61 protein-coding genes and 3 tRNA genes (2 of these 64 cut by a window edge) are annotated in these 54,106 nt (G+C 69.7%); 39 read left to right on the forward strand and 25 right to left on the reverse strand.

Translation table 11 applies throughout. The features are described from left to right. On the reverse strand, positions 1 to 388 hold the 5' portion of the coding sequence (locus MTQ12_RS01800; protein ID WP_247423472.1) for an NAD(P)-binding domain-containing protein. The gene continues 269 nt to the left of window position 1, outside the view; 388 of the gene's 657 nt are visible here — the first part of the coding sequence; the start codon lies at positions 386 to 388; its stop codon lies off the left edge, out of view. Between the two features lie 88 nt (positions 389 to 476). On the opposite strand from MTQ12_RS01800, the gene MTQ12_RS01805 reads away from it, so the two are divergent. The 13 genes from MTQ12_RS01805 to MTQ12_RS01865 all read left to right on the forward strand — a co-directional run bounded on the left by MTQ12_RS01805 (position 477) and on the right by MTQ12_RS01865 (position 14,510). Then, positions 477 to 1,505, forward strand: coding sequence for an LLM class flavin-dependent oxidoreductase (locus MTQ12_RS01805; RefSeq protein WP_247423474.1), 1,029 nt, complete (start codon positions 477 to 479; stop codon positions 1,503 to 1,505). Positions 1,506 to 1,832: 327 nt separating this feature from the next. After that, complete coding sequence (locus MTQ12_RS01810) at positions 1,833 to 2,474, forward strand: ABC transporter permease (RefSeq protein ID WP_137318838.1); 642 nt, start codon at positions 1,833 to 1,835, stop codon at positions 2,472 to 2,474. A gap of 121 nt (positions 2,475 to 2,595) precedes the next feature. Continuing rightward, positions 2,596 to 3,843, forward strand: coding sequence for an ABC transporter ATP-binding protein (locus tag MTQ12_RS01815; protein ID WP_247423649.1), 1,248 nt, complete (start codon positions 2,596 to 2,598; stop codon positions 3,841 to 3,843). Continuing rightward, complete coding sequence (locus MTQ12_RS01820) at positions 3,840 to 4,676, forward strand: ABC transporter permease (RefSeq protein ID WP_137318837.1); 837 nt, start codon at positions 3,840 to 3,842, stop codon at positions 4,674 to 4,676. Before MTQ12_RS01815 ends, MTQ12_RS01820 begins: the two co-directional genes overlap by 4 nt. Next, positions 4,676 to 5,689: a glycine betaine ABC transporter substrate-binding protein gene (locus MTQ12_RS01825; RefSeq protein WP_247423476.1), complete on the forward strand. Its 1,014-nt coding sequence runs from the start codon at positions 4,676 to 4,678 to the stop codon at positions 5,687 to 5,689. Before MTQ12_RS01820 ends, MTQ12_RS01825 begins: the two co-directional genes overlap by 1 nt. A gap of 318 nt (positions 5,690 to 6,007) precedes the next feature. After that, the gene (locus MTQ12_RS01830) at positions 6,008 to 6,811 is read left to right on the forward strand and encodes a transporter substrate-binding domain-containing protein (protein ID WP_247423478.1); all 804 of its coding nucleotides are present in this window, start codon (positions 6,008 to 6,010) and stop codon (positions 6,809 to 6,811) included. 267 nt (positions 6,812 to 7,078) lie between these two features. Continuing rightward, entirely contained in the window at positions 7,079 to 7,870 is a 792-nt protein-coding gene (locus MTQ12_RS01835; protein WP_247423651.1) for an amino acid ABC transporter permease, read from the forward strand. Positions 7,871 to 7,887: 17 nt separating this feature from the next. Further along, the gene (locus tag MTQ12_RS01840; protein WP_282599074.1) at positions 7,888 to 8,727 is read left to right on the forward strand and encodes an amino acid ABC transporter ATP-binding protein; all 840 of its coding nucleotides are present in this window, start codon (positions 7,888 to 7,890) and stop codon (positions 8,725 to 8,727) included. A 98-nt stretch (positions 8,728 to 8,825) separates the two neighbouring features. Continuing rightward, the gene (locus MTQ12_RS01845; protein WP_137318833.1) at positions 8,826 to 9,092 is read left to right on the forward strand and encodes a hypothetical protein; all 267 of its coding nucleotides are present in this window, start codon (positions 8,826 to 8,828) and stop codon (positions 9,090 to 9,092) included. Between the two features lie 38 nt (positions 9,093 to 9,130). Beyond that, positions 9,131 to 9,625 (forward strand): HAD domain-containing protein, encoded by a 495-nt coding sequence (locus MTQ12_RS01850; RefSeq protein ID WP_348983835.1) that lies wholly within the window; start codon positions 9,131 to 9,133, stop codon positions 9,623 to 9,625. A gap of 91 nt (positions 9,626 to 9,716) precedes the next feature. Further along, complete coding sequence (locus MTQ12_RS01855) at positions 9,717 to 11,477, forward strand: thiamine pyrophosphate-dependent enzyme (protein WP_247423482.1); 1,761 nt, start codon at positions 9,717 to 9,719, stop codon at positions 11,475 to 11,477. 17 nt (positions 11,478 to 11,494) lie between these two features. Further along, complete coding sequence (locus tag MTQ12_RS01860; protein WP_247423485.1) at positions 11,495 to 13,126, forward strand: amidohydrolase; 1,632 nt, start codon at positions 11,495 to 11,497, stop codon at positions 13,124 to 13,126. A 118-nt stretch (positions 13,127 to 13,244) separates the two neighbouring features. Then, positions 13,245 to 14,510 (forward strand): M20 family metallo-hydrolase, encoded by a 1,266-nt coding sequence (locus MTQ12_RS01865; protein WP_247423487.1) that lies wholly within the window; start codon positions 13,245 to 13,247, stop codon positions 14,508 to 14,510. A gap of 158 nt (positions 14,511 to 14,668) precedes the next feature. Here MTQ12_RS01865 and MTQ12_RS01870 read toward each other — a convergent pair whose 3' ends face one another. Beyond that, on the reverse strand, positions 14,669 to 16,027 hold the full coding sequence (locus MTQ12_RS01870) for an aspartate aminotransferase family protein (RefSeq protein ID WP_247423488.1): 1,359 nt from the start codon (positions 16,025 to 16,027) through the stop codon (positions 14,669 to 14,671). A gap of 227 nt (positions 16,028 to 16,254) precedes the next feature. Here MTQ12_RS01870 and MTQ12_RS01875 point away from each other — a divergent pair, with 227 nt between their 5' ends. Further along, the gene (locus tag MTQ12_RS01875; protein ID WP_137318827.1) at positions 16,255 to 16,869 is read left to right on the forward strand and encodes a YigZ family protein; all 615 of its coding nucleotides are present in this window, start codon (positions 16,255 to 16,257) and stop codon (positions 16,867 to 16,869) included. Between the two features lie 45 nt (positions 16,870 to 16,914). On the opposite strand, the gene MTQ12_RS01880 is transcribed toward MTQ12_RS01875, so the two are convergent. From MTQ12_RS01880 to MTQ12_RS01890, 3 genes are all read right to left on the reverse strand, one after another. Then, positions 16,915 to 17,529: a hypothetical protein gene (locus MTQ12_RS01880; protein ID WP_137318826.1), complete on the reverse strand. Its 615-nt coding sequence runs from the start codon at positions 17,527 to 17,529 to the stop codon at positions 16,915 to 16,917. 103 nt (positions 17,530 to 17,632) lie between these two features. Continuing rightward, positions 17,633 to 18,133 carry a Cys-tRNA(Pro) deacylase gene (ybaK, locus tag MTQ12_RS01885; protein WP_247423490.1) on the reverse strand — a complete coding sequence of 167 codons (501 nt, stop codon included), beginning with the start codon at positions 18,131 to 18,133 and terminating at the stop codon, positions 17,633 to 17,635. Positions 18,134 to 18,263: 130 nt separating this feature from the next. Then, positions 18,264 to 18,614: a metallopeptidase family protein gene (locus MTQ12_RS01890; protein WP_247423492.1), complete on the reverse strand. Its 351-nt coding sequence runs from the start codon at positions 18,612 to 18,614 to the stop codon at positions 18,264 to 18,266. Positions 18,615 to 18,770: 156 nt separating this feature from the next. Between MTQ12_RS01890 and MTQ12_RS01895 the strand changes: the two genes are divergently transcribed. The 3 genes from MTQ12_RS01895 (at position 18,771) to MTQ12_RS01905 (ending at position 19,103) form a co-directional block, all read left to right on the forward strand. Beyond that, positions 18,771 to 18,843: transfer RNA gene (locus tag MTQ12_RS01895), tRNA-Glu, on the forward strand. Positions 18,844 to 18,887: 44 nt separating this feature from the next. Further along, positions 18,888 to 18,961 (forward strand) — tRNA-Asp (locus tag MTQ12_RS01900). 69 nt (positions 18,962 to 19,030) lie between these two features. Beyond that, a tRNA-Phe gene (locus tag MTQ12_RS01905) sits at positions 19,031 to 19,103 on the forward strand. Positions 19,104 to 19,172: 69 nt separating this feature from the next. Here the strand turns inward: MTQ12_RS01905 and MTQ12_RS01910 are convergent. The 10 genes from MTQ12_RS01910 to MTQ12_RS01955 form a co-directional block, all read right to left on the reverse strand. Beyond that, the gene (locus tag MTQ12_RS01910) at positions 19,173 to 19,790 is read right to left on the reverse strand and encodes a 1-acyl-sn-glycerol-3-phosphate acyltransferase (protein ID WP_137320382.1); all 618 of its coding nucleotides are present in this window, start codon (positions 19,788 to 19,790) and stop codon (positions 19,173 to 19,175) included. A gap of 173 nt (positions 19,791 to 19,963) precedes the next feature. Beyond that, a complete protein-coding gene (locus tag MTQ12_RS01915; RefSeq protein ID WP_137318823.1) occupies positions 19,964 to 20,239 on the reverse strand; it encodes a hypothetical protein in 276 nt (91 codons plus the stop codon). A 154-nt stretch (positions 20,240 to 20,393) separates the two neighbouring features. Further along, complete coding sequence (locus MTQ12_RS01920; protein ID WP_137318822.1) at positions 20,394 to 20,894, reverse strand: hypothetical protein; 501 nt, start codon at positions 20,892 to 20,894, stop codon at positions 20,394 to 20,396. A 34-nt stretch (positions 20,895 to 20,928) separates the two neighbouring features. Then, complete coding sequence (locus MTQ12_RS01925) at positions 20,929 to 21,297, reverse strand: hypothetical protein (protein WP_247423494.1); 369 nt, start codon at positions 21,295 to 21,297, stop codon at positions 20,929 to 20,931. After that, positions 21,290 to 21,826 carry a hypothetical protein gene (locus MTQ12_RS01930; protein WP_137318820.1) on the reverse strand — a complete coding sequence of 179 codons (537 nt, stop codon included), beginning with the start codon at positions 21,824 to 21,826 and terminating at the stop codon, positions 21,290 to 21,292. Before MTQ12_RS01930 ends, MTQ12_RS01925 begins: the two co-directional genes overlap by 8 nt. Positions 21,827 to 21,944: 118 nt before the next feature. Then, positions 21,945 to 23,369, reverse strand: a complete 1,425-nt coding sequence (locus tag MTQ12_RS01935) for a hypothetical protein (protein ID WP_247423496.1) — start codon at positions 23,367 to 23,369, stop codon at positions 21,945 to 21,947. A 249-nt stretch (positions 23,370 to 23,618) separates the two neighbouring features. Further along, complete coding sequence (locus tag MTQ12_RS01940; protein ID WP_247423498.1) at positions 23,619 to 24,194, reverse strand: prepilin peptidase; 576 nt, start codon at positions 24,192 to 24,194, stop codon at positions 23,619 to 23,621. Between the two features lie 24 nt (positions 24,195 to 24,218). Continuing rightward, positions 24,219 to 24,701, reverse strand: coding sequence for a hypothetical protein (locus tag MTQ12_RS01945; RefSeq protein ID WP_247423500.1), 483 nt, complete (start codon positions 24,699 to 24,701; stop codon positions 24,219 to 24,221). Continuing rightward, on the reverse strand, positions 24,698 to 25,954 hold the full coding sequence (locus tag MTQ12_RS01950; protein ID WP_247423501.1) for a hypothetical protein: 1,257 nt from the start codon (positions 25,952 to 25,954) through the stop codon (positions 24,698 to 24,700). Before MTQ12_RS01950 ends, MTQ12_RS01945 begins: the two co-directional genes overlap by 4 nt. Before the next feature lie 70 nt (positions 25,955 to 26,024). Continuing rightward, positions 26,025 to 27,761 (reverse strand): OmpA family protein, encoded by a 1,737-nt coding sequence (locus MTQ12_RS01955; RefSeq protein WP_247423504.1) that lies wholly within the window; start codon positions 27,759 to 27,761, stop codon positions 26,025 to 26,027. A gap of 273 nt (positions 27,762 to 28,034) precedes the next feature. Here MTQ12_RS01955 and MTQ12_RS01960 point away from each other — a divergent pair, with 273 nt between their 5' ends. From MTQ12_RS01960 to MTQ12_RS02015, 12 genes are all read left to right on the forward strand, one after another. Then, positions 28,035 to 28,820 carry a hypothetical protein gene (locus tag MTQ12_RS01960; protein WP_247423506.1) on the forward strand — a complete coding sequence of 262 codons (786 nt, stop codon included), beginning with the start codon at positions 28,035 to 28,037 and terminating at the stop codon, positions 28,818 to 28,820. Positions 28,821 to 28,826: 6 nt separating this feature from the next. Next, the gene (gene cpaB, locus MTQ12_RS01965) at positions 28,827 to 29,615 is read left to right on the forward strand and encodes a Flp pilus assembly protein CpaB (RefSeq protein WP_137318813.1); all 789 of its coding nucleotides are present in this window, start codon (positions 28,827 to 28,829) and stop codon (positions 29,613 to 29,615) included. A gap of 2 nt (positions 29,616 to 29,617) precedes the next feature. Then, positions 29,618 to 31,261 (forward strand): AAA family ATPase, encoded by a 1,644-nt coding sequence (locus MTQ12_RS01970; RefSeq protein WP_247423508.1) that lies wholly within the window; start codon positions 29,618 to 29,620, stop codon positions 31,259 to 31,261. Then, positions 31,261 to 31,665 (forward strand): hypothetical protein, encoded by a 405-nt coding sequence (locus MTQ12_RS01975; protein WP_137318811.1) that lies wholly within the window; start codon positions 31,261 to 31,263, stop codon positions 31,663 to 31,665. The genes MTQ12_RS01970 and MTQ12_RS01975 overlap by 1 nt, the downstream gene beginning before the upstream one ends. A 6-nt stretch (positions 31,666 to 31,671) precedes the next feature. Next, positions 31,672 to 33,039: a CpaF family protein gene (locus MTQ12_RS01980; protein ID WP_247423510.1), complete on the forward strand. Its 1,368-nt coding sequence runs from the start codon at positions 31,672 to 31,674 to the stop codon at positions 33,037 to 33,039. Continuing rightward, the gene (locus MTQ12_RS01985) at positions 33,036 to 33,965 is read left to right on the forward strand and encodes a type II secretion system F family protein (RefSeq protein ID WP_247423513.1); all 930 of its coding nucleotides are present in this window, start codon (positions 33,036 to 33,038) and stop codon (positions 33,963 to 33,965) included. The genes MTQ12_RS01980 and MTQ12_RS01985 overlap by 4 nt, the downstream gene beginning before the upstream one ends. Then, the gene (locus MTQ12_RS01990; protein ID WP_247423515.1) at positions 33,965 to 34,870 is read left to right on the forward strand and encodes a type II secretion system F family protein; all 906 of its coding nucleotides are present in this window, start codon (positions 33,965 to 33,967) and stop codon (positions 34,868 to 34,870) included. The genes MTQ12_RS01985 and MTQ12_RS01990 overlap by 1 nt, the downstream gene beginning before the upstream one ends. Before the next feature lie 84 nt (positions 34,871 to 34,954). Beyond that, the gene (locus MTQ12_RS01995) at positions 34,955 to 36,100 is read left to right on the forward strand and encodes a histidine kinase (RefSeq protein ID WP_247423517.1); all 1,146 of its coding nucleotides are present in this window, start codon (positions 34,955 to 34,957) and stop codon (positions 36,098 to 36,100) included. Continuing rightward, on the forward strand, positions 36,093 to 36,755 hold the full coding sequence (locus MTQ12_RS02000) for a response regulator transcription factor (RefSeq protein ID WP_137318807.1): 663 nt from the start codon (positions 36,093 to 36,095) through the stop codon (positions 36,753 to 36,755). The genes MTQ12_RS01995 and MTQ12_RS02000 overlap by 8 nt, the downstream gene beginning before the upstream one ends. Before the next feature lie 120 nt (positions 36,756 to 36,875). Further along, the gene (locus MTQ12_RS02005) at positions 36,876 to 37,658 is read left to right on the forward strand and encodes a Tad domain-containing protein (RefSeq protein ID WP_247423519.1); all 783 of its coding nucleotides are present in this window, start codon (positions 36,876 to 36,878) and stop codon (positions 37,656 to 37,658) included. Positions 37,659 to 37,897: 239 nt separating this feature from the next. Further along, on the forward strand, positions 37,898 to 38,083 hold the full coding sequence (locus tag MTQ12_RS02010) for a hypothetical protein (protein WP_247423522.1): 186 nt from the start codon (positions 37,898 to 37,900) through the stop codon (positions 38,081 to 38,083). A 43-nt stretch (positions 38,084 to 38,126) separates the two neighbouring features. Further along, positions 38,127 to 38,312 carry a hypothetical protein gene (locus tag MTQ12_RS02015; protein WP_247423524.1) on the forward strand — a complete coding sequence of 62 codons (186 nt, stop codon included), beginning with the start codon at positions 38,127 to 38,129 and terminating at the stop codon, positions 38,310 to 38,312. A 142-nt stretch (positions 38,313 to 38,454) separates the two neighbouring features. Here the strand turns inward: MTQ12_RS02015 and MTQ12_RS02020 are convergent, their stop codons facing one another. Together MTQ12_RS02020 and MTQ12_RS02025 are read right to left on the reverse strand one after the other, a co-directional pair. Continuing rightward, positions 38,455 to 39,279 (reverse strand): hypothetical protein, encoded by an 825-nt coding sequence (locus tag MTQ12_RS02020; protein WP_137318804.1) that lies wholly within the window; start codon positions 39,277 to 39,279, stop codon positions 38,455 to 38,457. 26 nt (positions 39,280 to 39,305) lie between these two features. Continuing rightward, a complete protein-coding gene (locus MTQ12_RS02025) occupies positions 39,306 to 39,758 on the reverse strand; it encodes a hypothetical protein (RefSeq protein WP_247423526.1) in 453 nt (150 codons plus the stop codon). A 309-nt stretch (positions 39,759 to 40,067) separates the two neighbouring features. Here MTQ12_RS02025 and MTQ12_RS02030 point away from each other — a divergent pair, with 309 nt between their 5' ends. The 4 genes from MTQ12_RS02030 to MTQ12_RS02045 all read left to right on the forward strand — a co-directional run bounded on the left by MTQ12_RS02030 (position 40,068) and on the right by MTQ12_RS02045 (position 41,588). Continuing rightward, positions 40,068 to 40,262 (forward strand): DUF3073 domain-containing protein, encoded by a 195-nt coding sequence (locus MTQ12_RS02030; protein WP_137318802.1) that lies wholly within the window; start codon positions 40,068 to 40,070, stop codon positions 40,260 to 40,262. A gap of 124 nt (positions 40,263 to 40,386) precedes the next feature. Then, positions 40,387 to 40,674 (forward strand): hypothetical protein, encoded by a 288-nt coding sequence (locus tag MTQ12_RS02035; protein WP_247423528.1) that lies wholly within the window; start codon positions 40,387 to 40,389, stop codon positions 40,672 to 40,674. 180 nt (positions 40,675 to 40,854) lie between these two features. Further along, positions 40,855 to 41,013 carry a hypothetical protein gene (locus MTQ12_RS02040; RefSeq protein ID WP_217494906.1) on the forward strand — a complete coding sequence of 53 codons (159 nt, stop codon included), beginning with the start codon at positions 40,855 to 40,857 and terminating at the stop codon, positions 41,011 to 41,013. After that, the gene (locus tag MTQ12_RS02045) at positions 41,010 to 41,588 is read left to right on the forward strand and encodes an OmpA family protein (protein WP_247423530.1); all 579 of its coding nucleotides are present in this window, start codon (positions 41,010 to 41,012) and stop codon (positions 41,586 to 41,588) included. Before MTQ12_RS02040 ends, MTQ12_RS02045 begins: the two co-directional genes overlap by 4 nt. Before the next feature lie 90 nt (positions 41,589 to 41,678). On the opposite strand, the gene purM is transcribed toward MTQ12_RS02045, so the two are convergent. From purM to MTQ12_RS02075, 6 genes are all read right to left on the reverse strand, one after another. Next, entirely contained in the window at positions 41,679 to 42,779 is a 1,101-nt protein-coding gene (purM, locus tag MTQ12_RS02050; RefSeq protein ID WP_247423532.1) for a phosphoribosylformylglycinamidine cyclo-ligase, read from the reverse strand. Position 42,780: 1 nt separating this feature from the next. Further along, positions 42,781 to 44,313, reverse strand: coding sequence for an amidophosphoribosyltransferase (purF, locus tag MTQ12_RS02055; RefSeq protein WP_247423535.1), 1,533 nt, complete (start codon positions 44,311 to 44,313; stop codon positions 42,781 to 42,783). Next, positions 44,270 to 44,689: a hypothetical protein gene (locus MTQ12_RS02060; RefSeq protein ID WP_137318797.1), complete on the reverse strand. Its 420-nt coding sequence runs from the start codon at positions 44,687 to 44,689 to the stop codon at positions 44,270 to 44,272. The genes purF and MTQ12_RS02060 overlap by 44 nt, the downstream gene beginning before the upstream one ends. A 103-nt stretch (positions 44,690 to 44,792) precedes the next feature. Further along, positions 44,793 to 46,235, reverse strand: coding sequence for an aldehyde dehydrogenase family protein (locus tag MTQ12_RS02065; RefSeq protein ID WP_137318796.1), 1,443 nt, complete (start codon positions 46,233 to 46,235; stop codon positions 44,793 to 44,795). A gap of 145 nt (positions 46,236 to 46,380) precedes the next feature. Next, positions 46,381 to 46,779, reverse strand: a complete 399-nt coding sequence (locus MTQ12_RS02070; protein ID WP_247423537.1) for a sterol carrier family protein — start codon at positions 46,777 to 46,779, stop codon at positions 46,381 to 46,383. Beyond that, positions 46,776 to 47,825 carry an asparaginase gene (locus MTQ12_RS02075; protein ID WP_247423539.1) on the reverse strand — a complete coding sequence of 350 codons (1,050 nt, stop codon included), beginning with the start codon at positions 47,823 to 47,825 and terminating at the stop codon, positions 46,776 to 46,778. Before MTQ12_RS02075 ends, MTQ12_RS02070 begins: the two co-directional genes overlap by 4 nt. Before the next feature lie 74 nt (positions 47,826 to 47,899). On the opposite strand from MTQ12_RS02075, the gene purD reads away from it, so the two are divergent. Genes purD through MTQ12_RS02090 form a run of 3 tightly spaced genes read left to right on the forward strand, consistent with a single transcriptional unit; the run spans position 47,900 to position 50,684 of the window. Beyond that, complete coding sequence (gene purD, locus MTQ12_RS02080; RefSeq protein WP_247423541.1) at positions 47,900 to 49,213, forward strand: phosphoribosylamine--glycine ligase; 1,314 nt, start codon at positions 47,900 to 47,902, stop codon at positions 49,211 to 49,213. Between the two features lie 51 nt (positions 49,214 to 49,264). Then, positions 49,265 to 50,167, forward strand: a complete 903-nt coding sequence (locus tag MTQ12_RS02085; RefSeq protein ID WP_247423543.1) for a phosphoribosylaminoimidazolesuccinocarboxamide synthase — start codon at positions 49,265 to 49,267, stop codon at positions 50,165 to 50,167. Between the two features lie 31 nt (positions 50,168 to 50,198). Next, positions 50,199 to 50,684 (forward strand): hypothetical protein, encoded by a 486-nt coding sequence (locus tag MTQ12_RS02090; protein WP_247423545.1) that lies wholly within the window; start codon positions 50,199 to 50,201, stop codon positions 50,682 to 50,684. A 77-nt stretch (positions 50,685 to 50,761) separates the two neighbouring features. On the opposite strand, the gene MTQ12_RS02095 is transcribed toward MTQ12_RS02090, so the two are convergent. Together MTQ12_RS02095 and MTQ12_RS02100 are read right to left on the reverse strand one after the other, a co-directional pair. Beyond that, a complete protein-coding gene (locus MTQ12_RS02095) occupies positions 50,762 to 51,289 on the reverse strand; it encodes a hypothetical protein (protein WP_247423547.1) in 528 nt (175 codons plus the stop codon). A 126-nt stretch (positions 51,290 to 51,415) separates the two neighbouring features. After that, positions 51,416 to 52,030: a hypothetical protein gene (locus tag MTQ12_RS02100; protein WP_247423549.1), complete on the reverse strand. Its 615-nt coding sequence runs from the start codon at positions 52,028 to 52,030 to the stop codon at positions 51,416 to 51,418. Between the two features lie 351 nt (positions 52,031 to 52,381). Between MTQ12_RS02100 and purS the strand changes: the two genes are divergently transcribed. The 3 genes from purS to MTQ12_RS02115 form a co-directional block, all read left to right on the forward strand. Further along, the gene (gene purS / locus MTQ12_RS02105; protein ID WP_247423552.1) at positions 52,382 to 52,720 is read left to right on the forward strand and encodes a phosphoribosylformylglycinamidine synthase subunit PurS; all 339 of its coding nucleotides are present in this window, start codon (positions 52,382 to 52,384) and stop codon (positions 52,718 to 52,720) included. Between the two features lie 38 nt (positions 52,721 to 52,758). Beyond that, positions 52,759 to 53,499, forward strand: a complete 741-nt coding sequence (gene purQ / locus MTQ12_RS02110; protein ID WP_247423655.1) for a phosphoribosylformylglycinamidine synthase subunit PurQ — start codon at positions 52,759 to 52,761, stop codon at positions 53,497 to 53,499. A 77-nt stretch (positions 53,500 to 53,576) separates the two neighbouring features. Next, positions 53,577 to 54,106, forward strand: partial view of a DUF6882 domain-containing protein gene (locus MTQ12_RS02115; RefSeq protein ID WP_247423554.1) — the start only. It continues 667 nt past the right edge of the window; 530 of the gene's 1,197 nt are visible here — the first part of the coding sequence; its start codon is at positions 53,577 to 53,579; its stop codon lies beyond the right edge, outside the window.

The raw sequence follows: 54,106 nt of genomic DNA on the forward strand, positions 1-54,106 counted from the left end.
TGCGGACCACGGCGAGGTGCAGGAGGTCCCCGGCGAGCCAGCAGGTGCCGCTCAGCTGCGGCTCCGCCCCGGCCGGCGCAGCGATGCCGTCAGTGGCCTCCCAGGCGTTCGTCGCGTCGATGACGATGCCGCGGAGGGCCGCGAGGTCGAGGCCGGCGAGCGCAGGGCGCGGGACGGCGAGGATCGTGATGTCGGCACGGGCGGCGAGCTCGGCGAAGTCGACGAGCTGCGCCTCCGGCAGCAGGCTGGAGACGATGAGGTCGAGCATCGGCTGGCCGGGCCGTCCGGCGAGCACGAGTTCGCAGCCGGCGTCGATGACGAGCCGGCCGAGGGCCGTGCCGAGCTTGCCGACACCGACGATGCCGATGGTCGTCGCAGTGGTCTTCACGACCGATGCAACGTGCCCTGCGCACGGGCTATTCCGCGAGCCCGCAGCCGGCCGGAATAATTGATCCTTCAACCAGGTTCCGACTGACATGACTCATGAATTCGGCATCGACACCTTCGGCGACGTCACCGCGGGCCCCGACGGCACACTCCTCCCCCACGCGCAGACGGTGCGCAACGTCGTCGAGGAGGGCGTGCGCGCCGACGAGGTCGGGCTCGACTTCATCGGCATCGGCGAGCACCACCGCGACGACTTCGCCGTCTCCGCTCCGGAGATGGTGCTCGCCGCGATCGCCGCGCGCACCGAGCGCATCCACCTCGGCTCCGCCGTCACCGTGCTGAGCTCCGACGACCCGGTGCGCGTCTACGAGCGGTTCGCCACCCTCGACGCACTGAGCTCCGGCCGCGCGGAGGTCATCCTCGGCCGCGGCTCCTTCACCGAGTCGTTCCCGCTGTTCGGCTACCGGCTCGAGGACTACGAGGACCTGTTCGAGGAGAAGCTCGCCCTGTTCGCGAAGCTCCGGCAGGAGCAGCCGGTGACCTGGCAGGGCACCCACACCCAGGACCTCGATGCGGCCACCCTCTACCCGCCCGTCGAGAGCGGGGAGCTCAAGACCTGGATCGCCGTCGGCGGCAGCCCGCAGTCCGTCATCCGCGCCGCCCACCACGACCTGCCGCTCATGCTCGCGATCATCGGCGGTCCGGTGGACCGGTTCGCCCCGTTCGCGGACCTCTACCGGCGCGCTCTCGCGGAGTTCGGCGCCACCGAGTCCAACCCGATCGGCTACCACTCCTACGGTCATGTGGCCGACACCGACGAGCAGGCGATGGAAGAGCTCTACGAGCCCTACACCGCGCAGGTCGCCCGGATCGGCGCCGAGCGCGGCTGGGGCCGGCCGTCACGCGCATCGTTCGAGCACGAGGCGCAGCACGGCTCGATGGCCGTCGGCTCCCCGGAGACCGTGGCGAAGAAGATCGCCGCCGGCATGCAGGCCCTCGGTGCCACCCGGTTCGACCTCAAGGTCAGCACCGGCCCGCTCGCGCACGAGAAGATCATGCACAGCATCGAGCTCTACGGCGAGAAGGTCGTCCCGCTCGTCCGCGACATGCTCAGCTGACCCGGAGCACGCGCTCACGACTGTGGGGCTTTCGGCAGAGGGTGGTGGCATCAACGGCCCCATTCTCCGCCGGAAGCCCCACAGTTCCGTCCGGGCCGGGCACGCGCACCCGGCTCCCACCTCTGCAACGGGGTGCGCCGGGGCGGGCAGTCACGACTTGGTCACGAAGGCTCGACACCACCCGCATGACCTGGGCATGCGCCCCTCATCTCGCTACCTTGGATGACACCGCGACCGCTCTGCGGAGGCGCGGACGGGGTCTGCCCGCGCAGGCCGCACGGAACACACACCATGCTGACGTGAGATGAATCGATAGGGGCGGACGCCATGTGGGACTACCTTGTGGACCGACTGCCCCAGATCCTGTTCGCCGGCTGGCAGCACTTCAGCCTCGTCGTCCAGTGCCTCATCCTCGCCACCGCGCTCTCGATCGTCCTCGCCGCGCTCGTCTACCGCTCCGGCGCCTGGACCTCGGTCGCGAACTCCGTGACCGCGATCGGCCTGACCATCCCGTCCTTCGCGCTCATCGGCCTCCTCATCGCCCCGGTGGGCTACGGCGTGACCCCGGCGGTCATCGTCGTCACCTTCTTCGCCACCCTGCCGATCCTCCGCAACGCCGTGGTCGGCCTGTCCTCCGTGCCGGCCGCCACCGTGGAATCGGCACGCGGCATCGGGATGAGCCGGATGCGCACCCTGCTCACCGTCGAGCTCCCCATGGCCTGGCCGGTGATCCTCGCCGGGATCCGCGTCTCCGCCCAGATGGTCATGGGCATCGCAGCCGTCGCCGCCTATGCGCTCGGCCCCGGCCTGGGCGGGCTGATCTTCTCCGGCCTGTCCCGCCTGGGCGGCGCGAACTCGCTCGAGTCCGTGGTCGTCGGCGTCATCGGCATCATCATCCTCGCGCTCCTGCTCGACCTCATCCTCGTCGGCATCGGCCGGCTGACCACCCCGAAAGGTATCCGTGCCTGAGAATCCCACCGGTCCCGCCGCGCCCCAGGACCGCACCCCGCAGACCACCGGCTCGAGCGCAGGAGCCGCCACCGCACCGACCGGCGCCCAACCGACCGACACCCAGCCGACCGGTGCTGACATGAGCAGCAACGGCGCTCCTGCCGACACTGGCTCGCAGGGCGCCTCGATCCTCCTGCGCGAGATCACCAAGACCTACCCCGGACAGAAGAAGCCGGCCGTCGGCGGACTCACCATGGAGATCCCCGCCGGCAGCACCGTCATGCTCGTCGGACCGTCCGGCTGCGGCAAGACGACGACGCTCAAGATGATCAATCGCCTCATCGAACCCACTGACGGCAGCATCATCTTGGGCGACGAGGACATCACCACGATGGACGCGGACAAGCTGCGCCGCCGGATCGGCTACGTCATCCAGGCCGGCGGACTGTTCCCGCACATGACGGTCGCGGCGAACATCGGGATCGTGCCGAAGATGCTCGGCTGGGACAAGCAGCGCATCGCCGACCGCGTCGACGAGCTCCTCGACCTCGTGTCGCTCGACCCCGGCACCTACCGCGGTCGCTACCCCAAGGAGCTCTCCGGCGGCCAGCAGCAGCGCATCGGCGTGGCCCGCGCGCTCGCCGCGGACCCGCCCGTGCTCCTCATGGACGAGCCGTTCGGCGCGGTCGACCCGATCACCCGTCAGCGCCTCCAGGACGAGCTCATCAGCATCCAGGCCGAGCTCAAGAAGACGATCGTGTGCGTCACCCACGACTTCGACGAAGCGGTCAAGCTCGGCGACTGGATCGCGATCTTCGCCGAGGGCGGCCGACTCGTCCAGTACGACTCCCCGGAGCAGATCCTCAAGCACCCGGCGAACGACTTCGTCGAGAACTTCATCGGCTCCGGCGCCGGCCTCAAGCAGCTCACGCTCAGCCGGGTCGCCGACGCCGAGGTGCGCGAGGCCCTGACCTCGCCCGTCGACGCCGGACCCGCCGCCGCGCTCGAGGCGCTCCGCACCGCACAGGCCGCCGGCACCGCCCCGGCCGGCACCGAGGACTCCATCGTCGTCCTCGACTCCCGGCAGCGGCCGGTGCACTGGTTCTCCGCCCGCCAGCTCGAGCGCCTCTCCGCCTTCCCCGACCGCCCCGACGAGGATCTCCCCGTCGTCGGCGAGCGCGCCTCCCTCAACGACGCACTCGACACCATGCTCGTGTCCTCGACGAGCAACGCGATCGTCACCGGGGGCCGTGACCGGTTCCTCGGCGTGATCGGCGTCGAGACCGTGATGGACGCGATCACCTCCGCGCGTTCGGCGGGCGCGGAACAAGCCCCGCCCTCCCCGCTCGGGGAGAACACCGGCCCGGTCGAGGTGACATCGCCATGAGCGAGAGCACCGACACCCGCGCCCCGCAGTCCGGCACCGAACAGTCCCGCAGCGACCGCCGCACCACCGACCCGGCGGTGCCGACCGCCGGGACCCGGGATGCCGCACGCGCCCAGGAGCGGCGCACGCTCGTGCTCCAGATCCTCGTCATCGGGGCCGTGTTCGCCGCGGTCGCGATCTGGCTGGCGACCGCGGACCTCTCGGAGACCGAGCTCGGCACGCTCAACGCCGCCACCCTGTGGGGCTACACCGTCGAGCACCTCGCGCTCACCGCGGTCTCCGCGGTCATCGTGCTCGCGATCGCGATCCCCGCCGGCGTCCTCCTCACCCGCCGGCCGCTGCGGTTCCTCACCGCCCCGGTGATGACCGTGGCGAACATCGGTCAGGCCGCACCTGCGATCGGCCTCATCGTGCTCCTCGCGTTCTGGCTCGGGTTCGGGTTCTGGGCGGCGGTCGTCTCGCTCGTCCTCTACGCCGTCCTCCCCGTGCTGCGCAACACCATGGTCGGCCTCACCCAGGTCGACGACAGTCTCATCGAGGCCGGCCGCGGGATGGGGATGAGCTCCGCCGCAGTGCTGTTCCGCGTCGAGCTGCCGCTCGCCGTGCCGCTCATGCTCGCCGGCATCCGCACCGCCCTCGTCCTGCTCGTCGGCACCGCCACCCTCGCCACCTTCATCAACGGCGGCGGGCTCGGCGTGCTCATCACCACCGGCGTCAACCTCAACCTCACGACGGTGCTCGTCACCGGTTCGCTCCTCGTCGCGCTCCTCGCCCTCGTCGTCGACTGGCTGGGCCGCGTCGTCGAGTACTTCGCCCGCCCGAAAGGACTGTGATGGAGAAGCGCACACGGAATCCCCGCACCCGGTTCGGCATCGCCGCACTCCTGTCCGCCGCGACCTTGGCCGTCACCGGGTGCGGGCTCGAGCCGGCCGCCTCGTTCGTCCCGGCCGTCGGGCCCGGGGAGATCACCGAGGTGCCGGGCGCGGCGGATGCCGACCCCATCACCGTGACCTCGAAGCAGTTCACCGAGCAGCTCATCCTCGGCAAGATCGCCGTCCTCGCCGCCGAGGCGGCCGGCTACGAGGTCGTCGACCTCACCAACGTACCCGGCTCCCAGCCGTCGCGGGAGCTCATCGTGTCCGGTGGAGCCGACGTCGGCTACGAGTACACCGGCACCGCATGGCTGACCTACCTGGGGCAGGAGGAGAGCATCCCCGACACCCAGGAGATGTGGGAGGCCGTGGCCGCGGAGGATGCGGAGAACGGGGTGGTGTGGGGCGAGCCGATGCCGCTCAACAACACCTACGCCTTCGCCGTGCGGCCCGAGGCGGCCGCGGAGTTCGGCGACATGACCACCCTGTCGGAGATCGGCGAGGTGCCCGTGGAGGAGCGCACCTTCTGCGTGGACGCCGAGTTCAACTCCCGTGTCGACGGGATGAACCCGATGCTCGATCTCTACGAGCTGCCGCGCGGCGACGCCGAGGGCGTGCCCGACGACCAGATCGGCATCTACGACATCGGTGCGATCTACTCCGCGACCGCGGCCGGCGACTGCAACTTCGGCGAGGTCTTCACCACCGACGGGCGGATCGACGCGCTCGACCTCGTGGTCCTCGAGGACGACCGCCAGTTCTTCCCCGCCTACAACGCCGCCCCGACCTTCCACGCGGAGTCGCTGTCGAACCACGAGGAGTACAAGGATGTCCTCGACTCGTTCGGCGGGCGGCTGACGAACGAGGTCATGCGCCAGCTCAACCTGCGCGTCGACGTCGAGGGCGAGGAGCCCGCCGACGTCGCCTTCAACTGGATGGTCTCCGAGGGGCTCGTCACCGACCCCAACGCCTGACCGGTGGCAGTCCGGCCGGCCCGCACCTCAGCCCCGGGCCCGCACCTCGGCGGCGGCCCGGTCGGACTGTGGTGGTTCCGTGCGAGTGTGGTGGCATCAACGGCGCTACTCTCTCTCGAAAGTCCTACAGTCGCGGCGATCACGCGGCTGCCGAGGTGCGCGCGAACGTGAGCGTGGTCACAACGAAACGGACACGATTCGCCCCGGGACGGCGTCAGCACACCCCGGTCGCAGCCGTCCCGGAGTAGCTTGTCCTCCATACCGGCCCCCGCGGCCAGTCCACGGCCGCCCGGCCGCCCGACCCACCGAGGAGACATTGTGAAACGACGTCTGACGACCGCTCTCGCCCTGCCCGCCGCCCTGCTCATCGCCCTGTCCGCCTGCGGCGGCGGAGGCGAATCCGAACCCGCAGCCACCGGCGAGGGCGGCGTGCCGCTGCTCGAGGAGGGCAAGCTCAAGGTCTGCACCCACCTGTCCTACCAGCCGTTCCAGTTCGAGCGCGACGGCGACGTCGTCGGCTTCGACGTCGACCTCGTCGACCTCGTGGCCGAGGAGCTCGGCGTCGAGCAGGAGATCGTCAACACCCCGTTCGAGACCATCACCACCGGTGCGGCGTTCAACACCGGCGAGTGCGACCTCGCCGCCGCGGGCATGACGATCACCCCGGAGCGCGAAGAGGTCATCGAGTTCTCCGAGGGCTACTTCGACGCCAACCAGGCCGTGCTGTCCAAGGCCGACTCCGGGATCTCCGACGAGGCCGGGCTCGCGGGCAAGAGCATCGCCGCGCAGACCGGCACCACCGGCCTGCAGTACGCCGAGGAGAACCTCGGCGACGCGGAGGTCATCACCTACGAGGACCTGCCGCTGTCCCTCCAGGCGCTGCAGAACGGCGAGGTCGAGGCCGTCATCAACGACAACGGCGTGCTCTACGACTTCGCCAAGGAGAACACCGACTACGCCGTCGGCTTCGACATCCAGACCGGCGAGCAGTACGGCATCGCCGCGAAGAAGGGCAACACCGCCCTCATCGTGAAGGTCGACGAGGTCATCGGCGCGGCCCGCGAGGACGGCACGTACGACGGCATCTACGAGGAGTGGTTCGGCACCGCCCCGGCGAGCTGACCCGCAATCGTCATCGTCGGCGCCCCTTCCCCGTCCGGGCGCCGGCGATGACCCTACTCCCCCACGCCCACCCGTCCGGGACCACCCCTTCGACCGGCCCGTCGACCGGACCCGGAGCCCGCCACTCGCCCTCCGCACCGCGGGGGCCGTCGAGAGAGAAGACCGACCGTGACCCAGGACAGCTCCCCGGCAGCGGGGACCCGCACCTCGGACCCGAGCACCCGTCCCGCCTCCGACCCCGCACCGCCCCCGCACGTCAAGCCGGGGATGAGCAAGCGCAAGAAGGCGAAGATCTCCCGCGGCATCCAGTACGCGATCCTCCTCATCGCGCTCGCACTCGTCGTCATCGCCGCCGACTGGGGCCGGCTCGCGGAGACCTTCCTCAACGTCGACGTGGCCCTGGGCATGTTCCCCGAGGTCATCACCGTCGCGCTGAAGAACACCCTGCTGTTCACGCTGCTCGGCTTCGTGCTCGGTCTGGCGCTGGCGATCGTGCTCGCGCTCATGCGGCTGTCCTCGGTGGGGCCCTACCGCTGGATCTCCGCGATCTACATCGAGTTCTTCCGCGGCCTGCCCGCCCTGGTCGTGTTCCTCGTCATGGGCTTCGGGCTGCCGGTCGCGTTCCCGGGGATGGGGCTGAGCAAGCTCGTCGTCATCATGATCGCGCTCGGCCTGGTGTCGAGCGCCTACATGGCGGAGACGATCCGTGCCGGCATCCAGGCCGTCCCGAAGGGCCAGGTCGAGGCCGCCCGCTCGCTCGGCATGTCGTCCTCGCGGGCGATGATCACCATCGTGCTGCCGCAGGCGTTCCGCATCATCCTGCCGCCGCTGACGAACGAGCTCATCCTGCTGACCAAGGACTCCTCGCTCGCCTACATCCTTGGCTCCGCGGTGGGCGGGCGCGAGCTCGCCGCCCTCGCCCGGGCCGAGATCGTCAACTCCGCCAGCCTCACCCCGTTCATCGTGATCGCGCTGTGCTACCTCGTCATCACCATCCCGCTGTCCTACCTCTCCCGGGTGCTCGAACGGAAGTTCGGCGACGTCGGGACCAAGAGCTGAGACGGAGAGGAATCCTCATGAGCACCCCCACCGGAGACACCCCGCACCCGCCGGTCGCCTGCGAGACCGATCCCGCCGCCGAGGCGCCCGCCCGGCACCGCGTCGACCGCACCGGGGAGCCGATCGTCCGCATCACCAAGCTCGCGAAGTCGTTCGGCGACAACGAGGTGCTCACCGACATCAACGGCGCAGTCCACCGCGGCGAGGTCGTGTGCATCATCGGCCCGTCCGGCAGCGGCAAGTCGACGCTGCTGCGGTGCATCAACCTGCTCGAGGTGCCGACCTCCGGGGAGATCGTCGTCGACGGCCAGTCGATGACGGACCCGGACATCGACATCGACGCCGCCCGCACCCGGATCGGGATGGTGTTCCAGAGCTTCAACCTGTTCTCCCACCTCAGCGTCCGGGAGAACCTCACGGTCCCCCAGCGCAAGGTGCTCAAGCGCTCGAAGGCCGAGGCCGACCGCGTCGCCGAGCACAACCTCGAGCGGGTGGGGCTGAGCGACAAGATCGACGCCTCGCCGGCCTCCCTGTCCGGCGGCCAGCAGCAGCGCGCGGCGATCGCCCGCGCTCTGTCCATGGACCCCGACGTCATGCTCTTCGACGAGCCCACCTCTGCGCTCGACCCGGAGCTCGTCGGCGACGTCCTCAACGTCATGCGCTCGCTCGCCGACGAGGGCATGACGATGATCGTCGTCACCCACGAGATGGCGTTCGCCCGCGACGTCGCCGACCGCGTCGTGTTCATGGCCGACGGCATCGTCGTCGAGGAGGGCCCCGCCGCCCAGGTGATCGGCGACCCGCAGCAGGAGCGCACTCGGGAGTTCCTCCACCGGGTGCTCCACCCGACCGGCTGAGCACATCCGGCAGGATTCCTTGTGACGTGCCGCAGTATGCTGGGAAGCAGGAACCACGGTCGCAGCCGCCGCTGCCACCGCCACCACGAGGGGAGCACATGATGTCGAAGGACAAGCAGACGAAGAACGACCCGGTCGAGACGAGCGGGAACACGGGTCTCGATTCGCTCAACGACGCGGCCAAGGAGGTGCTCGGCCCGTCGGACCGGACCGAGGACAACCGCGGCGGCTACGTCGAGGCGAACCCGGACCCGCGCGCGGTCGCGGCGGCCCACGGCGACCGCCTCATCACCGATGCCGACGGCAACACCGTCATCACCGAGGATCCCGCCTCGCCGAACCACCCCGATTCGCCGACCCGCTGATCGGCAGCACGGGCCCGGGCACGCACGTCTACCTCGATATCGACGGCGTGCTCGTCACCGAGCCCTCGCCGCCGTTCCCGCGTGACTTCACCACCCGCGACGTCCGGGTCGCCGACGGGCGATTCGTGCCCGTCGCGTACTCCGCGTCGATCATCGCCGGCCTCGCGGAGATCCTCGGTGCACCCGGAGTGACGGTGGCGACCGTGTCCTCCTGGGAGCACGACGCCCCGTACCTGTTCCGCGTGCTCGGTCTGCCCGAATACCCGTGGCTCGAGGTCATGGGGCGCGGTCCGACGATCTTCCACGGCAAGGAGCGGGCGGTCCTCGCCGACCTCGCCGCGCAGGCGCAGCGGTCCGGGCAGCCGCTGGGCCGGGTGCTGTGGATCGACGACCACCTGCCGCCGGCCGAGGCGGACCGGGCTGCGCTCGCCGCCTCGCTCCCGGCCGCGGACGCCCTACTCATCCGCACCTCGGCGCGGGAATGCCTGACCGCGGCGCACCTCGACGAGATCGCGGAGTTCGTGAACCGCTGAGGCGGGCCCAGCGGTGCACGCCGCGAGTCGCCGAGGTCTCTTCCTGTGACACGCCTCACTCCGTGACCGGGTCCGTGGTTAGAGTGGTGCCATGAGCGACGAAGCCGCATCCACCACCCCTTCCTCCCCGCAGTCCGCGCCCGGGAGCCCGCGCACCGGACCGTGCTCGGCCGGCCACCTCATCGTCCGGCAGCTCGAGCGCCACGGCGTCGACCGGATCTACTGCGTGCCCGGGGAGTCCTACCTCGACGTGCTCGACGGCCTCCACGACTCCCCGATCCGCACCGTCGTGTGCCGGCAGGAGGGCGGCGCCGGCTACATGGCCGTCGCCGAGGGCCGCCTCACCGGCCGACCCGGCATCGCCATGGTGACCCGCGGGCCGGGCGCCTCGAACGTCATGATCGCAGTCCACAACGCCTACCAGGACGCCACCCCGCTCGTCGTGTTCGTCGGCCTCATCCCCACCGAGGTGCGCGGGCGCGAGGCGTTCCAGGAGTTCGACCTCGGCGGCTGGTTCGGGTCGACGGCGAAGAAGGTGCTCGTCCTCGACGACCCCGCCTCCGCCGCCCGGATCGTCGCCGACGCCATGCACACCGCGGTCTCCGGCCGCCCCGGCCCGGTCATCGTCGGGCTGCCGGAGGAGACCCAGCTCGCCCGGACCGACGGGGCCACCGTGCCCCCGCGGCCGGTCGCCGAGCCCGGACCGGCGGCCGCCGACCTCGAGCTCCTTGACTCCGCGATCGCCCGTGCGCGGCGGCCCGTGCTCGTCACCGGCGGGGAGATGTGGGATGCGGAGACCTCGGCGGCCGTGGCCGCGTGGGCGGCCGGGCGCGGCGTAGGGATCTTCGCCGACTTCCGCGCCTACGACGGCATCGATCACGCCCACCCGCACTACCTCGGGGCGCTCGGCATCGGATCCGCCCCGGTGAGCCGCGAGGCGTTCGCCGCCGCGGACCTGCAGATCTTCCTCGGGTGCGCGCGCACCGACATCATGACGAACTCCTACGAGCTCGGCTGCGATCCGGAGACGACGATCGTCATCAACCGCGACCCCACCACGCACGGCCACTTCGGGCCGCTCGACCACCTCGTCGTGTCGACGACGCGCGCTTTCGGTGCCGCCGTCGCCGGGCTCGAGCCGGTGGTCGCGGAGACGCCGGGCTGGGTCACCGAGGCGCGCGAGGCGTTCCTCGACTGGCGCGAGCCCCGGCCGCCGGCCGATGCCGCGGGCGGGGCGGGCAACTCGCGCAACACGGGCAACTCGGATGCGGCGGGCGCCTCGGGCGGGGCGGGCGGTGCCCCGGAGTACGTCGACATGGACCTCGCGTTCGCAGCGATCCGCGAGCAGCTGCCCGACGACGCGATCATCGCCTACGGGGCGGGGAACCACACCGGCTGGGCGGCGCGGTTCCTGCCGGTCCACGGCTTCCCCTCCGTGCTCGGCCCGCGCAACGGCTCGATGGGCTTCGGGGTGCCGGCGGCCGTCGCCGCCGCCCTCGTCCACCCCGAGCGCACCGTGTTCTCGATCGCCGGCGACGGCTGCTTCATGATGAACGGCCAGGAGTTCTCCACCGCGATGAATGAGGGCGCGAACCTCACCATCGTCATCAACGACAACTCCCGCTACGGCACGATCGTCGCCCACCAGGAGCGGGAGTACCCCGGCCGGCCCTCGGGCACGAACCTCGGCAATCCGGACTTCGGCGCCTGGGCCCGCTCCTTCGGCGGCTTCGGGGTGCAGGTGACGCGCACCGAGGACTTCGCCGCGGCCTTCGCCCAGGCGCTCGCCCACCCCGGCCCGGCGATCGTGCACGCGCTCACCGACCCGGACATCCGCACCAGCCGGCCCTGAAAGGAGCCCCACCGCTCATGGAGATCGACCTGCTGCTGCGCAACGCCGCCGCCGTGACCTTCGACGGCGCCCGCCCGACCGCGTCGACGATCGGCATCCACCAGGGCCGGCTCCTCGGCTTCGAGGAGGAGCTCGAGGGCCTCACCGCACGGCGCACCGTCGACCTCGACGGTGCCGCGGTGCTGCCGGGATTCAACGACGTCCACTGCCACACGACGTGGTTCGGGCTCACGCTCGCCTCGATCGACGTGGAGAAGCTGCCCGGCGGCCTGCCCGAGGTGTACCGCACCCTCGAGGACGCCGTCGCCGGGATCCCCGCCGGGGAGTGGATCAACGCCACCGGCTACTCCCACCAGGACTATGACGGCGCATACCCCGACATCGCAGTGCTCGACCGGATCGCCGGCGACCGGCCGCTGTTCATGCGGCAGGTCAGCGGCCACGCCGCGATCGTCAACACCCGCGCCCTCGAGCTTGCCGGGGTGTTCGAGCCCGGGTTCACCGAGCCGGTGGGCGGGAAGATCGTGCGCGACGCCGAGGGCCGACCCACCGGGCTCGTCGAGGAGACCGCGCAGACGCTCGTCCAGGACCTCATCCGGCCGTACTCGGCCGAGGCGATCGTCCACGCCCTCGACCTCGCCACCGCGCACTACGCGCGGGAGGGGATCACGAACTTCGGGGAGGCCGGGATCGCCGCCGGATGGATCGGCCACTCCCCCATCGAGGTCACCGCCTACCTCCGGGCGCGAGCGGAGGGGCGGCTGCGCGCACGCGCCCAGCTCATGCCCTCGATCAGCGCCCTCCACCCGATGGCCGCGCACGCCGCGGACGACATCGGGCTCGGTCTCGACCTCGGCATGCTCTCCGGGTTCGGCGACGACATGATCAGCCTGGGCCCGGTGAAGATCTTCATGGACGGTGCGATGTCCGGCGAGACCGCCGCGCTCACCGAGAACTACGAGGGCCGCGATCACCCCGGGTACCTCCAGGAGGACCCGGCCGAGCTGCGCCGCCTCACCCTCGATGCCTACCGCTCCGGGTGGTCGCTCGCCGTCCACGCGATCGGCGACCTCGCCGTCGACCAGGCGGTCGCGAACATCACCGAGGCCGTCGACCGGTACGGACGGCGCCGGATCCCCAACCGGATCGAGCACGCCGGGATGGTGCGGGACGAGCACGTGCCGGTGCTCGCGGAGTACGGCATCGCGGTGACCCCGCAGGGCGCGTTCGCCGACGGGATCGGGGACGGGATGAACGCCTCGGTCGGCCCGCAGCGCGCCCACCTGCTCTATCGCGCGGCCTCGCTCGTGGCGGCCGGGGTCCTGGTGCCGGGCAGCTCGGACCGGCCGTGCGCGGACGGCAACGCGCTGCGCGGCATCCAGTCCTTCGTCGACCGCCGCACCCGCTCCGGCGCGGTGTTCGGCGCCGAATCCGAATGCCTGACCCCGGAGCAGGCGGTGCGCGCCTACACCGAGGTGGCCGCTCGCGCCTCGGGCCAGGAGGAGTCCAAGGGGACGCTGAGCACGGGGAAGCTCGCCGACCTCGTCGTGCTCGGGGCCTCGCCGCTCGAGGTCGATCCGACGACGATCAAGGACATCCCGGTGCGCGCCACGCTGCTCGGCGGCGAGTTCACCCACTCCACCCTCTGACCCCAGACTGCAATTCTCGACGGTTCCTGAGAGCGTTTCCGCAGATCATCGCAATCTCGATCGCCGTCTCGCACGCCGACGGCCCACTCACCACCCACCCCGACACCCGAGGAGAGACATGACGGACCCCGCCTACTCGCAGCTCACCACCGAACAGCTCGACGCCGAGGTGCTCGCCGACTTCCGGGAGCTCTCACGGTTCGGAGAGACACCCCGCGGCGGCGTCGACCGTGAGGCGATGACCGCCCCCGACGTGGAGCAGCGCGGCTGGCTCACCGCCTGGCTCACCGAGCGCGGGTTCCGCGTCGAGTGCGACCGGGTCGGCAACCAATTCGGCCTGTACACGTGGACACCCGGCGCACCGTACGTGCTGCTCGGCTCCCACCTCGATTCCCAGCCGCTCGGCGGAAAGTTCGACGGCGCCTACGGGGTGCTCGCCGCTGCGCAGGCCGCCTGGCGCCTGGTGCGCCGCTTCGAGGAGTCCGGGCACACGCCGCGGCACAACATCGCCGTCGTCAACTGGTTCAACGAGGAGGGCTCCCGGTTCCAGCCCTCGATGATGGGCTCGAGCGTCTACACCGGGAAGATGGACGCCGACGCCGCGCTCAAGACCGTCGACCTCACCGGGGTGAGTGTCGCCGAGGCGCTCGAAGCCGGTGGGGCGCTCGGCACCGGTGACGGCCCGGAGGCCGCCGCCTATGCGGAGATCCACATCGAGCAGGGCCGCCACCTCGACGAAGAGGGGGTGACGATCGGCCTCGTCGAGGCGACATGGGCCGCGCAGAAGTACCACCTCATCGTCACCGGCGACCAGTCGCACACCGGGTCCACGGTGATCTCCGACCGGCACGATGCGCTGCTCGGCGCCTCCCACCTCGTCGTCGCGGCCCGCGAGATCGCCGACCGGTTCGGTCCCGACATGCACACCTCGGTCGGGCAGATGGTCATCGAGCCGAACTCCCCGGTCGTCGTCGCGCGCGAGGTGCGCCTCCACCTCGACATGCGCTCCCCCGACGAATCGCTCGTCGCGCAGGCCGATGCGCTGCTCCACGAGCGGATCGCGGAGATCGAGGAGCTCGCGAGCGTCCGGATCGAGAAGGACACCGCGCATTCCTGGGGGCTGCTCCCTTACGATCCGCGCGGCGTCGAGCTGTCCCGTGAGGTCGCCGAGGAGCTCGGGCTCAGCCACCGGGACATCATGACGATCGCCGGCCACGACTCGACGAACGTCAAGGACGTCGTGCCCTCGGTCATGCTGTTCGTGCCGAGCGTCGACGGGGTGTCCCACAACGAGGGCGAGTACACGACGGACGCGGACCTGTGCGCCGGGGTCGACCTGTTCACCGGGGTGGCCGCGCGGCTCGTCGGGGGCGCACTCGACTGACAGCCTCGGCTGACGCGCAGTGAGGACAGCACGGGAGGCGGTCGGGTCGGTCGCGGGAGGCGGTCGGTCACGGGAGGCGGCCGGCCGCCGAAGAAGACCGTTGAGAGTGCAAATTCTCGCGGATTCGCTCACAGGAACCGCCGGAAATTGCGATCTGCTCAGGTGTAGTGCGCCTCGGAGAGGACCTGCTCGAACACGTCGAGCCCGGCGTTGAGCTCGTCGGCGGAGATGTTGAGCGGCGGGACCACGTGGAGCCGGTGGAAGTTGTTGAACGGCAGCACGCCGCCGGCCTTGAGCTTCCCGACGATCTCCGCGACCTCCGGCGAGCTCCCGCCGTAGGGCGCCAGCGGCTCCCGGGTCTCCTTGTCGCGCACGAGCTCGAGCGCCCAGAACATCCCCACGCCGCGGGTCTCGCCGACGTTGGGGTACTTCTCGGAGAACTCCTGCAGCCGCGGTCCCAGGATCTCCGCACCGAGCTTGGCGGCGTTGTCGATCATGTTCTCCTCGTGCATCGCGGTGATCGTCGCGACGGCGGCCGCGCACGCGAGCGGGTGGCCGGAGTAGGTGAGGCCGCCGGGGTAGGCGCGCTCGGCGAAGGTGGCGTAGATGTCGTCGCTCATGATGACGCCGCCGAGCGGCACGTAGCCGGAGTTGACGCCCTTGGCGAAGGTGATGATGTCGGGCACGATGTCGAAGTGCTCGATGGCGAACCACTTCCCGGCCCGGCCGAACCCGGCCATGACCTCGTCCGCGATGAGCATGAGGCCGTACTCGTCGCACAGCCGCCGCACGCCCTGCATGTACTCCGGGCTGGGGATCATGATGCCGGCGGTGCCGGGGATCGACTCGAGGACGATCGCGGCGATGGTCTGCGGACCCTCGAGCTGGATGGTCCGCTCGAGGTGGCGCAGCGCCCGCTCGGTCTCCTCCGCCTCGGTCGTGGCATCGAATTCGCTGCGGTAGAGGAACGGTCCAAAGAAGTGGACGACCCCGGAGTCGCCGCGGTCGTTGGCGAAGCGACGCGGGTCGCCGGTGATGTTGATCGCGGTCTGGGTGCCGCCGTGGTAGCTGCGATACCGGGCGAGCACCTTGTGCTTGCCGGTGTGCAGGCGCGCCATGCGCACCGCGTGCTCGTTGGCGTCCGCACCGCCGTTGGTGAAGAACACGTGATCGAGGCCGGCCGGCGTGAGCTCGGTGATGAGACGGGCGGCCTCGGAACGGGCGGCGTTGCCGTGGGCGGGGTTGATCGTGCAGATGAGGTCGGCCTGATCCTTGATCGCCTGGACGACGGCCGGGTGCTGGTGGCCGATGTTCGTGTTGACGAGCTGCGAGGAGAAGTCGAGGAACCGCGTGCCCTCGCCGTCGAACACGTAGGGGCCCTGCGCCCGGGAGATCACCATCGGCGAGATCTGCGCCTGCGCCGACCACGAATGGAACACGTGCGCGCGGTCGAGCTCGTACGTGCGCTCGGCCTCGCTGCGGATGGCTGCGAGCTCTGCCTCGGTGAAATCGGACATGGACACCCCTTCTCGGCGTGGCGGGTGCGGACCGCAGTCCGCGGGCCGGCGGCTTCGTCCCCTCATCGTAGGCCACCGCCGAGGCGTGGGCGCGGTTTCGGCCGCGTCATCCCGCGGGTCGGGACAGGTCGGCGTGCACCGGGCCGGGGCGTCGCCGGGACCGGTGCTCCCTGTCGTGTTCCGACTGCCGACAGGCCCCGGCGGGGCCGCCCGATACAGTGGCCGGCATGGGCTACGAGGAGCCGGTGGGCGAGAACACCGCGGAGATCGAGATCAAACGGTCCCGCTTCATCGCCCGCGTCGCGCATGCCGCGACCGAGGAGGCCGCCCGGGCGATCGTCGAGGAGCAGCGCGCGGCGCATCCGAAGGCCCGGCACCACTGCACCGCGTTCGTCCTCGGACCGGACGGGCGGACCCAGCGGTCCTCCGACGACGGAGAGCCGGCCGGCACCGCGGGCGCCCCGATCCTCGAGGTCGTCACCGGGCACGGGCTCACCAATGTCGTCGCCGTCGTCACCCGCTACTTCGGCGGGACGAAGCTCGGGGCGGGCGGGCTCGTGCGCGCCTACGGCGCCGCCGCATCCGAGGCGCTCTGGGAGCTCGAGACCGTGCGCCGGAACCTCGTCGTCCCGGTGACCGCGGAGCTCGACTACGCCCACGCCGCACAGGCACAGCGCCTGGCCGAGCAGGCCGGGTGGACGGTGGCCGACAGCACGTGGGCGGAGACCGTCACCCATCGCTTCGCGGTGCCGGCCGGAGAGGTGGACGCCTGTCTGGCGATGCTCGCCGATGTCACCGCCGGGACGTGCGCACCGGAGGTGGGCGAGGCGGAGTACCTGTAGGAGAGCCCGATGCGTCCGAACGCGGGCCCGTGACTTCGACGTCGCTCAGTAGATCCCGTTGCCGGTGGAGAGGTCGCCGACGACGGCGGAGTCGATCGGTGCACTCGCCGGTCCGGCCTGCCGATTGCCGTACCCGGTGAGAGGCAGAGAACTCGTGGGCCCGCTGATCCCGGTGACGACGACCTTGTTGGTGATGCGGCCGTTCGACGTGAGTCCGTCGCGCCAGTAGAACGCGACATCGGGGTAAGCGGTGTCCCCCGGGTTGGAGGTCGACAGACTCGGGATCCGCGTTCCGGCGGGGATCACCCAGGAGAATCTCGTCGTCCGTGTCGTCGGATCGTAAGCGAGTTTCGTCACTGTGCCGTCGGAACTGCTTGCGGTGAAGCTGCGTTCATCGACGGTCCGCGTATTGAGTCCGACGACCTGGAAGTACACCGTCATCGATGCCGGAAGCGTGAATGCCGAGGTCCCCGGCTGCATCCCGAGGTTGAGGTACGACTGCTGCACGAAGCCGTCGGAGCCCGCGAGCGCCTGATTGAACAGCACCGAGAACCCCCGCGTGCTCATCGCGAGCGCCGGAGTGGCCGTGACGACCACGAGGGCAGGGGCTGTCCAGGCGGTGGCGGTGATGAAGCGTCGACGGGAACTGTAGGTCGCCACTATCGCATCCTGTCCGCAGCCGCAAAGTTACTCGACAGTATAGGCGCGTCTGCTCGAGCTCTGTCAACCGATTCGATGCAGGGTTCCCTGCCGGGATCGGCGATCAGTCGAGGTTGGCGATCTTCCCGATGCGCGCGTTCGTGAGCATGACGAGGTCGTCGGGCCGGATCTCGATCTCCATGCCGCGGCGACCGGCGGAGACGAACACGGTGCTGAAGTCCTGGGCGGTGCGGTCGAGGACGACCGGGGAGGCATTGCGCTGGCCGAACGGGCTGACCCCGCCGGCGACGTAGCCGGTGCGTCGCTCGGTCTCAGCGATCCCCGCGAGGTGAGCCTTCTTGCCGCCGAGGACCCCGGCGAGCGCCTTGAGGTCGAGCTGGCCGGAGACGGGGACGAGCGCGATGACGGGCTCGGCGTCGACGAGGATCATCAGGGTCTTGAAGACGCGCGCGGAGTCGGTGCCGAGCTGTTCGACCGCTTCCGGGCCGTAGCGCCGGACCGCTGGGTCGTGGTCGAACTCGTGGACCGAGTACTCCACCCCGGCCAGGTTGAGCACGCGCAGTGCCGGTGTCGCTGAGCTGTGAATGCGGGCCGCAATCGACATGTGTGGCTGTAGCCTCCTGCTCGTCTTCATGCTGTCGAAGCATCCGGACCACGCAGTCCGGTCGAACGAGAGTGGTCTGAATACCCCCGCCACTCTAGGTGATGGTTCAGCGTGTGAGCCAATCCACGACTCAGCCCCAGCCGAGCTCGTGCAGCCGGTCGTCGTCGATCCCGTAGTGGTGGGCGATCTCATGGACGATGGTGATCCGGATCTCCGCCCGCAGATGCTCCTCGTCGCGCGCGAAGTCGATGAGCGGGTTCTTGAACAGGACGATGGTGTCCGGGGGCACGAACCCCCAGGAGCCGTCGCGCTCGGTGAGCGGGATCCCGTCGTACACCCCGAGCAGGTCCGGGGTCTCCGGGGGCGGCTCGTCCTCGACGAACAGCGCCACGTTGTCCATGAAGTCCTCGACGCCCGGCGGCAGGTCCGCCATCGCGGCGTCGACGAGGGCGTCGAACCGCGCATCGTCGATCTTCTCCATGCCCCCAGTCTACGAACGCCGGCCGGCGTGCCCCTTCGCCCCGGTGGGCCGTGATGCACCTCACGCCCCGGGGAGCCGTTCCGGTTTTGCAAAGCGTCGCGGCTCTGGGGTAGGCTGACTGAGGTTCAAACGCCGTGAGAACGGTGAGGCAACTGGGCCCCCATCGTCTAGTGGCCTAGGACACCGCCCTTTCACGGCGGCGACACGGGTTCGAATCCCGTTGGGGGTACGTGTACGATGAGCGGATCCCCGCAGCACGACACAAATGAATATGGCCCTGTGGCGCAGTTGGTTAGCGCGCCGCCCTGTCACGGCGGAGGTCGCGGGTTCGAGTCCCGTCAGGGTCGCGGAGCAATGAAGGCTCTTCTGTTTCAGAAGGGCCTTCGTTCTTCCGTGCGGTACGATGGACCGCACTCGGCTCTGTAGCTCAGTTGGTAGAGCGTTCGACTGAAAATCGAAAGGTCACCGGATCGACGCCGGTCGGAGCCACAGCAGTGAAACAGCAGAATCCCGCGGATCCGTTCTCAGGAACCGCGGGATCTCGCTATTCATACACCCTCAGGACGGCTGCGTCGGCTCGCCCGCGCGCGGGTGCCCGTCTGCGGTCCGGCCCTCGCCGGAGAGGCGCGGCTCCGTCCGCAGCTCCGGCTTCATCCCGGCCTTGTCGGCGTAGAAGGCGCGGATCCGATCCATGTCGGCGGCCATGTTCCCGGTGAGTCGGATCGTCGGCCCCAGCCCGGTGGTGCGGGAGCGTACATCGATGAACCCGAGCGTCACCGGCAGTCCGGTCGCCATCGCGATCCGGTAGAAGCCGCTGCGCCAGCCGTCGCCGGAGCGTGTGCCCTCGGGCGTGACGACGAGCGAGAAGTCCGGTTCGGTGCGCGCTCGCTCGATCACCGCGTCGACGAGCCCGGCCGGGTTCGACCGGTCCACGGGGACACCGCCGAGCATCCGCATGAGCGGGCCGCCGACGCCGCGGAAGAGCTCCTGCTTGCCGAGCCAGCGCACCCGCAGACGTGCGTCCCAGGCGATCGCGAGCATGTGGACGAAGTCCCAGTTCGAGGTGTGCGGGGCGCCCAGCAGGATCCGCGACCCGGTCACCGGCGGATCCTCGCGCACCAGGCGGTAGGAGGTCGCGCGCCACCAGCAGCGGGCGAGAACGCCGCGCAGCGGCATCCGGGGGAGGCGGGCGGAGGCGCCCTCACTGTTCGTCACGAGTCCAAGGCTATCCGGTCCGCCGCCGCCTGGAATCACCGCGGTGAGAGTGCAGAATCATGCGGATCCGCTCTCAGGAACCGCAGGAAATTGCCGTTCGGGTGACGCGAGCTGCTGGAGCAGTGCAGGTGCGCTCAGCCGACCGGGTCCTCCGGCAGCGGGGTCTCCGTGAGCAGGGTGTCGGATTCGTCGGCGGCCCGCTGCGGATCCTTGAGCGGGTCCTCCGCGTCGAGCAGCTCGGGCTCGTCGGATCCGCCGGCCGCCGGCTGGCCGTCGCGGCCGTCGAGGGGCTCGGGCGAGTCCGCGTCACCGGGCTGGGCGAGCAGGTCGTCCTCGGCCTCGGGGACCACTGCGTCGAGCGGCTCGGTGGGCAGTGCGGGGTCGTTCGGGGTCGTCGCGCCGTCCGTCATCGTGTGTCCTTCCTCGTGCGGTCAGGTGCGTGCTCCAGCCTAGACCCGCGGCGCGCAGGCCGGAACCGGGCCGGGCGCCTCGCCTGCGGTGGCCGAAGGCATGCGCGGAGGTGGACGAGTGTCTGGTCTGTGGTGGCCGGGCGCCTCGCCGGCGCTACCGCTGCCGATCCTCCGACCACCGGTACGAACCGTCGTCCAGGCGGTGGACGAGCACCGGGATCTCGGGGTCGAGCACGAGCCGGTAGCCGCCGGCCCGCGCCTGCTGGTCCGCCGCACGGCGGGCATCCCGGTCCGGCAGCTGCACGCCGGTGCTGCGATCCATGGGCAGGCGGCGCACGATCCGGTCGCGCACCCGCTTGGGCAGCACCGGAGGGCTCTTCCAGTCCATCGTGCGCCGGACGGTCTGCCCGTCCTCGGTGAACCGGAGCGTCAGATGGATCCCCCGCGGGTCCTCGTCGTTCCATGTGTGGGCGTAGCGCTTCCAGTTGTGGAGGATCAGTGCGGACTCGATGACGCCGGGCGTCGTCTGCTGCACCCGCGACATCGGCACGCTGCGGCGGCGCATGACGGTGACGAAGCCGAATCCGACGACGATGAGCATGATGACGATGATGACGGGTATGAAGACGCCGAATCCCCCTGCGGTGCTCGTCATCGCACACCTCCGCACGCCACTTGGACGACCCGCATCACGAGTGCGCCTTCTCAGCGAACACCCAGCGCTCGGCAGCATGGACCACTCCGAGGCCGAGGGCGGCGACCACGAGGGTGCTCACGGTCCCCAGCGCGATCTCACCGACCGAATGGCCGTCGGGGATGTCGTGGACTCCGACGAAGTACGCTTCCATCGCCACAGGGACGATGAACGCCGCGAGCAGGTGACGCACCCAGCCACCCTTCCCCTTCCACAGATGGACGGCGGATGACACGACCGCAGCCGCGAACGGGCAGAGGAGGAAGACGTCGTAGAGGCGGTAGGGCAGGATGAAGGTCAGTGCGAGATTGAGCAGCAGGTAGACGGCCGCGCCGGCGGTCCAGGCCCGGATGAGATCACTCATCGCCACGTCTCCCCTCGTCCTGCGGATCGAGCTCGAGCGTTCTCTCGACATCGCGGATGAGGTCGGGGTCCAGCACATCGGATTCACCGACGAGTTCCACCCCGGATACCTGACCGGTGTCCGGATTCGACATGAACCACCAGCGGCCCGTCATCGCGGTCCCCGTGGTGGACGAATAGGTGAACTCAGTCTTGAACGCGGATCGCGCGCCCTCGATCTCGGTCTCCTCGCGCACGTCGGCATGGAAGTCCTTCCCGTATCGCTGCCCCATCTCGGCATCGGCGAAGAGAGTCGATTCCGCATTCACCGGATGGGGCGAGGAACCGTACATCGGCGCGACGCGGAGTCGAGCCCTGGTCTCTCCCTCAGCGCTGTCGTCCAGACCGAACTGCCACGTGTCGTCGAGGGCATCGGCCGGCGATTCGGCCCAACCGTCCGGCACCGCCACTCGGACGTCCTCGAAGCGATGTTCGGTGAAGCCGGATGGGGTGCAGCCGGACAGCGCCAGGAGCACGACGGCCCCGAGCACCGCAGCTGCAGTGTGTAGGTGTCTCATGGGAGTCTCTCCTCACTCGGTGACGTCGGCGCGGACGGCGACGCCCCGGGCCGGAACCCGTCGCCGGGCCGGACCGGGGCGACCTCGCGCGTCACTGCAGGCACGCCTCATTCTGCACGACTTCCCGGTTCCCGGACGGATCCTTCGAGAGGTGGGTAGCTTCGATGAGATCGGCACCGCTGATCGACCTGTCGATGCTGAAGCCGAGCTTGTCGTTGCCGGACCCCTCACTCGCGCCGATCGACGAATCCGCACCGGTCTTCTGATAGGTGTTCGCCCCCAGCTGCCCTTCGTCGTAGGCGAGGTTCGAGAAGTCGGTGACCGTGTCGTTGAGCAGGTGATCGGGTGCGCCGTCGTGCATCATGTCGTAGAGGTTCGGGGCGATGAACCCGGACTGGGTGAAATCCGCCCACTGCTTCATCTTCGCTATCTGCTCCGGGGTCATCCCCTCAGTGTTGAGCGTCATCGTGGTCGTCGTGTATGTGCCGCCGTCGGCACCGATGCTCACGGTCTGACCATCGGCGAGCTTGATCTTCCCGTCGGGACCGACGTTGACCGCCCGCGTCTGGGTGATCCGGATCTCGTAGAGCTCACCGTTCTGGTAGGAGATGCCGACCCGGTCCTTCATGGACGCATCGTATCCGGCGCCGTAGGATCCCTTGTTCCCTTTCACCTCGGCGCTGGCCTCGGCGCGGGCGTTGCCACCGGCTTCGAGCTCGAACTCGTACGAGGTGACGACGCCGCCGTCCTTCGACGTGTCGTTGCGGACGGTGTAGGAGCCTCCGGCGTTCACGGCCGCTTGAGCACTCGCCTCTGCGGAGGGGATACCGGGAATGTCGAGTCCCTCGGGGCTGTCGGTGCCGAGAGGGTTGGAGGCCTCTGCCTCGGCCTCGACCTCGAGACTGCCAGTGGTGTAGGTGACATCCGGGTCCCGCGGCGGGGTCGGGTTGCCGGAGATGAAGCTCGCAGGCCCGCCGAGCCAGCCGCCCGAGGCCCGGTCGGCGATCTGCACGAGAGCGTAGTCCCGGATCTGCTGCTCGAGCGCTGCAGCGTCCTCGGAGTTCGGATCGACGATCCACGTGTCGCCGAGCGAGAGTCCGCCGTTGATCCCGGCAGACGCTTCGGCCCCTTCCGTGGGGGTGGACAGCTTGGCACCGACCTCGCCTTCGCCGACGAGCGTGTACTTGAGCGTGCCGTCGCTCATCTCCTCGATCTTGATCTGGTACCCGCCCTCGATCGTCACGAACTTGACGTCGAGCTTCGCGGAGCTGTTCTCGGTAGTGGTGGAGACGAGACACGTCGGAGGCATGTCGTTGGGGTTCTCGGACTGCTCCGGGACAGCTTCCGGGCCGTCGGATCCGCCGCAGTCCCCGGACCCCCCGTTCTCGGAGAAGATCCGGCACACGGCAGCCTCGAAGTCCTCCGTGACCTGCGGCTGCGTGGCGACCGGCACGACGATCAGAGTCCCGATGATCGCTGAGGCGACGAGAGCGGTCGCGAGGTATTCGACGCTCACCAGCCCGGTGTCGGACATCCGGGTCGTGCGCCGCTTCAAGGAGCGCAACACCCGTTCCCGGATGGTTGCGGGAACGGGCGGGGAATCCGGCGGATGGGGCATGGGGATGCGGGATCGAGGGGATGAGGAATACATGCCCTCAGGATACGCAGGCCCGTTCCGACGGAGGAGAGCACCGAATCCCACTCATGGACCCAAGCACCCTGGGCCCTCAGGCCCGGTTCTCGCTCCAGCGCACGGAGCCTCGGATCACGCTCCCCCGAACGTCCACAGGCACACCAGAGCGGCACACAGCATCGCGGGCCCGAAGGGGAAGCTCGTCGAACGCCCCTGACGGGTGAGCACCATGACCACGAGACCGTGGACGAGGCCGAGCACGAGCATCCCGAAGACCCCGACGACCGTCACCAGCGGCCCGAACCACCCGAGAGCCGGCCCCAGGCTCAGTGCCAGCTTGACGTCGCCAAACCCGATCGAGGTCGGGGAGATGAGGAAGAGGGTGAAGAAGAACAGACCGACCCCAGCGCCGGCGAGCAGCGCCATGCCGAATCGGGCCCAATCTCCCCCCGCGGCCGCAGGCACCGCGAGAGCGCCGATCACCAGCGGAACGAGAGGCAGCGTGATGACATCGGGCAGCCGGCGTTCGAGCAGATCGACCCAGATCAGAAGGGGCGCGGCGACGCTCACGAGCAGCGCGGCCCACAGCACTCCGGAATCGGGATCCACGCGCCACACCGTCACGAGCACGGTCGCGAGCGTGCCCAGCACCAGGAGGGCCAGCTCCCCTCGACTGACCCGCCGCGGGAATCTCAGCAGCGGAGACATCGTCTCATTCTCCTCTCCGCCGATTCATCGGCGACGTGACCTCGAACGCCGCGCCGGTCGGCGCTGCGGCCCGCGATCGCGGGGGGCGCGCTCCTCCCGCGGCGTCAACCGCGCGCGCAGGTGGGCGAGGAGGGCGCCGAGGGCCACCGCGGCCAGCCCCACCCCGAGATCGATGCCGGCGGCGAGGACGAGGGACCCGACCGGCACTCCCGCGTCCCCGATGGCCATCAGGAACGCGGGCAGCACGAACGCGAGCACGAACCCGCTCATGACATTGAGCAGACTCGTCGCCACCGACGCTCGGATGACGATCAGCCGACCGGTGAGCCACCCCGACACGAGTGCGCGGGCCAGGAAGCCCAGCACGCCGAGCAATGTCGCCGCCGTCGTCGGGCCCGCCACGGTGACGAGAGCAGGCCCGCCGATGAGCGCGACCGTGAGCAGGAGAGCTGTGCAGACCACGAACGCGAGAGTCGAGACGAGCAGAGCGGGACCGTAGAACCTCACTCCTCCTCGGTCTCCTCGATCTCGCAGTCGACGAGCGGTTCGGGTTCCGTCTCGGGGTTCGCCAGGTCCATCGATTCTGCCGATTCGAGCATGAGCTCACCCACCCCGCGCTGCGGCACCCCTGACACGAGCGACAGCATCGCTGCCGTGCTCAGCGATCCGGAGCCCGCCCGACCGGGAGCATAGCGCGCGCTGACCAGCACCGCGTCGGCTCCGATCCGATCGGCGAGGGCGTCGACGGGATTGCGGTCGTAGTCGCCGTCGACGACCAGGCGGTCGAACTGGCGACGGGGCAGAACCCGGATCTCGGCAGCTCCGTGACGCACGGTCTCGAACACCGCGTCGAAGGCCTCGGCGTTCCGTGCGGTGCGGAGATCGAGGGAATAGGTCCGGATGGCGAACGGCTCGACGTCGTCCGCCGCGGCCGATGACTGGGACCCGACCTGCTGCGACCGCAGCACGTCCATGTTCCAGCGCTCCCGTGCAGTTCCTGACAGAGTCAAACCGACGGGCACACCCCGCGGATCGTGCTCGATCGCATAGGTCAGCATCCCGGTGATGCCCATCCATGCGGCCATCGACGTGATGCGGGGACTCTCCTGCCACGGCAGCTCGGCGACGGCGAAGGTGGTGTACGAGCCGTCCGCACGGGTGCTCACGATCACCGACCGCTCGGTGGCCCCCGGCACGCTCACCGCCGACACCGCAGCATCAGCGGGACGGTTCTGCATCGCGCCGAGGCCGAGCGCCTCCTGCATTCGGAAGTAGCCTGCACCGACCGTGTCATTGGCCGGTCCAGCGCTGGAATCCGCGACTGCGCGATCCCCCGGAGTGCGCCCGACGAGCCAGCGCCGGGCATCGACATGGGAAGTGAATCCGTACTCTTCGAAGGGGCCCACCTCAGCGACCGGGCCGCCCTGCGACGCCTCGGCTGCAACCGGGTGGGGCCCGTCGACCTCGACCACGGTCGCCGTCCCGTCCGCGAACAGGCTCAGCTGCGACCGGCCGTCGTCGACGGGTGCGTGGTAGACCGTCGTGCGGGCCTTGCCGGTGATCGCTCCGCGATCGGGGCGACTGCAGGCGAGTGACATCTCCTCGAGCGTCGTGCATGCGCCGAAACGGCTGCACGCATCCTCCTGGATACGATGCCCCAGCTGCGGGGCCACCGGCAGCAGGACTGCGATCACCACGACAGCGGCGAGTCCTCCCCAGATCCCTGCGCCGAGCTCGAGCCGCGGCCCCCTGCGCTTCATGACCGCCCTCGAGGAGCGGGGCAGGCTCGACGGCCGCCCCCGGCGACCGGAGCACGGAGCTGAGACGTCATCAGCCCTCGGCCCCCGTCGCCTGCTGGCCGAGGTAGGACTCCAGATCGAGCTCCCATTCGCCGCTGTCTGCGAACCGGAGCACCGTGCCGTCCTCCTCGATCGCCGCTGCGGGATAGTAGGCGAACATCGGCGAGCTCAGGGTGAACCCGTGGCCGCGGGTCCCGGCGGCCTCGGTGCACAGACAGCTCACCCCGTCGCCCGTCACCGGCCAGTACTGCTGACCCGAGTCGGTGCCGATCACGGTGACATTGCTGCTCGACGGGTTCTGACCGAGGCCGAAGGAGTTCACCCCGAAGTGCAGGTGGGACTTGACCAGGGCGCTGCCGTAGAAGAGATTGCGCTGGATCGGCCCGCCATCGGCCATCGCGAACGCATAGCCGACCCGGACATGGTCCCCCGCCTCGGCCACCTCGAGCAGGTCTATGCGAAGTGGGGTGTCACCACGGTCGCCGGGCTGTTCGAGGATCGCAGAGGCGAGCACACCGTCGGGCGCCTCGGCCCCCGCCATCACCGGCGCCTCCGGCAGCTCCTCACCCGTCTCGACGCTGAGATCGCCCGAGCCGCTCGGCTGGTACACGAACGAGACCCGGCGATTGAGCGCCCGGTTGTCCTCGTTCGGCTTCCCGTCCGCCGTGAGGTTCGGCGCCAATGGATCCGTCTCTCCGAAGCCCTGCGTCGAGAAGGTGAGCCCGGCATCGGCGAGCTTGGGCTCGACATATTCCCGGACGGTCTCCGCCCGCTTCTCCGACAGCGTCTGGTTGTAGTCCTCCTCGCCCTGATCGTCGGTGTGCCCGGCAATGACGACCTCCTGCCCCTGTGCGGTCGTCCGCAGGGTGTCGACGGCGCCGTCGAGGACCTTCTCCGCCTCGCCGTCGAGCTCGCTCGAGTCGACCTCGAAGAGCACGTCCGCGGGCAGGGAGAGCTCGGTCTCCTCGTCCTCGACGTTGACCGAGGACCCGGTGACGGAGCGTATGCGCGATGCGAACGGCAGCACCGCGCGCTGCGCCGATTCCGCACCGTAGCCCGCCGGGAGCGCCCCGCTGTCGCTGCGGATGTCGAACACGGCAGTCCCCTCTGCGGTGTTCTCGAACTGCTGACCCTCGGACACCGGGATCTCGTCGGTCGGCTCGATGAACTCACCGAACATGACCGAGACCTGCTGCGAGGCAGGAGCGGGGAAGTCGGCGTAGAAGAGCTCGATCTCCTCCGGTACGAAGTCCTCCCCCTGCTCCTTGGAGGTCGTCCGTGAGCACAGGCACTCGTTCTTGCGGTCATTGCTCGCGACATCGGTCTCCGCACCGTAGAGCGGTTCGATGAGATGGCCCGACTGCGCGTCGAGCAGCCGGACCCACGGGACCTGATGGAAGTAGTCCGATCCTCCGGTGAGCTCGTGCGAACCGAGGGAGGGACCCGAGGTCGGCCGCAACCAGGCGCCGACGAGCCGGACGCTGTCTCCCGCCCTGTCGAGGGACAGCACCTGGGCCTTCGCAGTCGCCAGGGCCTCACCGGCCTTGGGTTCGGGCAGCTGCACCTCGACCTCCGCGAGCGGGTCGGGCAGCCGAGCGTCCGACCAGTAGCCGTCGATGTCGACGATGCCCCCCGATGCGTCCGTCGTGTCGGGGGACCGGTCGCGTCCGCCGCCGTCGTCCTGGCCACCCGAGCAGCCGACGGCGCCGAGCAGGGCGCCGATGAGGAACAGGCCGGTCAGCGATCGGCGGAAGGGGATCGAAGTCACGGGAGACCTCCTGGGGAATACGGGGATTCGTCACGGGGTGGGTGCGGGGAGCTGTCCGGTACATCGTACCCGGGCCCCCTCCGCACGACCCCGTCCGTTCCCACCCCGTGCTCGATCCCGCCGTCTGCCGGGCGGGATCCGAACTCCACGCGAACTCCGCCTGAACCACGGGCGACGTCCACATAAGCATTTGGCGGGGTGTCCGGGTCCTCCTATGATGGGAGACGCAGATCCCCGGCCGCCCTGTTGCCCTGCCCGCTCAGAAAGTCCCCGATGAAGTCACACCCCTCTCCGCTCCGCACCGACGCTGTCCGCGCGCTCATCCCGCACGAGGACTTCGACGCGCTGCTCGAGCAGCTCGACGCGCCGGAGGACACGTGGGTCGCCCTCATCGTCGATGCCGAACGCGCCACTGAGATCGAGCGCAGGATCAGCCATGCTCGCGCCCGATCCACCGAGAGCAGGGTGCTCATGTTCGAGTCGAACCTCAGTCCGCTCGGCATCCAGGTGCTCACCGAGATCGCCCAGTCCACCCAGACGGAGCTGGATCCGGGTGCGCTGCTCGAACTCCTCCACCGCGTGTCGGGCGCGATCCGGTGTTTCGCAGTGCTCGAATCCGTGGCACGGCTCACGCAGGCTCAGCCGTCGCTCATGCAGCACGCTCTGAGCCTGCTCCCGAGCTCGCGCTTCATTGCGGAGGCGCACGGCCGCGTCCTCCGTGAAACCCGCGCGGAGGACTTCTCCGCGATCCAGCCCTCCGAATCAGCGTCCGTCGCCTTCACCGTCGAAGGCGACCGCCAGGCCACCGAGGCGATCACCGACGCGCTCCTCGCTCGACTGCAGCCGGTGACCGTGGTCCCCCGCAACCGGCCGGCGGGAGCCGGATCACGCTGGTGGGGCCTGGAGCATCCGACCGAGGTCTGTCTGGCCCCTGCGGATCTCGCCCCTCATATCACCACCGTCCGAGAGCAGTCGACCGCGTGCGACTGGTGCGGATTCTCCCGCATCGCGCCGGTCTGCCGCGTCTGCCACCGTCTCGCACCAGACGACCAGGAGTAAGCACCCATGAATCCACGTCAGCGCCGAGGTGTCATCACCCTCGTCATCGCTGCGATCGGCGCGATCGCGGTCTTCCTCGGCGTCGTGTCGTATGTCGGATCGGTCAGTGCCGAGGTGGGTCCGAAGACCACTGTGTACGCGGCGATCGAGGACATCAGCATCCACCAGACGATCGACCCGGGGACTCACCTCGAGACCCAGGAGGTGCCGGACAAGTACGTCACTCCGCAGATGGTGACCCACCTCGATCAGCTGGCCGGGCAGAAGGCCAGGACGGCGATCACGGCCGGCTCGTACATCCAGTCCGACATGCTGGCACCGGTCTCGTCGCTCGAGGACGGACAGCGTGAAATCTCGGTGAACTTCGAAGGGGACGCAGGGATCAACGGCCGGGTCAATCCGGGCGATCTCGTCGATGTGGTCGCGGCCTTCGCCAAGGACCGCGAGAACGACCAGGACGCGAGCTACCGCCGTGCGGACATCCCGTACAACGTCGCCGGTGTCCTCGTCCGCAACGCCGAGGTCGTCGCGGTCGGCCAGCCGGACCAGCAGCTCGCACCCGACGCCGGCCAGGCAGCGGCGCAGGGCGCGCTCGTCGAGACCGTGCCGGTGACCTTCGCGGTTTCGGTCAACGATGCGAGCAAGCTCGCCTATGCCGAGGCGTTCGCAGTATCCCTGCGGATCACACGGTCGGGCAACAACGAGACGGGTTCGACGATCACCGATGACGATCTGTCCTTCGAGGATCCCGATCTCGCACCGGCGCTCGGCTCTGCCGACGGAGGGGGAAACTGATCATGGCACGTGCTGTCATCCTGTCGACCGATGAGCAGAGGGGCTGGGACATCCGCCAGGCGCTCGGCGCCTCCGATGTCGACACCCTGCAGGTCTACACCACGAGCCACGCGCTGCTCCACGGCCTGTCCGCCAATACCGACATCTCCCCCGACATCCTGGTCGTGGACGAGAACTGCGCGCCGATGCCGATGTGGGACCTCGTACGCGAGGTTGCCTCGCGCACTCCTGCGCTCGCGATCCTCGTCGTCCTCGCCGACCCGGCACCGGAGGACTTCGCCGCAGCACTCGACAACGGTGCGCGCGGCGTGGTCCGGTACCCGCTGAGCTACGAGGAGGTCAGCTCACGGGTCGAGAACGCGGTGGCATGGTCCGCCTCGGTCAAACAGGCGGTGCAGAAGCGGTCCGAGAACGAGACCGCAGTGCTCGGCGGCCGACTCGTCGCCATCGCCTCCTCCAAGGGCGGCGCCGGCAGTTCGAGCGTCGCGCTCCACCTCGGGCTGGAGACTGCGCGATCCCGGCCCGGCGACCGGGTGGTCGTCGTCGACCTCGACCTGCAGAAGCCCGATCTGTCGATCCTCTTCGACATCCCGCGGTACCGCGACATCACCGACCTTCTGCCCGTCGTGGAGGAACTCACGCCCCGCCACCTCCAGGACGTCGTCCATGAGCACGCTTCCGGGCTGTCGCTGCTGCTCGGCCCCCAGCACGGCGAACGCGGCGAGCTCGTCACCGAGTTCGCCGCCCGGCAGATCCTCGGAATGCTCGTCTCGCGCTCGGATGTCGTCATCGTCGATGTCGGATCAGTCATGGGCGAGGCGAACTCGGTCGCCGTGGAAATGGCGGACGAGGTCATCGTCTGCGCCACTCCGGACGTGCTCAGCCTGCGCGGAGTGCAGCGCATCACCGAGCTGTGGAGCCGCCTGTCGATCAGGGACGGCGGCCCTGTCAAGGCACTCCTCAACAAGGTCGACAAGAAGAGCGACCTCCAGCCCGAGACCGCGCGCAGGATCGTCACGGTCCCCACTCTCAGCACCTCCATCCCCCATGAATTCGCTTCCCTGGAACTTGCGGTGAACCGCAGGGACCCCGAACTCGCCGGCGCCGCCTGGTCGAGCAGAATCGAAGATCTAGGAATAGAGATGTCTCTCATCCCCTCGCACTCTCTCGATGACCGAAGCAGCAGACCCCGATTCCGTTCCGCGAGCCGCAGCACCCGGACCGAGACCGCCCCCGATGCTTCAGACGTCGCCGCAGCTGCTCCGGCCCAGCCCGACTCCCGTGCCGCGACGGCGGGCCGATCGCGTTTCCGCTCCGACCGAGGTGCCGTGAGCATCGAAGCCGTCGGGATCACTGCGCTGTTCGCCCTCTTCACCGCCATCGCTTTCCAGGTCCTGCTGGTGGGCGTCACCGCGATCTTCGCGAGCAATGCAGCGAACGAGGGCGCCCGCGCGGCCGCTGTCGGCGCGAGCGCCTCACATGCTGCGCACTCCCATACTCCACAGGGATGGCGCGATGGCCTCCAGGTGAGAGAATCGCCCGGACGGGTCTCGGTCGAGCTCAGCACGCCCCTGCTCGTCCCCACCACCGAAGGGTTCGATCTGACCATCCCCGCGAGCGCCGGAGTCGTGAAGGAGCCGTACTGATGATCACCCGCATGCATGCCGCACTCGCACGGCTCCGCGCCGGCCGGCAGGCCGAGCACGGCGCCGTGAGCATCGAGTTCCTCGCCGGCTCCGTCGTCGTGTTCGCCGCCGTCCTCATCGGCCTGCAGGCACTGCTCGCCATGCACTCGCTGTCGCAGGCGAACTCCGCAGCGCGGAACGCCGCCCGCGCCGAATCGATCGTCGCCGGGAGCGGAGTCGCCGCAGGCAACTCCGCCGTCTCCGAATCACTGCGCGCCGGGACCACGACATCCTGCGCGAACGGCGCGGAGATCCGCTGCACCACCACCGTCAGCGTGCCTGTGCTCAACATCAGCTGGCTCGAGGAGCGCGTGCCTCCCATGCAGGTGTCGCGCACCGCTGTATTCCCACGGACGGAACCCTGACCTCGGATGGCACTTCTTCGCAGAGCACAGCAGCAGGCCGATGTCGCCGATGTCGCCGACCCCGGTGGCGAGAAGCTCACGAGCGAGCAGCTCGCCGTGCGCCAATACCGTCGGCTGCTCCTCGAGGAGATCGACCTGGACGAGCTGAGTAAGCTCGACGCCACACAGCGACGGGTCCGGCTCGAGCGCGTGATGAGCCACCTCATCTCCCGCGACGGCCCGGTGCTCTCCGCCCACGACCGACAGGTGATCATCCGACGCGTGGTCGACGAGGCCCTCGGTCTCGGTGTCCTCGAACCCCTGCTCGCCGACCCCACGGTCACGGAGATCATGGTCAACGGGTATCAGAGCATCTACGTCGAGCGCCGGGGCAGGCTGGAGAAGCTCGATGCGACCTTCACCAATTCGGCGCAGCTCATGCAGACGATCGACCGGATCGTCGCCGGGGTCAACAGGCGAGTCGACGAGTCTTCCCCGATGGTCGACGCCCGACTGCCTTCCGGCGAGCGGGTCAACGTCATCGTCCCGCCTCTCGCTCTCGACGGCCCCACCATGACGATCCGTCGATTCCCCACCCCGTTCACGCTCGACGACCTCATCACCAAGGGCTCGCTCGACGCAGCGACGCGCGATCTCCTCACCGCCTGCGTCAGGGCGCGCTTCAACATCGTCGTCTCCGGAGGCACCGGCACCGGCAAGACCACGATGCTAAACGCCCTCTCCGGACTCATCCCTGACGGTGACCGCATCGTCACGGTCGAGGACTCCGCCGAGCTCCAACTCCAACAGCCGCACGTCATCCGGCTCGAATCGCGCCCGGCCAACGTCGAGGGCAAGGGCGCGGTGACGATCCGTGATCTCGTGCGCAACAGCCTCCGCATGCGGCCCGACCGGATCATCGTCGGCGAGGTCCGCGGCGGCGAAACCCTCGACATGCTGCAGGCGATGAACACCGGTCACGACGGCTCCCTGGTAACGGTGCACGCCAACAACGCCACCGACGCGGTGTCGCGACTGGAGACGCTCGCAAGCATGAGCGAGCTCCCGATCCCGTACGAGGCGCTGCGCGATCAGATCAACAGCGCCGTCGATCTCATCGTCCAGCTGTCGCGCGGGGCCGACGGCAGCCGGCGGATCCAGGAGATCGCGGCGGTGACGTCGCGGAGCCGGGCCCAGTTCGAGCTCACTCCCCTCGTGACGTTCCGGGCGAACGCGCTCGGCGCGGACAGAGTGGTCACCGGCGAGTTCGCCGTCCACCCGATGCCGTACCACCTGGCCCATCGCATGTGGCTGTCCGGGTACGAGCTCCCGGCGACCTACCCGATCGCCCCTGATCCGGAGACTGGACAAGCGCGCCCGGGCACCCACTCATGAGGGAACTCGTCATTCTTGGCGCCCTCTTCGGAGTGCTCGCTGTCGCCGCGATCGGCTTCTCGGCCTTCATGGTCGGCTCACTCGAGAAGCGCGAGCTGGTGAGGAACCAGACCGAGACCTACCGGCGGAGCTTCCGGGCGCGCTTCGTCACCCCGGTGAATCGTTGGTTCATCGGCACCCGCATCGGCCGACGGCTCGACGACCTCATGCTCCAGGCCAATGTCACGCAGCTCACCCCGGTCGAGTTCGTCCTGATCGGCCTCGTCATCGTCGTCGTGGTCGGCCTGAGCCTCAACACCGTCATGGCGACCTTCTACGCCGTCATGGCCGGGGTGCTCATCGTCGTCGCAATGGTGTACGCGCTCACCATCCTTCGTCACAAGCAGCGGGAGAAGTTCATCGCTCAGCTCCCCGAGTTCGCCCGCATCCTCGCCAACGCGACCGGCGCGGGGCTGTCCATCAACACCGCGCTCCACATCGCCGCCACCGAACTGTCCGACCCGGCCGGGCGCGAGATCCGCCGGATGACGAACGAGCTCGACCTCGGAACGCCGATGGACATCGCGTTCGAACGGCTCGAGCGGCGGCTCCCCGGCAAGGATCTCAGCGTGCTCGTGTCCACCCTCGTCATCGCCCACCGCTCCGGAGGATCCCTCATCACAGCACTGCGCGACCTCTCACTCGCGCTCGAGGACCGCAAGGAGACCACCCGAGAGGTCCGCACACTCGTTGCGGAGGCGAGCTACACCGGGTACATGGTCGCCGGCCTCGGAGTGGGTCTGGTCATCATCCTGTCGCTCACGTACAACGACCTGCTGCTCGACCTGACGAGCACGGTCATCGGACAGATCGCGATCGTCATCACCACGGCGTCGTACATCATCGGGATCGTCGCGATCAATCGGCTCACACGGGTGAAGCTCTGATGTGGTCCCTGGCGTTCGGTATCGCAGCACTGCTCATCGCCGGCCTGGCCATGCGCGGCTACGCCCTGGTCAAGACCGACCCGCTGGCTAAGCTCTCGCCCCAGGACCGTGCTCTCATCACCACCTCCGCCAAGCGGAAGCGACGACAGACCGGCCCGCTCGACAGCCTCGCCGCGGCGATCGCGCCCGATGTGGCCAATCTGCTCGGGCCCGCGTACCGACGCTTCGCCAGCGACCGGATCGTCCGGTCCGGCAACGCCGACTATGCGGACTTCCGCCAGTTCATGCAGCAGAAGTGCAAGCTCCTCCTCATCGGTGTCGTGCCGGCAGTGCTCATCAGTGTCCTCGTCCAACCGCTGCTCGGGGTCGGTTTCCTCGTGGCGCTCTTCTTCATCGCCGATATCAGCCTGGCATCGAAGGCATCCGAACGGCAGGAGCAGATCGAGGACGCGCTCCCGGATTTCCTCGACGTCCTCGCAGTGACGGTGTCCGCCGGCCTGTCCTTCCGGGCCGCGCTCGAACGCGTCATAGAAAGGGTCGAAGGGCCGCTGAGCGACGAGCTCCGCCTGACCCTCCGGCAGATGGACGTCGGGCAGTCCCGCAGCGAAGCCTTCGCCGCACTCCGCAGCCGCACCACCTCGGAATCGCTCGAGTCCTTCGTCACCGCTCTCCTCCAGTCCGAGGAGCTCGGCTCCCCGCTGTCCGATGCGCTCGACCAGATCGCCCTCGACATGCGACGCGTCACTGCACAGCGCGCGCGGCAGAAGGCGTCCAAGGCCAATCCGAAGATCTCCGCCGTCGTCACCCTCGTCATGGTCCCCGGCACCATGGTGCTCATCATGGTGAGCATGTACTTCGTCGCCGGTATCGATTTCGGAGAGATCCTCTCCAATCTGCAGGGATGACCGGACATGAGACAGCTGTCGCTACCGGAGACGGATTCCCGCACACACCGTGACATCACGGCTACCAGTCGGCGACCTGGTGCCGTGCTTCTGCAGTCGGGGAAGATCGCCCTGCTCCTCCGCCTGCTCTGCGCGTTCCCCGTGCTGCTGAGCTGGCGCTCCGACCGGGCCCCGGTGGTCGAGGTCGTGCTCGTGCTCGTCACCACGGTGCTGTCCGGTGTGCTCATCATCTGGTGGTCGCGCGTCGTCCCGTTCCTGCTCCGCCACCCCGCAGTCGTCCTCGTCGACATCATCGCCTCCTTGGCGCTGCTCGCACTCCAGGGGCCCGATTCCCCCTTCGTCGCCTACATGTTCAGCTCGGCTCTCCTCATCGGCATGCTGTACGCGTACCCAGGGCGCGAGCTGCTGTCAGCCCTGCTCATCACCGGCCTCACCGCAACGGTGTTCCTCGACCGCCTCGCTGACCCGACGCGCTCGGACGGGCCGGTCGATGTGTCTCTCGTCGGCTCGATCGTCGTCATCGTCATCGCAGTGGTCATCGGGAGCTCGCTGCGCACCCTGCAGTCCCAGGTGGACGCCTCTCTCGTGGTGGCGCAGCAGTCCGCCCGCGACGCCGCGCTCGGGGAAGAACGCTCTCGCCTGGCGCGCGAGCTCCACGACTCGCTTGTCAAGACGCTCGTCGGCATCGGGCTGCAGGCGAAGGCGCTCGCCATGACCCAGCCCGGAGCGCAGCCGACCGCCCGGTCGATCAGCGAAGCCGCCGCCGATGCGGTCGCGGAGTCGCGGAGGATCCTCACGAACCTCCGCACGGATTCGACGCCCTCGCTCAACACACTGCTCCAGCGGACCGCAGAGGAGATCGGCGTGCTCCACGGGGTTCCCGTCGATGTGCGGCTGAGCCACGATCTGCCTTTCGATGAGAAGCACCGGCACAACATCTGCAAGGTCGCCGAGGAGGCGCTGACGAACGCCGCGCTCCACTCCTCCACCGAGCGGATCGATCTCACCACCCACGTTCACAGCGGGGTGTTCGAACTCGTCGTCACCGACCACGGCCGCGGATTCGCCAAACATGATCGCACCCGCCAGGCCGAGGGACATTTCGGCCTCGCAGGCATGGAGGAGCGTGCTGCGCAGATCGGTTCCTCGCTCGCGATCAGGTCGCGACCGCGCCACGGGACCACCATCACCCTTCGTCACCGGATCCCAGAGGAGGTCATCGATGTCTGAAGCACTGCGGGTGCTCATCGCCGACGACAACAGAGTCGTGAGAATGGGCCTGGAGCAGATCATTGATTCGTCCGACGGGCTCGAGCTCGTCGGCTCGGCGTGCGACGGGCAGGAAGCGATCGACCTCGGCGAGCGCCTCCGTCCCGATGTCTGCCTCCTCGACGTCCGGATGCCCCGACGGGACGGCGTGTCGGCGGCCCGTGAGCTGTCGCAGATCACCACCGTCGTCATGCTCACCCACAGCGAGGAGTCGGAGATCATCGAGGGCGCGCTGGAAGCAGGGGCGAAGGGATACGTCGTCTACCACGAGCTCGATGTCGAGGGGCTCTCGCACGCGCTCCGCTCCGTGGTTCGCGGCAGCATGCTCATGTCGTCGACCGCAGCCGATGTCATACTCTCGAACCACACGCGCCGCAAACAGACCGACTCGGACCACATCCCGGAGCACTCGGGCGGATCCGCACCGTTCGGACTGAGCCGGCGTGAGCACGAGGTCATGGAGCTCGCCGCAGACGGACTGACCAACAGACAGATCGCCCAGCGCCTCTTCCTCAGTGAGAAGACCGTGAAGAACCACATCAACCACATCTTCTCGAAGCTCGACGTCGCGAACCGTGCAGAAGCGGTGAGCGTCTGGTTCAAGAAGCTCCGATAAGACAGGGGAAGAGATGCGCTCCTGGACCCGGTCCTGGGCCCCTGTGCCCTCCCGATTCCGATCCCAGACGTGGACAATGAAGACGTTCCCTGCTCGCTCCCCGAGGACAGTATGATCCCCATGCTCCGCTTACGCACCCTCCGGCGACCCCCATCCCTCTTCGACCTGCGCCGCCGCGACCCCGAATCCGGCCAGGTCTCGATCGCGCTCGTCCTCGTCTCGGTCGCCGTCATCGGCGCCTCGCTGCTGTTCATGATCTTCGGTGAGGCCGTCGATCGGAAGACCGAGGCGCAGAAGGCGGCGGACTCCTCGGCGCTCGCCGGCGCCGAGGCCGCCCGCGGCAACTGGATCACGGCCTGGTTGGGCGGGCAGTCCATCACTGTCAGCAAGCCCACTCCTCCGCCGCCACCTCCGCCCCCGCCGCCGGCGGACCCCTCGGACCCCGATCCTCCGCCTCCCCCACCTCCACCGCCGGAGGACGAGGAGGAGGAGATCTCGTTCACCTTCGTCGCCCCGGACCCCTTCTGGGCGGCAGCGGGGTGGACGGGATACCCCAGCGCGAGCAGCTTCGCGGCGAAGAACGACTCGGTGATCCTCACCCAGTACCAGGTCGAGTCACCGCGCACCATCGCTGTGGACGTGTCGACCCAGTCCAAGGCCGTCAAGTCTCCGCAGGGCAAGAAGATCCAGGAGACCCTCACGGCGCCGGGCAGCGCAGCCGCCGAGGTCCGTACCCCGCCCGGCCTGACCTGCATGCCCGAGGGAATGCCGAGCCTCGAGGCGTGGACGCTCGTGTGCACGAGCATCTACGGGTCGGCCCGCGCCTATTATGTCGGCCCGACCTATATCTCCCACGACCACGATGCCTTCGAACGGATGTTCAAGATCAAGCTCGTCGAGTGAGCATTCCCCACCTGCCACGAGGGCACCCGGTTCCGCGCCGGGTGCCCTCAGTCCATTCATCCCCCACAGCGCTCCCGTCCACCAGTCGATCGCCCGCACGAGCGCACTGCCCCCCGGGGCCCATTCGGCTGGGCCCAATCGCTTTGGGTCCACTCCCGGAACCGGAGACCCTTCTGACGCTCACATCGACCCGGCAGACTGAAGTCACAAGCTCGGCACCGAACCGAAAGGACTTCACCATGAACGCTCTCACCAAGATGACCCAGGCCATCCGCACCAACCGCGAGACCGGCGCCGTCTCGATCGAGTACCTCGCGATCGCCCTCGTCGTCGCTGTCGTCGTCGGCATCGTCATCGCAGCCGCCAGCGGCATCGATCTCACCGGCCCCTTCCAGGACGCCGTTAATTCGATCTTCGACAACTGACCCCCACCCCTCGAACACCCACCATCCCCGAAAGGACTTCACCATGAACGCTCTCACCAAGATGACCCAGGCCATCCGCACCAACCGCGAGACCGGCGCCGTCTCGATCGAGTACCTCGCGATCGCCCTCGTCGTCGCCGTCGTCGTCGGCATCGTCATCACAGCCGCCAGCGGCATCGATCTCACCGGCCCCTTCCAGGACGCCGTTAATTCGATCTTCGACAACTGACACCCACCCCTCGAACACCCACCATCCCCGAAAGGCACCCGGTCCCCCGGGTGCCTTTCGCATTCACCTGTGCTTCCTCACCACCCGATCGAGTCGTAAGCGGCACCCGGCTGGTTCTACTCGGAACACCGGACCGCCCGGCTCAGCTGCTGCGGGCGTAGAGCCCGAGCATCTCCCACATCCGGGTGTAGCGGGTGAAGGCCGCTCCCGCGCCCTCGCGGTCGTCGGCGTCGAGGCTGTCGACCCAGTCCGCGACGAGCTCCGCCCCGGTGTCCGGCCACAGCACCTCGCTCATCCCGCCGAGGTCGAGCTCGAGGATCGAATTCATGTCGAACCCGTCGAGCCACTCGGAGAACATCTCCGTCGACTCGACGACGCTGACGAGCTTCGACTTCTCCTTGATGACCTCGAGCGCCCAGTCGACGCGGGAGGAGGCGGTGAGGATCGGCGTGCGGATGCGGATCCGGAAGCCTTCGTCGCCGTCGCCGATGTCGTCGCTGATGACCTGGTCGCGCTGCGGGTCGAGGGCGAGCCACCACACGGGCGACACGTCCCACGCCGAGGTCCGGGTGAACACGCGGGTGTCGGGGTCGTCCTGCATCCATTCGACCCGGTGGGCGGCCGCCCGGCGGCGGGCGGCCTTGGGCACGATGAGGTCGAGCTCGCCGCGGGTGCTGTTCTCCGCGAGCGCCTCGAGCGCATGCCACGACCGGATGTCGTCCTGCACCGGGCACACCCGGTCGAACTCGTCGCCGGCGTCGGCGGCGGGCATGAAGATCGGCGTCCCGCGGTAGGAGTCGGCCACCGGGTCCGGCGGGATGCTGATGAGGCGGATGTCGGCGTCGGCGGCGACGAGTCCGGCGATCGCGTCGCGGTTGTCCGACACCGGGAAGTCGGCGAGCTCCGGGTGCACCACGCACGGCTCGAACACCCGCAGCCTGATCTCGAAGTCACGCTCGTAGGCCATGGCCCAACCCTATGCGAGAACCGCGCTCAGCGAGCCTTCCGCCACCGCAGGTCCCCGTCCGCCGTCTCCTCAACGGCGACCCGGACCGGCTCCGGCAGGTCGAACCGGAAGCCTCCGGACTTCGCAGCCTGGACCGCCTGCCGCCGCAGCTCACCGGTCGGCAGGTTGAAACGGGGATTGAGGGTGTCGTAGATCGTCGACCCGAACAGCTGTCGGAGCACCACGCTCGGCAGCGCATCCACGACCCTGTTGTCCGCCATCCGCTCACCGCCCCCGGCCCGCTCCCGGATCACCGGGGCCGCACTCAGCGGGCTGTCGTCGCCACGCAGCCGCGGGTTGCGCGCGTAGTGCACGATCACCGCGACGATCTCCCCGTCCCAGGTGCGCACAGCGGGCCGGAGCACGGGGAGAAGGAAGCGCCGGCCCAGAGCGAGCAGCGCGGCAAGGGCGACGATGCCGATGAAGACGATCATTCCCACGTCCAGCTCCATCGCTCAGCCCCACAGCGAGAGCGCATCGGCTGCTCCCAGGCGCAGCAGGACGAGGTGTCGCTTCCGGGAATGACAGGTTCGGGGGTGCATGATTCCGCAGTGTAGACCGCTCCGTCGAACCGCCGTGAGCCCTGTGGAAGCCGACCGCACTGGCCACCGCACACTGTCCACAAGGCCGTCCGAGGAATGGCACATCCTATCCCGACCGGGTAGGATTCCGGGGTAGAGATGACAACCACGATGCCGGGGTTCGCGCACAGTCGCGTCCTGGACCGACGACAGAGGGGGTCGACGCCTGTGGGTCGCGGCCGCGCTAAGGCGAAGCAGATCAAGGTTGCCCGTAAGCTCAAGTACTACAGCCCGGAGACCGACCTGACTGCTCTGCAGAGGGAACTCGGCGGATCGACGTCCGAGGAGGACGGCGACCCCTTCGACGAGGAGCCCGACTACTCCGAGTACGCCGACAAGTACAACGACATCGACGACGACTGAGCATTCGTCCGTCCACCTGGCACGCTCCGACTCCGACCCGGCGGTTCCCCGACCGCCACGACGATGGCCCGCTCCCTCCGAAACCCGTCCGAATCACTGTCCCCTTGAGCGAAAGCATTCCCCGATGCGCAGAATCCCCTCGGTCCGACCCACCACCGCGATCGCGTCCCTCGTACTCATCCTGAGCCTCGGCGCCTGTTCGCTCGGATCCGACGACACCACCGCCGACCGGCAATCACCCGACGACACCTCGGCAGCCGGTGAGTCCCCCTCCGCAGCACCGTCCGGTGAGCCCGGCTCGCCGGAGTCCGCCGGACTGGAATCGAACAACCTCCCCGAACCGGTAGCGACCGCAACGGTCCCCGTCCACGTCAGTGGAGGAGACGAGCCCGATTCGACGATGACCGTCTAGCTCCTCGGCCTGTACCGCGAGGGCAGGACCGTCGTCGGGCAGTTCGCCTTCACCGTCGATGCCGCCGCCGGCTCCGAACGCAACCATCTCTACCACTATCTCGGCAACAGCGGGTGGGCGCCGTTCTTCATCGACAACACGAACCTCAAGCGCCACCGGGTGCTCAGCGACTCCAGCGGTGTGATCCGCGCCCAGACCGACTACATGGGCGGGAAGTTCGGCCCGGGGCAGACGTTCTACGCGTTCGCGGTCTTCGCAGCACCACCGGAGGACGTCACCGAGGTCGACGTCGCCATGGTGGACGGGGCGCCGCTCGCTACCGGGATCACCATCCAGTGAGCGCCGCACACGACTTCCGCACCCCGTTCCTCGGCGCTGCCGCGGCTGCACTGCTCGTCCTCACCGGGGCGGGCAGTGCAGCGATGGCCTCCCCGACGACTCTGGCGGATGTGGGGGAACCGAGCCAGACCGAGCTCGACGACAGCATCGACGACCTCGACGAGAACACGACCGACCTCCTCGAGAACACCGACGAGGTCGAGACCACGGAGACGGACGGGTCGGAGACGACGATCTCGCTCTCGTCCGACATCCTCTTCGACTTCGATTCCTCGACGGTCAAGGACGCCGCGAAGACCAGGATCCGGGAGCTCGTCGCCGACATCCCGGACGGCGCCCGCATCGAGGTCCACGGCCACACCGATTCGAAGGGCGACGACGACTACAACCAGTCGCTGTCCGAGGACCGGGCGCAGGCGGTCGCCGATGTCATCTCCGATGAACGGTCCGACGTCGAGCTCGATGTCGAAGGATACGGCGAGACCCAGCCGGTGGCCCCCAATGAATCCCGCGGCGAGGACGATCCCGACGGTCGGGCTGAGAACCGGCGGGTCGAGATCGCCTACGAGGGCTGAGCGACCGCCCGCACCCAGCGCAACTGATCCCCGTTCCGCGCGGACCTGTGGTCGCGCAGCACGGCAGACCCAGCAGCCGAAGGCGGCGCCTCAGTCGAGGAGGATCGCAGCTCCGCCGTCGACGCCCTTGGCGCCCTGCACGTAGTACTCGTCCCCGGCCAGCGCACGGTCGTCGGCGGTGACCTCACCGAGCACCCAGGCACCGTCCACCGCGGCGAGCACGGCGTCGACGGACTCCCGATCGACCACGAGGACCATGCCGACTCCGAGGTTCCATGTGCGCTCGCGGTCGATGCGCGGCACGGAGCCGAGCTCGCCGAGGACGTCGAAGACCGCCGGCACCGTCCAGGTGGAGCGGCGCATGGTGGCGAGCAGTCCCTGCGGGAGCACGCGCGCGATGTTCGCCGACAGCCCGCCGCCGGTGACGTGCGACATCGCGTGCACTGCGTCGGGCTGTGCGGCGAGCAGCTCGAGCAGCGGGCCGGAGTAGACGGTCGTCGGGACGAGGATCTCCTCACCCAGTGTCCGGCCGAACTCGGGCACCTCACGATCGAGGCCCCACCCGGCGTCGGCGATGATGCGCCGCACCAGGGAGTAGCCGTTGGAGTGCAGGCCCGAGGACGGCAGGCCGACGAGCACGTCACCGGCGCTCACGCGGTGCGCGCCGAGCACGCGAGAGGCCTCGACCACACCGGTCGCCGCACCGGCGACGTCGTACTCGTCGACCCCGAGCAGGCCGGGGTGCTCGGCGGTCTCCCCGCCCACGAGCGCGACCCCGGCCGAGGCGCACGCCTCGGCGATGCCGCGCACGATGTCGGCGATCCGCTCCGGCACCAACCGTCCGCAGGCGATGTAGTCGGTCATGATGAGGGGCGTCGCCCCGCACACGACGATGTCGTCGACGACCATGCCGACGAGGTCGAAGCCGATGGTGTGGTGGATGTCGAGGGCCTGCGCGATCGCGACCTTGGTGCCCACCCCGTCGGTCGAGGCCGCGAGCTGGGGCCGCTCGTAGTCCTTGAGCATGGAGACGTCGAAGAGTCCGGCGAAACCGCCGAAGTCCCCGACGGCGTTCGGGCCGTGGGTGGCCGACACGGCGGCCTTCATGAGCTCGACGGCCCGGTCGCCGGCCTCGACGTCGACGCCTGCGGAGGCGTAGGTGGTGCCCTGTGCTGCGCTGTCCTCGGTCATGTCAGCAGCTCCTCTCCGGCGCCTGGCTGTCCGGGATCCTGATCGGGTACTCCCCGGAGAAGCAGGCGGTGCACAGCTCGCTGCGCTCCTGCTGGGTCGCGGAGATCATCCCGTCGAGCGAGATGTAGCCGAGCGAGTCCGCGCCGAGCGACTGGCAGATCTCGTCGGTGGTGAGTCCGTTGGCGATGAGCTCGGCACGGGTCGCGAAGTCGATGCCGTAGAAGCACGGCCACTTGACCGGCGGGGAGGAGATGCGGATGTGGATCTCCCGGGCGCCGGCCTCGCGGAGCATCCGCACGAGGGCGCGCTGGGTGTTGCCGCGGACGATCGAGTCGTCGACGACGACGAGCCGTTTGCCCTCGATGTTCTCCCGCAGCGGGTTGAGCTTGAGGCGGATGCCGAGCTGCCGGATCGTCTGCGAGGGCTGGATGAAGGTGCGGCCCACGTAGGCGTTCTTCATCAACCCCTGCCCGAACGGGATCCCCGACTCCTCCGCGTAGCCCACGGCAGCCGGCGTCCCGGATTCCGGGGTGGCGATGACCATGTCCGCGTCGACTGGGTACTCGCGGGCGAGCACCCGGCCCATCTCCGTGCGGGCGGAGTGCACGGTCTTGCCGGCGAGGATGCTGTCCGGGCGGGCGAGGTAGACGTACTCGAACACGCAGCGGGCGAGCTCGGGCTCGGCGAAGGTGTACGAGCGCAGGCCGTCCTCGTCGATCGCGATGAGCTCGCCGGGTTCGACGGCGCGCACGAACGAGGCGCCGACGATGTCGAGCGCGGCGGTCTCGCTCGCGACCACCCAGCCGCGGTCGAGCCGGCCGAGAGCGAGCGGGCGCACGCCGTGGCGGTCGCGGGCGGCGTAGAGCGTGTGCTCGTCCATGAACACGAGGCTGAAGGCGCCCTCGAGTTTGGGGAAGAGCTCGAGCGCGACCTGGGTGAGGTTCTCCCCCGTGCCGGAGGCGAGCAGCTCGGTGATGAGCGAGGTGTCGTTCGAGGAGTCGCGGTGGCCGCGGGTGCGATTGGTCTTCTGCGTCGCCTGCTTGACGGTCTCCTGCCGCACCTCCTGCCGGGTGTCGGCGAGCTCCTGGAGCTCGAGGAAGTTCGTCAGGTTGCCGTTGTGGCCGAGGGCCACCGTGCCGAAGCGGGTGGGCCCGAGCGTCGGCTGCGCGTTCTCCCACGTCGAGGAGCCGGTGGTGGAGTAGCGGGTGTGGCCGACGGCCATGTGCCCGGGCAGCGTCTCGAGGTCGTTCTCGTCGAACACCTGGGACACGAGTCCCATGTCCCGGTAGACGATGATCTGTTCGCCGTTGCTCGCCGCGATCCCGGCCGATTCCTGGCCCCGGTGCTGGAGGGCGTAGAGGCCGTAGTAGACGAGTTTGGACACCTCCTCGCCCGGTGCCCAGACCCCGAACACACCGCATTCGTCCTGCGGCTTCTTGTCCTGGGGGTCGATTTCGTGAGTCAGCTGTCCATCTGCGCGTGCCACGCCGTCATTCTCCCACAGTGCGCGGGGCCTCGGGGCCGCGACCGGCATCCGGGCCGGGCCCCTCCGCGGGCGCCTCGGGAGCGTTCGGGGCGGCATCCGCGGCCGAGGCGGGTGTCGAGGAGTCCGCGGCACGGCGCCGCTCCGGCTCGTACTCCGCGCCCACGGCGAAGGTGCGGGCGCGCTGGACGCTGCGCCGGTCGACGAGGAGCGCGACGATCGCGCCGAGGAAACCGCCGATGATCCCCACCACGACCATGAGCATCCAGACTGCCGAGCCCTGCGTGACCTGGGTGGTGAGGGCGCTCGTGTCCACGGGCAGGAGGCTGAGGACCAGTCCCACGGTCATGCCGAGGACGACCCCGACGATGATGAATGCCGAATACCGTGGACTCCGTCTCACCGAGACGTCGATGGTGTCCTTCATGAACTCCCCTGGGCTGCCGTCGTGTGCGCCCCCGAGTCTAGTCCACCGGGCTCGGCGAGCTCGTCGGTGCACCGGTCTCCGCGGGCCCGTCGGCACCGCCGGCTCAGAGCTTGATGACGACGGTCTTGGTCTGGGTGTACTCGTCGAAGGCCTCGATCGACTTCTCGCGCCCGTAGCCGGATTTCTTGAAGCCGCCGAAGGGCAGCTCGACTCCGCCGCCGGCGCCGTAGGTGTTGACGAACACCTGGCCGGCCTCGATCGCCGCGGCCATCCGGTGCGCCCGGCCCACGTCCCGCGTCCACACCGCGGACACGAGCCCGTAGTCGGTGCCGTTGGCGAGCTCGACGGCCTCGGCGTCGTCGTCGAACTCGGTGGCGACGACGACGGGGCCGAACACCTCCTCGCGGGCGATCTCCGCGGACGGGTCGACATTGTCGACGAGCGTCGGGGAGAAGAAGGCACCGCCTGCCAGATCGTCACCGAGGTCGCTCGGCGCTGATCCGCCGGTGACGATCTCACCGCCGCTGAGCCGGTCGAAGAAGCCGGCCACGCGCTCCTGCTGCTTGACCGACACGAGCGGGCCGAGCATCGGGTCATCGGCCCCGCGGCCGATGCTCACCTTCCCGAACTCCGCGGCCATCTTCTCCACCACCTCGGCGTGCACATCCCGGTGGACGAGCAGGCGCGCGCCGGCCGAGCATGTCTGCCCGGCGTTCTGGAGGATCGACCGCACGAGGCTCGGGATCGCGGCGTCGACGTCGGCGTCGGCGAACACGACGTTCGCAGACTTGCCGCCGAGCTCGAGCACGGTGGGCACCACGCGGTCGGCCGCGGCGTGGGCGATGAGCGAGCCGGTGGCGGTCGAGCCGACGAACCCGAGGTGGGCCACCCCGTCGTGCGCGGCGAGCGCGGCCCCGGCCTCGGAGCCGAGCCCGGTGACGACGTTGAAGGCGCCGGCAGGCACCCCGGCGCGGTGGACGAGCTCGGCGAGGCGCACGGTGGTGCGCGGGGTCTCGTCCGCCGGCTTCGCCACCGCGCAGTTGCCGGTGGCGAGCGAGGAGGCGGCGGCCCGGCCGATGAGCTGGAGCGGATAGTTCCACGCGACGATGTGCCCCGTCACGCCGTAGGGCTCGCGGCGGGTGTAGGCGTGCATGCCCGGGTCGAAGGGGATCGTCTGCCCGTAGTACGACTCGATGGTGTGCCCGTAGAACTCGAAGTAGCGAGCACAGGTGTCGGCGTCCGCATAGGCCTGGGTGAGCGGCTTGCCGGTGTCCTCGGTCTCGAGGCGGGCCAGGGTGTCGCGATCCTCGCGGACGAGCCGGGCGATCTCGACGAGGAACCGGGAGCGCTGCTCCGGCGAGGTGTTCCGCCACTCGCGCTGGGCGCGGGCGGCGGCCGCCACCGCCTGGTCGACGTCCTCCGCGGTGCCCCGGGAGACCCCGCCGAGCGCCCGGTTGGTCGCCGGGTCGATGTTGTCGTAGGTGTCCCGGGCGGGCACGGAGCGGCCGTCGATGAACGAGGTGGTCGGAGTCGTCTGCGCAGTCATGGCCTCATTGTCCTCGCGCACCCGGGGCGTGGGCAACGACCCGCCGCATGCTGGACGGGCGGGCGGGCCGGGGCGGGGTGGGGCCGGCTGCACGGTTCGGTTCGGAGGGAGGCCTCGCGGGCCGGCAGCCGCCCCGGAGCCGCGCTCAGCTCGGGAAGAGCTCGGCGGCGTCGAACAGCGGGGTCACCGCGGTGAGGTCCGCGCGCGTGCCCGAGGCGCTCATGCGTCCGGCGGCGAGCGCGGCGGCGAAGTCCGTCTCCCCCACCGCGACCTCGAGCCAGGCCTCGGGGTCCGCCTCGACGACGTTGGGCGGGGTGCCGCGGGTGTGGCGGGGACCGGCGATGCAATGGGTGACGCCGAAGGGCGGGATCCGCACCTCGACGGAGTTGCCCTCGTTGCGCGCGGCGAGCTCCTCGAGCGTGAACCGCACGGCGGTGGCCAGCGTGGTGCGCGGGGCGGGTGCGGCGCCGGTGCGGCGGGCCTGCACCCAAGCGACGAGCGCCTCGTGCCCGGCGGCCGGGTCGATGCGGCGGCGGATGCTCATCGCCGCCCCAGCTGCTCTGCGGCGGTCAGCACGGCCGAGGAGGAGCGCAGCGCGCCGACGACCGCGGGCTCCCCGTCGCCGCCGATCCCCCCGATCACCCGGTGGTCGAGCTCGGCGAGCACCGGCACGACCTGCTCGGCGGGCAGGGCGCCGGCGGTGACGAGGAGCTCGAGGGCGACCATCGTCGTCGGCCGGCTCGAGCCGTCGAGGCATTTGACGGCGACCGCGTGGCCTCCCGGGGTGCCCATGACCATGACGCCCTCGGCGCCGAACTTCGCGAGGATGCCGAGCTTCTCGACGACGACGGAGTTCGGTCGGCCGTGCCCCTCGATGGCCCACGGGTGGGCGAGCACGGCATCGCGCAGGGTGCGCGCGTGCTCGGTGGTGCCGGCGGCGAGCCGCCCGATCCCGGCCGCCAGCCGGGTCAGCGGCAGCGCGTGGACCGGGGCCCCGCAGCCGTCGACCCCGACGAAGTCGGACGGGCCCCCGCAGTACTCAGCGACGGTCGCCGCGACCTGCCGCTGCACCGCGGAATCCGGGTCGAGGTAGGCGGCGGTGTCGTGGCCGCCGAGCTGCTGGGCCATGAGGAACGCCGCGTGCTTGCCCGAGCAGTTGAAGTGGAGCGGGGACACCAGGGTGCCGTCCTTGCGCACCCGCATCCGGTCGCCGCGGTCCGCGGGCGCGACGGCCGGGCACTGCAGGTCCTCGGGCCCCAGGCCCACGGAGTCGAGCATCCCGGCGACGACCTCGACATGGCCCTCCTCCGCCCGGTGGGAGGCCGTGGCGAGCACGAGGGACTCTCCCGCCAGCGGCACACCCATCTCCAGGCAGGCGAGCGCCTGGAGGGGCTTGAGGCTCGAGCGGGTGAGGACCGGCTCCGCGGGCGCGCCGAGCTCGATGAGCGGGGCGCCGTCGGGGTCGACGACGACGGCGGAGCCGAGGTGGCGCGACTCGACGAAGCCGGAGCGCTCGATGACGGCGAGCTCGACGGCCGCCGCGGCGGAGAAGGTCTCGGAGGTCGGGGGGTGCGTGCTCTGTGGGCTCATGGGTCCACACTATCGGCGGGCGCCGCCGGCCGTCCGACGCCCGGTTCGGGAGCCCGCCGTACTAGTCTGGGGGCGTGAAGGTTCTCGTCATCGGGCCCGGTGCCCGCGAACACGCCCTGGCCGCCGCGCTGTCCCGCGATCCGCAGGTCGACGCCGTCATCGCCGCGCCCGGCAACCCGGGCATCGGGCTGCTGTGCGAGACCCGGCCGCTCGACGCCACCGACCCGCATGCTGCGGTCGCGCTCGCCGAGGAGCTCGACGTCGACCTCGTCGTCGTCGGTCCCGAGGCCCCGCTCGTCGCCGGAGTGACCGATGCGCTGCGCGCCGCCTCGTTCGCGGTGTTCGGCCCCGGCCAGGAGGCCGCGGCGCTCGAGGGCTCGAAGGCCTACGCCAAGGACGTCATGGAGGCCGCCGGGGTGCCCACCGCCGCCGCCGTCGCCGCCACCACCGTGGACGAGGCCGCCGCCGCTCTCGACCGGTTCGGCGCCCCGCACGTCGTCAAGGCCGACGGGCTCGCCGCCGGCAAGGGCGTCGTCGTCACCGAGGACCGCGCCGCCGCGCTCGCCCACGCCGAATCCTGCCTGAGCGTGTCCGACCGGGTCGTCATCGAGGACCACCTGACCGGGCCGGAGGTGTCCCTGTTCGTGCTGTGCGACGGCACCACCGCCGTCCCGCTCGAGCCCGCACAGGACTTCAAGCGCATCCACGACGGCGATGCCGGGCCGAACACGGGAGGTATGGGCGCCTACTCGCCGCTGCCCTGGGCCCCACCCGGGATGGTCGAGGAGATCGTCGCGCGCGTCGCCCAGCCGGTCGTCGACGAGATGGCCCGCCGCGGCGCCCCGTTCGTCGGCCTCCTCTACTGCGGGCTCGCGCTCACCCCGAAGGGCCTCCAGGTCATCGAGTTCAACGTGCGGTTCGGCGACCCGGAGACCCAGTCCGTGCTCGCCCGGCTCGAGACCCCGCTGGCCCAGGCGCTGCTCGCCGCCGCGGAGGGCCGCCTGGCGGAGTTCGGACCACTCTCCTGGTCGCGCGAGGCCGCGGTCACCGTGGTCCTGGCCGCCGCGGGCTACCCCGAGGCGCCGCGCACCGGGGACCCGATCGCGGGGCTCGAGGAGGCCGCCGCCCTGCCCGGCGTCATGGTCCTCCACGCCGGCACCGCCACCTCGCCCGCGGGCGAGGTCGTCACCGCCGGCGGGCGCGTGCTCTCCGTCGTCGCCACCGGGGAGGATCTCACCGCCGCCCGCGAACGCGCCTACGAGGCCGTGGGCCTGATCTCCTGGGACGGCGAGCAGCACCGCACCGACATCGCGCGTGCGGCCGCGGCCGGAGGGGTCGCCGTCCCGGCCGGGAGTTCCGCACCCGGCGGGGACTCCGACCCCACCTGATACCCCCGCCGCCGGCGCACTCCGGCACCGCATCCGACCCGAAGGAACGCCATGATCGACACCGAGCACCCCGACATCCCCGACTGGACCCACGTGTACTCGGGCAAGGTGCGCGACATCTACGTCCCGGCCTCCGTCGGCACACTCGAGGGCGCGGATCGGATCCTCATGGTCGCCTCGGACCGGATCTCCGCCTACGACCACGTGCTCGCCTCGGAGATCCCGGACAAGGGCGTCGTCCTCACCGGGCTCACCCTGTGGTGGTTCGACCAGCTCGCCGATGTCATCGGCAACCACGTGACCTCGACCGAGGTGCCGGCCGAGGTGGCCGGGCGCGGCATGGTGTGCCGGCCGCTCGACATGTTCCCCATCGAGTGCGTGGCCCGCGGCTACCTCAACGGGTCCGGCCTCGCAGACTACCGGCGCACCGGCGCGGTGTGCGGGGTCCGCCTGCCCGCCGGGCTCGGGGAGTCCGACAAGCTCGAACCGGCGATCTTCACCCCGGCGACGAAGGCGCAGATCGGCGACCACGACGAGAACATCGGCTTCGACCGGGCCGCGGAGATCGTCGGAGCCGCGGAGGCCGAGGAGCTGCGCGACGTCACCCTGCGGATCTACACCCGCGCGGAGGAGATCGCCCGCGAGCGCGGCATCATCCTCGCCGACACGAAGTTCGAGTTCGGGCGCGGCCCGGGCGGCACCATCCTGCTCGCCGACGAGGTCCTCACCCCGGATTCCTCCCGCTTCTGGGACGCCGCGGCCTACACGCCCGGCCGCGCGCAGGCGAGCTTCGACAAGCAGTTCGTCCGCGACTGGCTGACCTCCGAGGCCTCCGGCTGGGACAAGGACTCCGGAGATGCCCCGCCGGAGCTGCCCGCGGAGATCGTCGAGAAGACGCGCGCCCGGTATGTCGAGGCCTTCGAGCGCATCACCGGCGAGACCTTCCCCCTCTGAGCGGTCCCGGGAGCCGACGATGAGAACGGTGATGTTCGTGTGCACCGGCAACACGTGCCGTTCCCCCTTCGCCGAGCGCCTCGCAGCACTCCTCGACCCCTCCACCCGGTACACGAGCACCGGCACCCACCTGCTCGCCGACCTCGGCATCGACCCGGCGATGGCGGCGTGCCTGACCCGCCTCGGCGCCTCGACGGCGGGTTTCACCTCCACGCAGCTCGACGCGGACCGCGCGGCCGGGGCCGACCTCCTCGTCTGCCTCACCCGCTCCCACCGGGACTTCGTCGTGGGCACCTGGCCGGAGGCGGCCGCCCGGACCGTCGTGCTGCGCCCCTACGCGGAGCTCGCCGCCGCCGGAACGGTCGCGGCCTGGGACCCGCCGGGCGCGGGCGTCGAGGTCCTGTCCCGCGGATACCTCGACGACATCGCCGACCCCTACCGGCTGGGCCGCGACGAGGCCGAGCGCGCCGCCGCAGAGATCGAGACCGCGCTGCGGACGGTGCTCGGGCTGGGGTGACACAGCAGCTCGGCGTCGGAGGTTCTTATGCTGCCGGCGGGTTCAGGCGGTCGGTGGGCACGGCGCACCGCGCGGGATCACGGTGAGGCCGGGTGCGCGGCGAGGAGCTCGGCGAGCACCTCGCGCTTGTCCGGGACTCGCTCCACCAGCCCTTCGAGCCACTGCCGAATAGTGACGTCCGGAATGGTGGGATTCACCGGCAGGGTCAGGTCGAGCTTCGGCGATGAGAAGAACGCGGCATAGAGCTGTCGTCTGTCCTCGTCCGCGTCGGCCCGCGTCATCGCGGCCAGGTGGATGGCGAGCCGGCCGCGCCGCTCGCGGTAGTTCACGCTCGCCCCGGCATCGACGAGGCGCTGCGCCAGCTCGCCGTCGTGTGCTCCGAGCCTGCGGTGCGCGCCCAGCAGGATCGAGAGCGTCGACTGCCCGGAGGCGACCGGGGAGGCGTCGGCTCCGTCATCGAGGAGCCGGCGGGAGATCTCCCACCGCGCCTCCGCATCGCGATTGCCGAGCGCTTCGACGAGCAGCTCGGACGTCGCGTTCCCGTCGTACTCGGCGGAGAAGGCGGAGAGGCCGCCGTCCTTCGCTGATCGCTTCGCAGTGGGCACGGGGATCTCACCTCCGCCAGAGCACGAGCGGGTGCGGACGACCCGGCTGACCCGGCTGACACGGCCGATACGGTCGCGCAGCTGCGCGTCCTGGTATCGGCCGCTCCAGGGTGCCCGACACCGCGGTCACTGCTCGAGGTAGGTGAGGACGGCGCCGGCGAGTTCTCGCGCCCGCTCCCGTGTGTCGGCGCCCCCGGTCGCTGCGGCGGTGACCACCAGTGTGCCGCTGCGTACGACGACCTGCGACACCTCGCCCTCTTCCGACGAGGCGGCCTGCGTCATCGTGCTGTGGATACCGACGGCGCTGTCGGCACCGTCGACCTCGACGTCGAATCCTTCGATGGTGGATTCGGAGACAGGCTCGCCATCGTTCAGAAGGCGCATCTCAGGACATTCCGCGACCATGCCGGAGAACATCGATTCATGGGACTCCGCATCGGAGCCCGCAGCATGGCTCGAGATATCGACGCGCATTCCGCCTTTGGCGCTGAGACCAGCGACGGTCGGCGCCTCGGTGCCGTCGAGCGAGCTCAGCGCATCGTCGAAGAATGCTGCACACGATTCCGGCTCGATCTCCGGACGCTGTTGCTGACTTCCGAACTGGGCGAATCCGAGCGTGGATTCGGCGAAGGTGAAGTCATCGAACTCGTTGAAGGTGAATCCGTTCGCTGCCGCGAGCAGGTCGCTCGTCGACCCGAACTGGTGGGCGCCGGCACCGGAATCGGCACCAGGTGTGGTCATCGCGGTCTCCTCTGCCGATGTGCCCGGGTCGTTCGGTTCGGTCCCGTCGGGACCCCCGGCGGAGCATCCGACGAGCGCCAAGGACAGTGCCGCAACGGCTGCGCCGCACCTTACGAGTCTCCGCATCCTGTCGTCTTCTCCTCGGGTTCGACATCATCGGGCTGTCTGCTGTCTCGACTGTATCGGATGCTCCTGCGGCAGGCTCCGAGATCGGAACGGGCTGTGTCCGGCACCGGTGCCGGACACCGCGCTCCCGACGATCCTCGGCGTTGGTAGACTCGCAGGTGTTCGGCGCGCGATCGGCGCGCGCCATCCAGCGGTCCGCCGCACCTGCGAGATTCAAGGAGCACCATGGGACGTGTCGTCGTCGAAGTCATGCCGAAGCCGGAGATCCTCGACCCCCAGGGCAAGGCGATCGGCTCGGGCCTCGACCGCTTGGGGCTCACCGCCTTCACCGATGTGCGCCAGGGCAAGCGGTTCGAGCTCACGGTCGACGGCGAGGTCACCGAGGAGATCCTCGCGCAGGCCCGCGAGGCCGCCTCGACGCTGCTGTCCAACCCGGTGATCGAAGACGTCGTCGCAGTCGAAGCGGCACCTGACGCCCCGGAGCCCGCCCACCCGGGCACCCCGGTGGGCGCCGCCTCGGACTCCGTCGCGGAGGCGAACGACGATCCGGCCGGTGCCCGGTGAGCGGCGACCGCAGCCGGTACACCGCCGGCGGACCCCTCATCGGTGCCGCCGAGTCCACCACGACGCTGCCCGGCGCCGAGGGCGCTCGCGTGGGCGTGGTGACGTTCCCCGGCACGCTCGACGACCGCGACGCCGCCCGCGCCGTCACCCTGTCCGGTGCTCGTGCCGTGCCCCTGTGGCACGCCGACACCTCGCTCTCCGACGTCGACGCCGTGATCCTGCCCGGCGGCTTCTCCTACGGCGACTACCTGCGCTGCGGGGCGATCGCCCGCTTCGCCCCGATCATGGACGCCGTCATCGACGCCGCGCACGGCGGGATGCCGGTGCTCGGCATCTGCAACGGGTTCCAGGTGCTGTGCGAGGCCCACCTGCTGCCCGGTGCGCTCGTCCGCAACGACACCCAGCAGTTCATCTGCCGCGACCAGGTGCTCCGGGTGGAGAACGCCGGCACCGCGTGGACGAACAGCTTCACCGAGGGCCAGGAGATCATCATCCCGCTGAAGAACGGCGAGGGCGGCTTCATGGCCTCCGAGCCCGTGCTCGACGAGCTCGAGGGGACCGGCCGCGTGGTGGTCCGCTACGTGGGCAGCAACCCGAACGGCTCGCGCCGCGACATCGCCGGGATCACCAACGAGCGCGGCAACGTCGTCGGCCTCATGCCCCACCCCGAGCACGCCGTGGAACCCGGCTTCGGGCCGGACACCGCGGACGGTCTGCGCAGCGGGGTGGACGGCCAGGGCTTCTTCACCTCGGTCATCCGCACCCTCGTCAACGCCTGAACCCGGGCCCGGGCCGTGCCCGGACGCGGGACTCCGGGTGCCGAGCTCCGCCCCGGTGAGTCCAGTACCCTGGGATCATGAGCGATTCTCTGCAGAGCCTCGTCAACCGGGCCATCTTCTTCTCCACCGAGATGCAGACGCGATTCGGCCTGCGGATCGCCGACGCCGAGTGGGAGGTCGACTTCTCCGAGAACCCGCGGCTTACGTTCACCGGCGAGCACCCGCTCACGCTCACCGCGCACCTCATCGGCACCGAGGCGGATTCCCCGCGCACCTGGCACTGGGGCTGGGACAACGTCAACGAGTTCCCCGAGCCCGTCGTCGCGCGCTCGCACGAGGTCCGCAGGCTCGGCGCCGCGCGGGGCATCGGTGAGCTCACCACCGACGAGTTCGACTCCGACGACGAGCTGCCGCTGCGGCTCGTCCTCGCCGCCAAGGAGCTCACCGGAATCTGGGCGCACTACCCGGCGGCCGCCGGCGGGGGCACCGTCGTGTGGATGCTCGTCGAGTCCCCGGAGCTCGCGCTCGACGCACCGGATATCAAGTCCCTCGTCCGGTCGATGGCCCAGGGCCTCACCGAGACCACGGTGACCGACCACGTCGAGGC

This window comes from Brevibacterium sp. R8603A2, assembly GCF_023072605.1.
Classification (GTDB): domain Bacteria; phylum Actinomycetota; class Actinomycetes; order Actinomycetales; family Brevibacteriaceae; genus Brevibacterium; species Brevibacterium pityocampae.

Excerpts from the sequence above, each read along its gene's own strand:
- MTQ12_RS02065 (WP_137318796.1), bottom strand. The coding sequence starts at position 46,235 with ATGACTGCGCAGACGACTCCGACCACCTCGTTCATCGACGGCCGCTCC.
- MTQ12_RS02085 (WP_247423543.1), top strand. The coding sequence starts at position 49,265 with ATGATCGACACCGAGCACCCCGACATCCCCGACTGGACCCACGTGTAC.
- MTQ12_RS01950 (WP_247423501.1), bottom strand. The coding sequence starts at position 25,954 with ATGAAGCGCAGGGGGCCGCGGCTCGAGCTCGGCGCAGGGATCTGGGGA.
- MTQ12_RS01940 (WP_247423498.1), bottom strand. The coding sequence starts at position 24,194 with ATGTCTCCGCTGCTGAGATTCCCGCGGCGGGTCAGTCGAGGGGAGCTG.
- MTQ12_RS01925 (WP_247423494.1), bottom strand. The coding sequence starts at position 21,297 with ATGAGTGATCTCATCCGGGCCTGGACCGCCGGCGCGGCCGTCTACCTG.
- MTQ12_RS02090 (WP_247423545.1), top strand. The coding sequence starts at position 50,199 with ATGTTCGTGTGCACCGGCAACACGTGCCGTTCCCCCTTCGCCGAGCGC.
- MTQ12_RS01815 (WP_247423649.1), top strand. The coding sequence starts at position 2,596 with ATGAGCAGCAACGGCGCTCCTGCCGACACTGGCTCGCAGGGCGCCTCG.
- MTQ12_RS01840 (WP_282599074.1), top strand. The coding sequence starts at position 7,888 with ATGAGCACCCCCACCGGAGACACCCCGCACCCGCCGGTCGCCTGCGAG.
- MTQ12_RS02100 (WP_247423549.1), bottom strand. The coding sequence starts at position 52,030 with ATGACCACACCTGGTGCCGATTCCGGTGCCGGCGCCCACCAGTTCGGG.
- MTQ12_RS01860 (WP_247423485.1), top strand. The coding sequence starts at position 11,495 with ATGGAGATCGACCTGCTGCTGCGCAACGCCGCCGCCGTGACCTTCGAC.
- MTQ12_RS01990 (WP_247423515.1), top strand. The coding sequence starts at position 33,965 with ATGTGGTCCCTGGCGTTCGGTATCGCAGCACTGCTCATCGCCGGCCTG.
- MTQ12_RS01980 (WP_247423510.1), top strand. The coding sequence starts at position 31,672 with ATGGCACTTCTTCGCAGAGCACAGCAGCAGGCCGATGTCGCCGATGTC.
- MTQ12_RS01915 (WP_137318823.1), bottom strand. The coding sequence starts at position 20,239 with ATGACGGACGGCGCGACGACCCCGAACGACCCCGCACTGCCCACCGAG.
- MTQ12_RS02060 (WP_137318797.1), bottom strand. The coding sequence starts at position 44,689 with ATGAAGGACACCATCGACGTCTCGGTGAGACGGAGTCCACGGTATTCG.
- MTQ12_RS01890 (WP_247423492.1), bottom strand. The coding sequence starts at position 18,614 with ATGGAGAAGATCGACGATGCGCGGTTCGACGCCCTCGTCGACGCCGCG.
- MTQ12_RS02035 (WP_247423528.1), top strand. The coding sequence starts at position 40,387 with ATGCGCAGAATCCCCTCGGTCCGACCCACCACCGCGATCGCGTCCCTC.
- MTQ12_RS02020 (WP_137318804.1), bottom strand. The coding sequence starts at position 39,279 with ATGGCCTACGAGCGTGACTTCGAGATCAGGCTGCGGGTGTTCGAGCCG.
- MTQ12_RS02070 (WP_247423537.1), bottom strand. The coding sequence starts at position 46,779 with ATGAGCATCCGCCGCCGCATCGACCCGGCCGCCGGGCACGAGGCGCTC.
- MTQ12_RS01865 (WP_247423487.1), top strand. The coding sequence starts at position 13,245 with ATGACGGACCCCGCCTACTCGCAGCTCACCACCGAACAGCTCGACGCC.
- MTQ12_RS01910 (WP_137320382.1), bottom strand. The coding sequence starts at position 19,790 with ATGCCGCTGCGCGGCGTTCTCGCCCGCTGCTGGTGGCGCGCGACCTCC.
- MTQ12_RS01975 (WP_137318811.1), top strand. The coding sequence starts at position 31,261 with ATGATCACCCGCATGCATGCCGCACTCGCACGGCTCCGCGCCGGCCGG.
- purS (WP_247423552.1), top strand. The coding sequence starts at position 52,382 with ATGGGACGTGTCGTCGTCGAAGTCATGCCGAAGCCGGAGATCCTCGAC.
- ybaK (WP_247423490.1), bottom strand. The coding sequence starts at position 18,133 with ATGTCGATTGCGGCCCGCATTCACAGCTCAGCGACACCGGCACTGCGC.
- MTQ12_RS01835 (WP_247423651.1), top strand. The coding sequence starts at position 7,079 with ATGAGCAAGCGCAAGAAGGCGAAGATCTCCCGCGGCATCCAGTACGCG.
- MTQ12_RS01805 (WP_247423474.1), top strand. The coding sequence starts at position 477 with ATGACTCATGAATTCGGCATCGACACCTTCGGCGACGTCACCGCGGGC.
- MTQ12_RS01825 (WP_247423476.1), top strand. The coding sequence starts at position 4,676 with ATGGAGAAGCGCACACGGAATCCCCGCACCCGGTTCGGCATCGCCGCA.
- purF (WP_247423535.1), bottom strand. The coding sequence starts at position 44,313 with ATGCCGGTCGCGGCCCCGAGGCCCCGCGCACTGTGGGAGAATGACGGC.
- cpaB (WP_137318813.1), top strand. The coding sequence starts at position 28,827 with ATGAATCCACGTCAGCGCCGAGGTGTCATCACCCTCGTCATCGCTGCG.
- MTQ12_RS01820 (WP_137318837.1), top strand. The coding sequence starts at position 3,840 with ATGAGCGAGAGCACCGACACCCGCGCCCCGCAGTCCGGCACCGAACAG.
- MTQ12_RS01960 (WP_247423506.1), top strand. The coding sequence starts at position 28,035 with ATGAAGTCACACCCCTCTCCGCTCCGCACCGACGCTGTCCGCGCGCTC.
- MTQ12_RS01845 (WP_137318833.1), top strand. The coding sequence starts at position 8,826 with ATGATGTCGAAGGACAAGCAGACGAAGAACGACCCGGTCGAGACGAGC.
- MTQ12_RS01810 (WP_137318838.1), top strand. The coding sequence starts at position 1,833 with ATGTGGGACTACCTTGTGGACCGACTGCCCCAGATCCTGTTCGCCGGC.
- MTQ12_RS01870 (WP_247423488.1), bottom strand. The coding sequence starts at position 16,027 with ATGTCCGATTTCACCGAGGCAGAGCTCGCAGCCATCCGCAGCGAGGCC.
- MTQ12_RS02015 (WP_247423524.1), top strand. The coding sequence starts at position 38,127 with ATGAACGCTCTCACCAAGATGACCCAGGCCATCCGCACCAACCGCGAG.
- MTQ12_RS02075 (WP_247423539.1), bottom strand. The coding sequence starts at position 47,825 with ATGAGCCCACAGAGCACGCACCCCCCGACCTCCGAGACCTTCTCCGCC.
- MTQ12_RS02005 (WP_247423519.1), top strand. The coding sequence starts at position 36,876 with ATGCTCCGCTTACGCACCCTCCGGCGACCCCCATCCCTCTTCGACCTG.
- MTQ12_RS01970 (WP_247423508.1), top strand. The coding sequence starts at position 29,618 with ATGGCACGTGCTGTCATCCTGTCGACCGATGAGCAGAGGGGCTGGGAC.
- MTQ12_RS02010 (WP_247423522.1), top strand. The coding sequence starts at position 37,898 with ATGAACGCTCTCACCAAGATGACCCAGGCCATCCGCACCAACCGCGAG.
- MTQ12_RS01920 (WP_137318822.1), bottom strand. The coding sequence starts at position 20,894 with ATGACGAGCACCGCAGGGGGATTCGGCGTCTTCATACCCGTCATCATC.
- MTQ12_RS02000 (WP_137318807.1), top strand. The coding sequence starts at position 36,093 with ATGTCTGAAGCACTGCGGGTGCTCATCGCCGACGACAACAGAGTCGTG.
- MTQ12_RS01855 (WP_247423482.1), top strand. The coding sequence starts at position 9,717 with ATGAGCGACGAAGCCGCATCCACCACCCCTTCCTCCCCGCAGTCCGCG.
- MTQ12_RS01985 (WP_247423513.1), top strand. The coding sequence starts at position 33,036 with ATGAGGGAACTCGTCATTCTTGGCGCCCTCTTCGGAGTGCTCGCTGTC.
- purM (WP_247423532.1), bottom strand. The coding sequence starts at position 42,779 with ATGACCGAGGACAGCGCAGCACAGGGCACCACCTACGCCTCCGCAGGC.
- MTQ12_RS01875 (WP_137318827.1), top strand. The coding sequence starts at position 16,255 with ATGGGCTACGAGGAGCCGGTGGGCGAGAACACCGCGGAGATCGAGATC.